General features: G+C 71.3%; 54 protein-coding genes, 1 pseudogene and 1 riboswitch (1 of these 56 only partly in view). Of the genes and pseudogenes, 18 read left to right on the top strand and 37 right to left on the bottom strand.

What is annotated here, in order from left to right; genetic code table 11:
- Nucleotides 1-336, bottom strand: partial view of an alpha/beta hydrolase gene (locus ABZ484_RS11225; protein WP_358865622.1) — the 5' end (the start) only. It extends 594 nt beyond the left edge of the window; only the first 336 of its 930 coding nucleotides appear in the window; the start codon lies at nucleotides 334-336; its stop codon lies off the left edge, out of view.
- 107 nt (nucleotides 337-443) lie between these two features.
- Between ABZ484_RS11225 and ABZ484_RS11220 the strand changes: the two genes are divergently transcribed.
- Together ABZ484_RS11220 and ABZ484_RS11215 are read left to right on the top strand one after the other, a co-directional pair.
- The gene (locus ABZ484_RS11220; protein ID WP_358865621.1) at nucleotides 444-890 is read left to right on the top strand and encodes a MarR family winged helix-turn-helix transcriptional regulator; all 447 of its coding nucleotides are present in this window, start codon (nucleotides 444-446) and stop codon (nucleotides 888-890) included.
- A gap of 251 nt (nucleotides 891-1,141) precedes the next feature.
- Entirely contained in the window at nucleotides 1,142-1,744 is a 603-nt protein-coding gene (locus ABZ484_RS11215; RefSeq protein ID WP_358865620.1) for a hypothetical protein, read from the top strand.
- A gap of 59 nt (nucleotides 1,745-1,803) precedes the next feature.
- Here ABZ484_RS11215 and ABZ484_RS11210 read toward each other — a convergent pair whose 3' ends face one another.
- The 4 genes from ABZ484_RS11210 to ABZ484_RS11195 form a co-directional block, all read right to left on the bottom strand.
- The gene (locus ABZ484_RS11210) at nucleotides 1,804-2,187 is read right to left on the bottom strand and encodes a hypothetical protein (RefSeq protein WP_358865619.1); all 384 of its coding nucleotides are present in this window, start codon (nucleotides 2,185-2,187) and stop codon (nucleotides 1,804-1,806) included.
- Between the two features lie 165 nt (nucleotides 2,188-2,352).
- Complete coding sequence (locus ABZ484_RS11205) at nucleotides 2,353-3,798, bottom strand: aldehyde dehydrogenase family protein (RefSeq protein ID WP_358865618.1); 1,446 nt, start codon at nucleotides 3,796-3,798, stop codon at nucleotides 2,353-2,355.
- A gap of 181 nt (nucleotides 3,799-3,979) precedes the next feature.
- Nucleotides 3,980-5,644 (bottom strand): PucR family transcriptional regulator, encoded by a 1,665-nt coding sequence (locus tag ABZ484_RS11200; RefSeq protein ID WP_358865617.1) that lies wholly within the window; start codon nucleotides 5,642-5,644, stop codon nucleotides 3,980-3,982.
- Nucleotides 5,645-5,772: 128 nt separating this feature from the next.
- Nucleotides 5,773-8,214: an ATP/GTP-binding protein gene (locus ABZ484_RS11195; RefSeq protein WP_358865616.1), complete on the bottom strand. Its 2,442-nt coding sequence runs from the start codon at nucleotides 8,212-8,214 to the stop codon at nucleotides 5,773-5,775.
- A 335-nt stretch (nucleotides 8,215-8,549) separates the two neighbouring features.
- Between ABZ484_RS11195 and gabT the strand changes: the two genes are divergently transcribed.
- Both gabT and ABZ484_RS11185 read left to right on the top strand, forming a co-directional pair.
- Nucleotides 8,550-9,884, top strand: a complete 1,335-nt coding sequence (gene gabT, locus ABZ484_RS11190) for a 4-aminobutyrate--2-oxoglutarate transaminase (protein ID WP_358865615.1) — start codon at nucleotides 8,550-8,552, stop codon at nucleotides 9,882-9,884.
- Between the two features lie 526 nt (nucleotides 9,885-10,410).
- Nucleotides 10,411-11,091, top strand: a complete 681-nt coding sequence (locus tag ABZ484_RS11185; protein WP_358865651.1) for a phosphatase PAP2 family protein — start codon at nucleotides 10,411-10,413, stop codon at nucleotides 11,089-11,091.
- Here the strand turns inward: ABZ484_RS11185 and ABZ484_RS11180 are convergent.
- From ABZ484_RS11180 to ABZ484_RS11145, 8 genes are all read right to left on the bottom strand, one after another.
- The gene (locus ABZ484_RS11180; protein WP_358865614.1) at nucleotides 11,030-12,868 is read right to left on the bottom strand and encodes a glycoside hydrolase family 18 protein; all 1,839 of its coding nucleotides are present in this window, start codon (nucleotides 12,866-12,868) and stop codon (nucleotides 11,030-11,032) included. The genes ABZ484_RS11185 and ABZ484_RS11180 overlap by 62 nt on opposite strands.
- Nucleotides 12,869-12,991: 123 nt before the next feature.
- Nucleotides 12,992-13,441 (bottom strand): hypothetical protein, encoded by a 450-nt coding sequence (locus ABZ484_RS11175; protein ID WP_358865613.1) that lies wholly within the window; start codon nucleotides 13,439-13,441, stop codon nucleotides 12,992-12,994.
- Nucleotides 13,442-13,577: 136 nt separating this feature from the next.
- Nucleotides 13,578-15,005, bottom strand: coding sequence for an FAD-dependent oxidoreductase (locus ABZ484_RS11170; protein ID WP_358865612.1), 1,428 nt, complete (start codon nucleotides 15,003-15,005; stop codon nucleotides 13,578-13,580).
- A 30-nt stretch (nucleotides 15,006-15,035) separates the two neighbouring features.
- Entirely contained in the window at nucleotides 15,036-15,836 is an 801-nt protein-coding gene (locus ABZ484_RS11165; protein WP_358865611.1) for an ABC transporter permease, read from the bottom strand.
- A complete protein-coding gene (locus ABZ484_RS11160; RefSeq protein WP_358865610.1) occupies nucleotides 15,837-16,766 on the bottom strand; it encodes an ABC transporter permease in 930 nt (309 codons plus the stop codon).
- A gap of 2 nt (nucleotides 16,767-16,768) precedes the next feature.
- On the bottom strand, nucleotides 16,769-17,932 hold the full coding sequence (locus ABZ484_RS11155) for an ABC transporter ATP-binding protein (protein ID WP_358865609.1): 1,164 nt from the start codon (nucleotides 17,930-17,932) through the stop codon (nucleotides 16,769-16,771).
- Nucleotides 17,929-19,176, bottom strand: a complete 1,248-nt coding sequence (locus tag ABZ484_RS11150) for a spermidine/putrescine ABC transporter substrate-binding protein (RefSeq protein ID WP_358865608.1) — start codon at nucleotides 19,174-19,176, stop codon at nucleotides 17,929-17,931. Before ABZ484_RS11150 ends, ABZ484_RS11155 begins: the two co-directional genes overlap by 4 nt.
- A gap of 50 nt (nucleotides 19,177-19,226) precedes the next feature.
- Complete coding sequence (locus ABZ484_RS11145) at nucleotides 19,227-20,762, bottom strand: gamma-aminobutyraldehyde dehydrogenase (RefSeq protein ID WP_358865607.1); 1,536 nt, start codon at nucleotides 20,760-20,762, stop codon at nucleotides 19,227-19,229.
- A gap of 211 nt (nucleotides 20,763-20,973) precedes the next feature.
- Between ABZ484_RS11145 and ABZ484_RS11140 the strand changes: the two genes are divergently transcribed.
- Nucleotides 20,974-21,537, top strand: coding sequence for an NADAR family protein (locus tag ABZ484_RS11140; RefSeq protein ID WP_358865606.1), 564 nt, complete (start codon nucleotides 20,974-20,976; stop codon nucleotides 21,535-21,537).
- A gap of 239 nt (nucleotides 21,538-21,776) precedes the next feature.
- Here the strand turns inward: ABZ484_RS11140 and ABZ484_RS11135 are convergent, their stop codons facing one another.
- Both ABZ484_RS11135 and ABZ484_RS11130 read right to left on the bottom strand, forming a co-directional pair.
- The gene (locus tag ABZ484_RS11135; protein ID WP_358865605.1) at nucleotides 21,777-22,235 is read right to left on the bottom strand and encodes a DUF4190 domain-containing protein; all 459 of its coding nucleotides are present in this window, start codon (nucleotides 22,233-22,235) and stop codon (nucleotides 21,777-21,779) included.
- Nucleotides 22,236-22,397: 162 nt separating this feature from the next.
- Nucleotides 22,398-23,168, bottom strand: coding sequence for a DUF4190 domain-containing protein (locus ABZ484_RS11130; RefSeq protein WP_358865604.1), 771 nt, complete (start codon nucleotides 23,166-23,168; stop codon nucleotides 22,398-22,400).
- 139 nt (nucleotides 23,169-23,307) lie between these two features.
- Between ABZ484_RS11130 and ABZ484_RS11125 the strand changes: the two genes are divergently transcribed.
- The 3 genes from ABZ484_RS11125 to ABZ484_RS11115 all read left to right on the top strand — a co-directional run bounded on the left by ABZ484_RS11125 (nucleotide 23,308) and on the right by ABZ484_RS11115 (nucleotide 26,561).
- On the top strand, nucleotides 23,308-24,441 hold the full coding sequence (locus tag ABZ484_RS11125; RefSeq protein ID WP_358865603.1) for an adenosine deaminase: 1,134 nt from the start codon (nucleotides 23,308-23,310) through the stop codon (nucleotides 24,439-24,441).
- Between the two features lie 29 nt (nucleotides 24,442-24,470).
- Nucleotides 24,471-25,154, top strand: coding sequence for a glycerophosphodiester phosphodiesterase (locus ABZ484_RS11120; RefSeq protein ID WP_358865602.1), 684 nt, complete (start codon nucleotides 24,471-24,473; stop codon nucleotides 25,152-25,154).
- A gap of 243 nt (nucleotides 25,155-25,397) precedes the next feature.
- Nucleotides 25,398-26,561, top strand: coding sequence for a serine hydrolase domain-containing protein (locus ABZ484_RS11115; protein ID WP_358865601.1), 1,164 nt, complete (start codon nucleotides 25,398-25,400; stop codon nucleotides 26,559-26,561).
- Here the strand turns inward: ABZ484_RS11115 and ABZ484_RS11110 are convergent.
- Nucleotides 26,551-27,090: a hypothetical protein gene (locus ABZ484_RS11110; protein ID WP_358865600.1), complete on the bottom strand. Its 540-nt coding sequence runs from the start codon at nucleotides 27,088-27,090 to the stop codon at nucleotides 26,551-26,553. The two genes, ABZ484_RS11115 and ABZ484_RS11110, sit on opposite strands and share 11 nt — an antisense overlap.
- Nucleotides 27,091-27,247: 157 nt before the next feature.
- A complete protein-coding gene (locus ABZ484_RS11105) occupies nucleotides 27,248-28,687 on the bottom strand; it encodes a gamma-aminobutyraldehyde dehydrogenase (RefSeq protein WP_358865599.1) in 1,440 nt (479 codons plus the stop codon).
- A gap of 171 nt (nucleotides 28,688-28,858) precedes the next feature.
- On the opposite strand from ABZ484_RS11105, the gene ABZ484_RS11100 reads away from it, so the two are divergent.
- The 6 genes from ABZ484_RS11100 to ABZ484_RS11075 all read left to right on the top strand — a co-directional run bounded on the left by ABZ484_RS11100 (nucleotide 28,859) and on the right by ABZ484_RS11075 (nucleotide 34,593).
- A complete protein-coding gene (locus ABZ484_RS11100) occupies nucleotides 28,859-29,383 on the top strand; it encodes an Lrp/AsnC family transcriptional regulator (RefSeq protein ID WP_358865598.1) in 525 nt (174 codons plus the stop codon).
- A 19-nt stretch (nucleotides 29,384-29,402) separates the two neighbouring features.
- A complete protein-coding gene (locus ABZ484_RS11095) occupies nucleotides 29,403-30,767 on the top strand; it encodes an aspartate aminotransferase family protein (protein WP_358865597.1) in 1,365 nt (454 codons plus the stop codon).
- Nucleotides 30,768-31,039: 272 nt separating this feature from the next.
- Nucleotides 31,040-31,783, top strand: coding sequence for an ATP-binding cassette domain-containing protein (locus ABZ484_RS11090; protein ID WP_358865596.1), 744 nt, complete (start codon nucleotides 31,040-31,042; stop codon nucleotides 31,781-31,783).
- The gene (locus ABZ484_RS11085; RefSeq protein ID WP_358865595.1) at nucleotides 31,765-33,093 is read left to right on the top strand and encodes a hypothetical protein; all 1,329 of its coding nucleotides are present in this window, start codon (nucleotides 31,765-31,767) and stop codon (nucleotides 33,091-33,093) included. Before ABZ484_RS11090 ends, ABZ484_RS11085 begins: the two co-directional genes overlap by 19 nt.
- Before the next feature lie 157 nt (nucleotides 33,094-33,250).
- Nucleotides 33,251-33,658, top strand: a complete 408-nt coding sequence (locus tag ABZ484_RS11080; protein ID WP_358865594.1) for a VOC family protein — start codon at nucleotides 33,251-33,253, stop codon at nucleotides 33,656-33,658.
- Nucleotides 33,659-33,888: 230 nt separating this feature from the next.
- A complete protein-coding gene (locus ABZ484_RS11075) occupies nucleotides 33,889-34,593 on the top strand; it encodes an LAETG motif-containing sortase-dependent surface protein (RefSeq protein WP_358865650.1) in 705 nt (234 codons plus the stop codon).
- A 96-nt stretch (nucleotides 34,594-34,689) separates the two neighbouring features.
- Here ABZ484_RS11075 and ABZ484_RS11070 read toward each other — a convergent pair whose 3' ends face one another.
- The 4 genes from ABZ484_RS11070 to rlmN form a co-directional block, all read right to left on the bottom strand.
- Nucleotides 34,690-35,709 (bottom strand): ABC transporter ATP-binding protein, encoded by a 1,020-nt coding sequence (locus tag ABZ484_RS11070; protein WP_358865593.1) that lies wholly within the window; start codon nucleotides 35,707-35,709, stop codon nucleotides 34,690-34,692.
- Nucleotides 35,710-37,311 (bottom strand): iron ABC transporter permease, encoded by a 1,602-nt coding sequence (locus tag ABZ484_RS11065; RefSeq protein ID WP_358865649.1) that lies wholly within the window; start codon nucleotides 37,309-37,311, stop codon nucleotides 35,710-35,712.
- A gap of 56 nt (nucleotides 37,312-37,367) precedes the next feature.
- Nucleotides 37,368-38,450, bottom strand: a complete 1,083-nt coding sequence (locus tag ABZ484_RS11060; protein ID WP_358865592.1) for a thiamine ABC transporter substrate-binding protein — start codon at nucleotides 38,448-38,450, stop codon at nucleotides 37,368-37,370.
- Nucleotides 38,451-38,531: 81 nt separating this feature from the next.
- A riboswitch (TPP riboswitch) is annotated at nucleotides 38,532-38,637 on the bottom strand.
- A 146-nt stretch (nucleotides 38,638-38,783) separates the two neighbouring features.
- Nucleotides 38,784-39,890 (bottom strand): 23S rRNA (adenine(2503)-C(2))-methyltransferase RlmN, encoded by a 1,107-nt coding sequence (gene rlmN, locus ABZ484_RS11055; protein ID WP_358865591.1) that lies wholly within the window; start codon nucleotides 39,888-39,890, stop codon nucleotides 38,784-38,786.
- Between the two features lie 264 nt (nucleotides 39,891-40,154).
- On the opposite strand from rlmN, the gene ABZ484_RS11050 reads away from it, so the two are divergent.
- Both ABZ484_RS11050 and ABZ484_RS11045 read left to right on the top strand, forming a co-directional pair.
- The gene (locus ABZ484_RS11050; protein ID WP_358865590.1) at nucleotides 40,155-40,877 is read left to right on the top strand and encodes a hypothetical protein; all 723 of its coding nucleotides are present in this window, start codon (nucleotides 40,155-40,157) and stop codon (nucleotides 40,875-40,877) included.
- A 169-nt stretch (nucleotides 40,878-41,046) separates the two neighbouring features.
- A complete protein-coding gene (locus ABZ484_RS11045) occupies nucleotides 41,047-41,220 on the top strand; it encodes a hypothetical protein (RefSeq protein WP_358865589.1) in 174 nt (57 codons plus the stop codon).
- Nucleotides 41,221-41,346: 126 nt separating this feature from the next.
- On the opposite strand, the gene ABZ484_RS11040 is transcribed toward ABZ484_RS11045, so the two are convergent.
- Nucleotides 41,347-41,700, bottom strand: a complete 354-nt coding sequence (locus ABZ484_RS11040; protein WP_358865588.1) for a YciI family protein — start codon at nucleotides 41,698-41,700, stop codon at nucleotides 41,347-41,349.
- Between the two features lie 105 nt (nucleotides 41,701-41,805).
- On the opposite strand from ABZ484_RS11040, the gene ABZ484_RS11035 reads away from it, so the two are divergent.
- Nucleotides 41,806-42,111 (top strand): hypothetical protein, encoded by a 306-nt coding sequence (locus tag ABZ484_RS11035; RefSeq protein WP_358865587.1) that lies wholly within the window; start codon nucleotides 41,806-41,808, stop codon nucleotides 42,109-42,111.
- 27 nt (nucleotides 42,112-42,138) lie between these two features.
- On the opposite strand, the gene ABZ484_RS11030 is transcribed toward ABZ484_RS11035, so the two are convergent.
- From ABZ484_RS11030 to rpsB, 6 genes are all read right to left on the bottom strand, one after another.
- Entirely contained in the window at nucleotides 42,139-42,318 is a 180-nt protein-coding gene (locus ABZ484_RS11030) for a hypothetical protein (RefSeq protein WP_358865586.1), read from the bottom strand.
- A gap of 47 nt (nucleotides 42,319-42,365) precedes the next feature.
- Nucleotides 42,366-43,604, bottom strand: coding sequence for a phosphatidate cytidylyltransferase (locus ABZ484_RS11025; RefSeq protein WP_358865585.1), 1,239 nt, complete (start codon nucleotides 43,602-43,604; stop codon nucleotides 42,366-42,368).
- A gap of 140 nt (nucleotides 43,605-43,744) precedes the next feature.
- Entirely contained in the window at nucleotides 43,745-44,302 is a 558-nt protein-coding gene (frr, locus tag ABZ484_RS11020) for a ribosome recycling factor (protein WP_030168208.1), read from the bottom strand.
- 144 nt (nucleotides 44,303-44,446) lie between these two features.
- Nucleotides 44,447-45,205 (bottom strand): UMP kinase, encoded by a 759-nt coding sequence (pyrH, locus tag ABZ484_RS11015; protein WP_306190330.1) that lies wholly within the window; start codon nucleotides 45,203-45,205, stop codon nucleotides 44,447-44,449.
- 208 nt (nucleotides 45,206-45,413) lie between these two features.
- On the bottom strand, nucleotides 45,414-46,250 hold the full coding sequence (tsf, locus tag ABZ484_RS11010) for a translation elongation factor Ts (RefSeq protein ID WP_358865584.1): 837 nt from the start codon (nucleotides 46,248-46,250) through the stop codon (nucleotides 45,414-45,416).
- A 181-nt stretch (nucleotides 46,251-46,431) separates the two neighbouring features.
- Nucleotides 46,432-47,313, bottom strand: a complete 882-nt coding sequence (gene rpsB / locus ABZ484_RS11005) for a 30S ribosomal protein S2 (RefSeq protein WP_358865583.1) — start codon at nucleotides 47,311-47,313, stop codon at nucleotides 46,432-46,434.
- A gap of 621 nt (nucleotides 47,314-47,934) precedes the next feature.
- On the opposite strand from rpsB, the gene ABZ484_RS11000 reads away from it, so the two are divergent.
- On the top strand, nucleotides 47,935-48,513 hold the full coding sequence (locus tag ABZ484_RS11000; protein ID WP_358865582.1) for a M23 family metallopeptidase: 579 nt from the start codon (nucleotides 47,935-47,937) through the stop codon (nucleotides 48,511-48,513).
- A 36-nt stretch (nucleotides 48,514-48,549) separates the two neighbouring features.
- On the opposite strand, the gene ABZ484_RS10995 is transcribed toward ABZ484_RS11000, so the two are convergent.
- The 9 genes and pseudogenes from ABZ484_RS10995 to ABZ484_RS10955 form a co-directional block, all read right to left on the bottom strand.
- On the bottom strand, nucleotides 48,550-49,107 hold the full coding sequence (locus ABZ484_RS10995) for a helix-turn-helix domain-containing protein (protein WP_358865648.1): 558 nt from the start codon (nucleotides 49,105-49,107) through the stop codon (nucleotides 48,550-48,552).
- Nucleotides 49,108-49,242: 135 nt separating this feature from the next.
- Nucleotides 49,243-50,085: an RNA polymerase sigma factor WhiG gene (gene whiG, locus ABZ484_RS10990; protein ID WP_189900581.1), complete on the bottom strand. Its 843-nt coding sequence runs from the start codon at nucleotides 50,083-50,085 to the stop codon at nucleotides 49,243-49,245.
- A gap of 268 nt (nucleotides 50,086-50,353) precedes the next feature.
- The gene (gene dprA, locus ABZ484_RS10985; RefSeq protein WP_358865647.1) at nucleotides 50,354-51,484 is read right to left on the bottom strand and encodes a DNA-processing protein DprA; all 1,131 of its coding nucleotides are present in this window, start codon (nucleotides 51,482-51,484) and stop codon (nucleotides 50,354-50,356) included.
- A 236-nt stretch (nucleotides 51,485-51,720) separates the two neighbouring features.
- Nucleotides 51,721-53,343 carry a YifB family Mg chelatase-like AAA ATPase gene (locus ABZ484_RS10980; RefSeq protein ID WP_358865581.1) on the bottom strand — a complete coding sequence of 541 codons (1,623 nt, stop codon included), beginning with the start codon at nucleotides 53,341-53,343 and terminating at the stop codon, nucleotides 51,721-51,723.
- Nucleotides 53,343-53,738 carry a YraN family protein gene (locus ABZ484_RS10975; protein WP_358865580.1) on the bottom strand — a complete coding sequence of 132 codons (396 nt, stop codon included), beginning with the start codon at nucleotides 53,736-53,738 and terminating at the stop codon, nucleotides 53,343-53,345. Before ABZ484_RS10975 ends, ABZ484_RS10980 begins: the two co-directional genes overlap by 1 nt.
- A 110-nt stretch (nucleotides 53,739-53,848) precedes the next feature.
- Nucleotides 53,849-54,157 carry a DUF2469 domain-containing protein gene (locus ABZ484_RS10970; RefSeq protein ID WP_018544766.1) on the bottom strand — a complete coding sequence of 103 codons (309 nt, stop codon included), beginning with the start codon at nucleotides 54,155-54,157 and terminating at the stop codon, nucleotides 53,849-53,851.
- A 56-nt stretch (nucleotides 54,158-54,213) separates the two neighbouring features.
- Entirely contained in the window at nucleotides 54,214-54,726 is a 513-nt protein-coding gene (locus tag ABZ484_RS10965; protein ID WP_358865579.1) for an NUDIX hydrolase, read from the bottom strand.
- Nucleotides 54,716-55,492 carry a signal peptidase I gene (lepB, locus tag ABZ484_RS10960; RefSeq protein ID WP_358865578.1) on the bottom strand — a complete coding sequence of 259 codons (777 nt, stop codon included), beginning with the start codon at nucleotides 55,490-55,492 and terminating at the stop codon, nucleotides 54,716-54,718. The genes ABZ484_RS10965 and lepB overlap by 11 nt, the downstream gene beginning before the upstream one ends.
- Before the next feature lie 169 nt (nucleotides 55,493-55,661).
- Nucleotides 55,662-55,899, bottom strand: a pseudogene (locus ABZ484_RS10955) (signal peptidase I); the annotation flags it as partial.

The raw sequence follows: 55,899 nt of genomic DNA, 5'->3' as shown, positions 1-55,899 counted from the left end.
GTGCTCGGGCGCCGGCCGGTAATCCACCGACGTCGCGCGCAGCCCGGCGCGGCGGGCCAGTTCACCGACCAGCCCCGCGTGGGTGTCCGGTGAGCCGATGACGTAGCCGCCGCCGTGCAGGTAGAGCAGTCGGCCGCGGCCGGAGGCTTCGGCCGGCTCCAGCTCCAGTGCCGGCCGTCCGCCCAGGACGGTCCTGCGGGTGACCACTCCCTCCGGCGCGGGGCGGGTGACAGCCGCGGCGAAACCGCTGCGCTGCTCCTCGGGAGTGGGCCGCGTCTTGCTGCGAGGGGCGGATCGGAGTACGGCGTCCAGGGCGTCGCGCTGCTGTCGGGACATGCGGGGCCTCCATGGGTCGGGGTGCGAGGATGGATTCCTTGGAATCCATCTGCCTGACCCAACTAGATTCCAAGGAAGATGATTCCTAGGAATCTACTGGAGATAATGTGAGCTACATCACCCCGGCCTTCACCGATCTGGTCCGCGTCGAGACCCGGCTCTACAACGCGGTGAACACCCGGTTGCGCGCCGAACAAGGGCTGGGGCTGGGACAGTTCGAGCTTTTGGAGATCATCGACCGCGTGCCGGAGTGTCGCGTGCTCGACATCGTCAGCGAACTGGCGATCACCGTGGGTGCCGTCAGCAAGGCGGTCGACCGACTGGTGGCCGCGGGCTGGTGCCAACGGGCCGCACACCCCCAGGACCGCCGCTCGTCCGTCCTCCGCCTCACGCCTGAGGGCAAGAAGCAGTTGGCCGCTTCCCGCCCCCTCGTCGAAAGTGAACTCCGCTCGCTGACCGCGGCGGTTCCCCCCGACGACCTGGCCCGCATCGCCTCAACCCTGGCCGCTCTTCGCGCAACCCTCGAGGCGGGCAGCCACGGCCGGCCGGGATGAGGGGACATGACCCGCGCATGGCATCCGGCCCCAGAGCTGAGTGACGCTGCTTGTCCCGCGGATCGGAGATCTCGAAGTGAGCGGGTGGCGCGAGGCCGGGCCCAGTCGCGGAGGCGGCTCCGCCCGTGGCCGGCTCGTCGCCCGGTCCTGGGGTGGTGGGGTCTCCGGGGTTCTCCCGACCAACCGCCTCCACTCCACCACATCCCGGCCATCCGCTAGGTTCGTGCAGACGCACAGCGAGGGGGCAAGAAGTGCAGGTCGTTCGCACTGTCGACTATAAGACGCAACTCTTCGGCGGGGCCTTCAACGGTCACGTACTCGTGATTTCCGCGATCAATGAGCCACTCAAACTCGACACCGCTCGGGCAATCCTCAATCCACATCAGCCCATGCTCAGCGATCTGCTGTGGGACGGGCAACTCCCCGACCGGCCACGGGAGGACATCCCACCGAGTGGAATGGCTCGCGGAATGGCCATGAAGTTTCTTGAGCCTGATCCGCGCCTGTACCTGGAGACGGAAGTCCAGCGTCTCTCTGATTTCCTGATGGGGCCTGAAGCAGTTGTTCCCGTCTTTGGTTCACCTCCAAGTGGATGGATCCCTCTCAGAACCGTCATGGCTCATGCCGCTGGGGTGTTTGCTGCCTGGGGCAACAGTGGCGACATCCCGACAGCCCTGCTCTCGTACGTGGGCATGGTCGTACTGGTTCGCTTCGTCGATCCGGTTGCACAGTCGGCAGGTTCGGCGTTGGCAGACGGCGTCGGTGCCGCAATCCGTAAAGCATTCGGCCTGAGCGAGACACCTCAGATCGGTCAGGGTATTGCGCCTGAAGACGATTCAGGTGAGGGCATGTGAAGACTGTCCCGTAACCGTGGTCCATCCCCTCCACGACGAGTCGCTCCGCACTCCCGTGGTCAGCCGAAGATGAGCTCAACGTCTTTGTCCACGCAGAACCGCAGGAGGGTGATCAACTGACTGACGTCTTCGATGTGCCGTCGGACGACGGGGTCACTGTCGTCAGGCTGACGCTGGTCGAGAATCGCTTCCAGCCGGGGCGACATGGCCGCGCATTGAGCGGGTGCGAGGTCGGGGCCATCGTCGTCCGGATGGTTGAGCAGTGGCACCAGCGTGGTGGAGACGCTGCACCACCGGCGGTCCCCGCCGAAGCCGTCCATCTCGGCGAGCGTGAACCCCTCGGCCTGGGCCAACCATGCCCTGAACATGTTGAAGCCCGTGTAGGACCAGGAGATGTCCGGGCTCGCCACGTCGTCGTCGCCTGGGAAAAGCATCAGTCCCACCGTGTCCCCCTTGCTTGCTCGTGGACCATCCTTGGCCAGTTTGCCGAGCCCTTGGATATCGGCCTTGAGCCGGCCATGCCCGCGGGCGAGGACGAGCGGATGCGAAAACGGCCGCAGCCCCCGCACAGCGGGCTGCGGCCGTCGTCGGTGACCCGTCGCCGGGCCCTACAGGGCCAGGCCGGTCAGGACCAGGACACGCTCGTAGGTGTAGTCGTCCATGGCGGAGCGCACACCCTCGCGGCCCACGCCGGACTGCTTGACACCGCCGTACGGCATCTGGTCGGCGCGGTAGGACGGGGCGTCGCCGATGACGACGCCGCCGACCTCCAGGGCGCGGTGGGCGCGGAACGCCGTCTGCAGGTCGTGGGTGAACACGCCCGCCTGGAGGCCGAACTTGGAGTCGTTGACCGCGGCGAACGCCTCGGCCTCGCCGTCGACCTTCTGCACGGTGAGGACCGGGCCGAAGACCTCCTCCGTGGCGAGGGTGACGCCGGCCGGGACGCCGGCGAGGACGGTCGGCGCGTAGGAGGCGCCGTCGCGCTTGCCGCCGGTGAGCAGCTTCGCGCCCGCGTCCACGGCCTCGTCGACCCAGGACTCGACGCGCCGGGCGGCGTCCTCGCTGACCAGCGGGCCGACGTCGGTGGCGTCGTCGGACGGGTCGCCGGTGCCCTGCGCCTCGACCGCGGCGACGATGCGCGGCAGCAGGCGGTCGTACACGGCGGCGTCGGCGATCACACGCTGCACGGAGATGCAGGACTGGCCGGCCTGGTAGTTCGAGAAGGTCGCGATGCGGCTCGCGGCCCAGTCGAGGTCCGCGTCCGAGGAGTAGTCGGCGAGGACGACGGCGGCGGCGTTGCCGCCCAGCTCCAGGGTGCAGTGCTTGTGCGGCACCGACGCCTCGATGGCGTAGCCGACCTTGTCGGAGCCGGTGAAGGAGATGACGGGCAGCCGCTCGTCCTGCACCAGGGCGGGCATCTTGTCGTTGGTGACGGTCAGCACCGACCAGGAGCCGGCCGGCAGGTCGGTCTCGGCCAGCAGCTCGCCGAGGATCAGGCCGGACAGCGGGGTGGCCGGGGCCGGCTTGAGGATGATCGGAGCGCCGGCGGCGATGGCCGGGGCCACCTTGTGCGCGCACAGGTTCAGCGGGAAGTTGAACGGCGCGATGCCGAGGACGACACCCTTCGGGAAGCGGCGGGTGACGGCGAGGCGGCCCTGGCCGCCCGCGTCGGTGTCCAGGCGCTGGGCCTCGCCGCCGTTGAACCGGCGGGCCTCCTCCGCCGCGAGGCGGAACACGGACACCGCGCGCCCGACCTCACCGCGCGCCCACTTGATCGGCTTGCCGTTCTCGGCGGAGATCAGCCGCGCGATCTCCTCGGTGCGCTCGGCGAGCCGCTTGCTGACGTGGTCCAGGGCGGCGGCGCGTACATGGGCCGGGGTGGCGGCGAACTCGTCCAGCACGGCGTGCGCGGCGGCCACGGCCTCCTCGACCTGGGCGTCGGTCGGCACGCTGACCTTGCCGACCAGCCGGCCGTCCCACGGGGAGGTGACGTCGTAGGTGTCCTCGCCGGTGGCCTGGCGGCCGGCGAGCCAGAAGGCGTGGGTGGAAGTCATAGAGGAGTCCCGGCCCTTCCGCGTCGGAGTGTGTGCTTGCGCCGTCAACGGTAGGGCGGGGGCGGCGGCCGGACGCTTGTCCGAGGTGGAGCAGTACGCGGCGCGGGCGCGCCGGTTTGGCACAGGACCGCTCCGAACCACTCCGTACTGCTCCCTGCTACTCCGTCGAGACTGCTCCCTACTACTCCGTCGAGGTCGCCTTCAGCGCCAGCCACAGCTCCATCCGCACGTCCGGATCGTCCAGCGAGCGCCCGAGGATCTCCTCCACCCGCCGCATCCGGTAGCGCAGGGTGTGCCGGTGCACGCCGAGGTCGGCGGCGGCGGCGTCCCACTGGCCGTGGCGCGACAGCCAGGCCCGCAGCGAGGCCACCAGGTCGCCGCGCCCGGTCGCGTCGTGCTCGTACAGCGCGCGCAGCAGCCCGTCCGCGAACGCCCGTACGGCGTCGTCGGCGAGCAGCGGCAGGACGGAGCCGGAGGCCAGCTGCTCGTGCTCGACGAGCACCCGGCCGCGCCGCCGCGCCACCGACAGCGCCTGCTCGGCCTGCTTGTAGGCGGCGGCCGCCGCGATCGGCCCGGCCGGCGCGGACAGCCCCACGACCAGCTCGTCCTGGTCACCGGCCGTCGGCTCCGGCACCGCCGCCCGTGCGGCCTCCAGGGCGGCGGCGTACTCGCCGCACGCGGCGACGGCCGCGCTGCCGTCCCCGGCCAGCACCACCAGCCGCTCACCCTCGGGCACGACGAGGATCGCCTCCCCGGAGCGTGCCGCGGCCGCCTCCACGGTCTCGGCGAGGGCCGTGAGCGGGTCACCGCCGCCGCCGGCAGCGGCGGTCGCGGCCGTGGCGGGGGGCTTCGCCGGCTGTACGCGCGCGTGCCCGTCGGCGTGCGCCCGCGCGGCGGACGCCGAGGCCGACTCGGCGACGATCATCCGGAAGGGCGCGTCCAGCAGGCCGCCGTACAGGTCGCCGGCGACGGCACGGGCGTGGTCGGGCTGACCGGCGAGCAGCATGCGCAGCACGGCCGCGCCGATCCGCTGCCCGGCGGCGTGCAGCGAGCGGGAGCGTTCGGTGGTGAGGGTCAGCAGGGCGATCGCGGAGTGCACGGCGTAGCGTTCGGCGGTGCCGAGGGGTGCGGCGGTGCCGACGGCGAGCGCGGCGCGCGGGCGGCGCGAGGTGCCGATGGAGTGCAGCTCGACCCGGTCCTCGGTCTCCGGTCCGCCGACGACCGCGCTCGCGGGCGCGGGCCGGTCCCGCAGCCGTTCGACGTCCGCCGTGAGCCGGGCGGCCCTGCGGCCCGCCCACTCGGGCGCGGTGGCGACGACGGCGCCCGAGGCGTCGTAGAGCGCCGCCCAGCCGTCGACCTGGGCCGCGAGCGCGGCCAGCAGCCCCTCGGGGCCGGCGTTCAGCGCCTGTTTGGTCAGTTCCCGCTGGGCGGCGAAGCCCGCCGTGACCGCCTGGTACTGCTCGGCGGCGATGGCGGCCGAGACGGCCTTGCTGATCGCGAGGAACGGGGTGCGCCGGGGCACCTCCAGCAGCGGCAGCCCCTCCTCCTCGGCCGCGTCGACCAGCGCCTTGGGGGTCTCGTCGTAGTTGACGCCGACGGCGAAGCCGAGCCCGACCACCCCTGCGCCGGCCAGCCGCTTCACATAGCGGCGCATGGCCTCGGGGTCCTCCGCGTCCAGCTTGAGCGCGGTGATCAGCAGCAGTTCCCCGCCCTCCATGTACGGCACGGGGTCGGCGAGCTCGCTGACGTGCGCCCAGCGGACGGGGACGTCCAGGCGGTCCTCGCCCGCGCGCACGGTCAGCTTGAGCGCGGAGTGGTGGACGAGCGAGGCGAGCGTGGGGGGCATGGGGCCTTCAGGTCTGCGGAGGTGAGGTGATCCTTGTGATCTTTTGGCCGCCGCGTATGAACGGCCTGTGTCGATTCTGCCTCACTGTACGGTGACCGCGAGCCCTGGCCTCCGGTCGCGGGACGGGTTCAACCGCGCAGGTCCACCAGCAGCGGCGGCGCGTGCTCGCCCGCCACGCTGGTCAGCGACAGCACCGCGTGCCCCGGCGGGACCTCGTGGGCCAGCTGGGAGGCGGACCAGCGCTCCCGCTCGACCTGCCTGGTGGTCACGGCGTCGGTGGTCACGGCCTTCCCGGTGACCAGCTTGCGCAGGGCGTGCAGGGCCCGGGTCATCGGCTGGTCGGCGAAGACGGTGTGCTTGGCGACCTCGGTCGTCTCCACCCACTCGGTGCCCCAGGCGTGCGCGAACCGGCTGCCGTCCCAGGTGGTGACCCCGGACAGCGCCATACGGCAGCCGACGGCGCCGAGCAGCGGCCCGTGCAGCGCCTCGGGGACGTCCGCGACGGTGCGCAGGGCGAGGACGACCCCGGCGTTCTGCGCGCGCAGCCGCTGGATGCGGCGCACCGACTCGGCGGTGACGGTGCCGGTGGCGTCGTCCAGGACGAGGCAGGCGAAGTGGGGGCGCCGGGTGTCGCGTACGACGGTGTGGAACTGGGCGAGGACGAGCCGGGCGATCACCCGGGACGCCTCCTCGTGCCCGCGTTCGGGCAGGTCGATGCGGACCCGCAGCGGGTGGTGGGCGACGGCTCGCAGCGAGAACGGCCGGCCGCCGGGACCGGCGCCGAAGAACTCGGCGAAGACCGGCCGGTCCAGGAGCGCGAGCCGGTCGGCGAGGGCCGGCCCGGCGTCGGCGGCGCCGCCGGCCTGGCGCATCCGGGCGTCGAGTTCGCGGCGCATCACGGCGTGCTCGTCGGCGGCGAGACCCGCCCGCAGGGACGCCAGCGCGCCGGGATCGCCCTCCAGGAGTTCGCGCAGCACGGGCAGCGACGGGAAGTGGCCGTGCACCGCCCGGTAGGGGCCGAGCAGCTGGGCGAGCGCGGTGGCGGCGCTCTGGCCGCCCACCGTGTCGAGGTCGCCGGTCAGCGCCTCGGCGAGCAGCGCGGCGGCCTCGTCGGGGTCGTCCGACCCGGCGTAGGGATCGAGGTCGTGCACGGAGGCGGAGTCCCCGATCCGCACCACCACGTCGTACGACGCGTCCGCGCCGAGCGGCGCACCGGCGGCGCAGACGGCGACGACCGCGCACCGGCCGGTGAGCGCCTGGAGCGCGAGCGCCTCGGTGACCGGTTCGACGACGTGCCGGGTCTTGCCGGAGCCGGGCGGTCCGACCACCAGCAGCGAGGTGCCGAGGGTCTCCGGGCCGACGGCCGCCCCGGCGCCGTGGTAGGCGCGCGGGGCCCGCTCGCCCGGCACCCAGCACCCGATGCGCACCTGCCCCTGGAGCAGATCGTGCCGGGCGGCGCGGCCGGGCAGGTCGCGGGCGCCGGACGGATGGGTCCAGGCGGCGGCGCCCTGGCGCAGCACGGTGTCGGTGAACGCGGCGAGCCGTGCCTCACGCCGGGCCTCGGTCCAGGCCCGCTCGACGCGGACGCAGTCCACGTCGTTCATCCGGCCGCCGGCCACCTCGGCGGTGAGCAGGTCGGCCGCCTGGTACTGACCGGCCTCCCGCAGCTCGGGCCACTGCGAGCGGGGCAGCTCGACGGCCGGCGGGGCGGCGGGGTCGGCGTTCGCCCGGCGGCGCGCGGCGAGCTGCCGGGCGTACGGCCACCAGCCGCCGAGCCGGGCGAACGGCCACACGACCAGTGCGGTGATGAGCGCGTACAGCGTGTCGGTGAACAGCTGGGAGGCGAACAGGTCGTAGCCGCCCGAGATCAGGACGATGAGGGAGAACACCGGGTCGACGACGGGCAGCGGGTCCCAGCCGACGCCCGGGAAGGCGCCGGGGAAGACGAGGCTGAGCGCGCCGAGGGCGCCGAGGGCGGCGTACAGGGCGCGGGCGGGCTGCGGGCGGCGGCCCACGAAGTGCCGTACGACCTCGGGCCAGCTGCCCAGGTGCCCGACGGCGTAGACGAGCACGGCGAAGAACACGCCGTCGTAGACGACCCGGGCCTCGCTGCCCTGCATTCCCTTGGGGGAGACGGTGCCGCCCCACCACCAGTCGCCCGGCGTGAACAGCTTCAGCGGCGCCCACTGGTAGGGCAGGGCGCCCTGGCGCCACAGGGACCACACGAGCAGGGCGACGACCAGGGGGATGAGCAGTCCGGCGACGGTGATGGAGGGCAGCCGGTCCCGGGCCCCGCCGCCCTTGGGAGGGCGGTGGCCGAAGCGCCAGATGCCGGGCGCGGCCTCCGGCCGGGGCGTGTCGAGCCAGTCGGCGACGGCGGCCCGTACCGGTGCCCTCTGCGCCGTGCCCGGCTGCGCTCCCGGCGCGCCCGGCTCGCCCGGCTCGCCCGGAGGCCGGGCCGGCCGGGGCGGCATCGCGGGCGGTGCGTCCCGCGGCACCGCCGGGCGCGGCACGGGGTGCGCATGCCTCGGATGCGTGCCCCGGGCGTCCTGCGTCCCGCCGTCGTCCATCTGCCTTGCCCCCTGACCAGCCGGTCCGTCCACCATCAGCGAGTCAATCTAACGCCAGGGCAAGGGGAGTTCACCGATTGCGCGGCACGGCGCGCGTCGATCCGTACGCACCCGGCGCGGACACCGGCGTCCCTTCTCTCTCCCCTTGTCTCTCCCCTTCTATATCCACGGCGGACAACCACGACCGCCGACAACGCCCACATGGAGCATGCCCACCCTCCCCCTGCCGCCCTAGCCTGCGAGAAAAGAAGGAAAAGCGTCCGAAAAACGCCCCCGTACGCCACCGCCGTACGCAGCCGTACGCCGGACACGCAAGATCTCACCAGGGAGCCCTCATGACCGCACTTGAGCAGGAGCGCCGCGTCGTCACCGCCATTCCCGGCCCGAAGTCGCAGGAGCTGCAGGCCCGCCGTACCGCCGCGGTCGCGCAGGGCGTGGGCTCCACGCTCCCGGTCTTCGTCACCCGCGCCGGCGGCGGCATCATCGAGGACGTCGACGGCAACCGCCTCATCGACTTCGGCTCCGGCATCGCGGTGACCTCGGTCGGCGCCTCCGCCGAGGCCGTCGTACGCCGTGCCTCCGCGCAGCTCGCCGACTTCACCCACACCTGTTTCATGGTCACGCCGTACGAGGGCTACGTGGCCGTCGCCGAGGCGCTGGCCGAGCTCACGCCGGGTGACCACGCGAAGAAGTCCGCGCTGTTCAACAGCGGCGCCGAGGCCGTGGAGAACGCGGTCAAGATCGCCCGCGCGTACACCAGGCGCCAGGCGGTCGTGGTCTTCGACCACGGCTACCACGGCCGCACGAACCTCACCATGGCGCTGACCGCGAAGAACATGCCGTACAAGCACGGCTTCGGCCCGTTCGCCCCCGAGGTGTACCGCGTCCCGGTCGCCTACGCCTACCGCTGGCCGACCGGCCCGGAGAACGCGGGTGCCGAGGCCGCCGCCCAGGCCATCGACCAGATCACCAAGCAGGTCGGCCCGGACAACGTGGCCGCGGTCATCATCGAGCCGGTGCTGGGCGAGGGCGGTTTCATCGAGCCGGCCAAGGGCTTCCTCCCGGCGATCCGGCAGTTCGCCGCCGACAACGGCATCGTCTTCGTGGCCGACGAGATCCAGTCCGGCTTCTGCCGCACCGGCCAGTGGTTCGCCTGCGAGGACGAGGGCATCGTCCCCGACCTGATCACGACGGCGAAGGGCATCGCCGGCGGCCTTCCGCTGGCCGCCGTCACCGGCCGCGCCGAGATCATGGACGCCGCGCACGCGGGCGGCCTGGGCGGCACCTACGGCGGCAACCCGGTGGCCTGCGCGGGCGCGCTCGGCGCGATCGAGACGATGAAGGAGCTCGACCTCAACGCGAAGGCGCGGCGGATCGAGGAGGTCATGAAGGGCCGCCTGTCCGCGATGCAGGAGAAGTTCGACATCATCGGCGACGTCCGTGGCCGCGGCGCGATGATCGCCATCGAGCTGGTCAAGGACCGTACGACGAAGGAGCCGAACCCGGAGGCCACGGCGGCCCTCGCCAAGGCCTGCCACGCCGAGGGCCTGCTGGTCCTGACCTGTGGCACCTACGGCAACGTCCTCCGCTTCCTGCCGCCGCTGGTGATCGGCGAGGACCTGCTGAACGAGGGCCTGGACATCATCGAGCAGGCGTTCGCGCGCATCTGAGCGGAGGATCCGCACAGGTGGGGTGGCACGGACGGCAGACCGTGTGAAGAACGTGTGCGAGGTGGATGGCAGGACGCCGATGACGCTGTCCTCCGCCCCCCACCTGCCGTAGCGTCTACTTCCAGATGAGAGATACACCCGCCCGCGGGCGACCGCGGGCGACATCAGGCCGTCGCCTCCCCAGCTTCGACCTGGTTTCGTGCCTCGCGCACACAACCGGGGCCTCAGGGCTCCGGGTCTCCTCACCGATCGGACGGTCGCCCGCCCCAAACCCCCCGGGGCGCGCGACGTTCCGATCAGGACGGTCGCGGACATACAGGACGGCCGTTCCACTCGAAGGGCCGACGCGAATCCCCCCCTTGCGCCGGCCCTTCGGCATGTCCGGGCCCGGCCGCGACCGCTGTGGCCCACGGCCGACGAGCGTCACCGCAGGGGGACCTGCGAAGCTGTCACTGTGTCGACCTCGCGAGAACTGGACCTGGAGAGCGCGCCCGGCCGGCCGGCCGGAGGGCAGGGGCACCCGGCGGTGGGACGGGGTGGCGCCCTGCTCTCCTTCCTGGTCCTGCTCGTGGTGGTGCCGGCGGTGCTCTTCTCCCTGATCACCTGGCAGGTCGTCACCCACGGGCCGCTGCTGCGCGTGGACCAGCGGGTCAGTGACGCGCTGGTGCGTCCGGACCGGGCCTCCGAGGTGCTCTCCGACCTCGGGGATGTGCAGGTCGCCGTGCCGGTGCTGCTGGTGGTGCTCGTCCACGTCGCCCGGCGGGGTTGGAGTGCCGGCCAGGCACGCTGGTGGGTGCCGCCGCTGGCCGCGGGTCTCCTGATGGCGCTGCTTCCCGTGCTTCTCGTGCCACTGAAGGAGTGGACCGCCCGGCACGGGACCGATGTCATGCCGCCCGGTGTGGGGTACTACCCGTCCGGGCACACCGCGACCGCCGCGATGGGCTACGGGGCCGCGGCCCTGGTGCTCCTTCCGTGGGTGCGTGCGGCCCTCGCCCGTGCGGCGGTCGTGGTGTTGTGTGCCGTGCTCGTGCTCGGTGTCTCGTACGGGCTGGTGCGGCGCGGCTACCACTGGCCACTGGACGTGGTGGCCAGTTGGTGTCTGTGCGCCGTGCTGCTCTCGGTGCTGCGGCTGGTGATCGGCGGGTTCAGCCGAAGTAGCCGTCGAAGGTGTTCTGGAACTGCCAGCTCCCGAACCGGTCCCAGTTGATCGACCAGGTCATCAGGCCGCGCAGGGCCGACCAGGTGCCGTGGGTGGTGTACGAGCCGCAGTTGGTCTTCTTCGTCAGGCAGTCCAGGGTCTTGGTGACCTCCGCCGGGGCCACGTAGCCGTTGCCCGCCTGGGTGGAGGCCGGCATGCCGATGGCGACCTGGTCGGGGCGCAGGGGCGGGAACATGTTGCCCGCGTCGCCCGCCACCGGGAAGCCCGTCAGGAGCATGTCGGTCATCGCGATGTGGAAGTCCGCGCTGCCCATGGAGTGGTACTGGTTGTCCAGGCCCATGATCGGGCCCGAGTTGTAGTCCTGGACGTGGAGCAGGGTCAGGTCGTTGCGGAGGGCGTAGATCACGGGGAGGTAGGCGCCGCAGCGCGGGTCCTGCCCGCCCCACTTGCCCGTGCCGTAGTACTGGTAGCCCATCTGCACGAAGAAGGTCTCCGGGGCCATCGTCAGCACGAACTTGTCGCCGTACTTGGCCTTCAGGGTCTTCAGGGCGGAGATCAGGTTGACGATCACCGGCGTGGTCGGGTTCCTGAAGTCCGTGTCGTTGGTGTTCAGGGAGAGCGAGTGGCCCTCGAAGTCGATGTCCAGGCCGTCGAGGCCGTACTCGTCGATGATCTTCGAGACCGACGAGACGAAGGTGTCCCTGGCCGCCGTCGTGGTCAGCTGGACCTGGCCGTTCTGGCCGCCGATCGAGATGAGGACCTTCTTGCCCGCCGCCTGCTTGGCCTTGATGGCCGCCTTGAAGTCGGCGTCGCTCTCCACGTTCGGGCAGTCGGTGACCGGGCAGCGGGTGAAGCGGATGTCGCCGGAGGTGACCGAGGTCGGCTCGCCGAAGGCCAGGTCGATCACGTCCCAGCTGTCGGGGACGTCGGCCATGCGGGTGTAGCCGGAGCCGTTGGCGAAGCTGGCGTGCAGGTAGCCGACCAGGGCGTGCGGCGGGAGGTCCGAGGTGCCTCCGGGGTCGCCCGGGTCGCCCGGGTCCGCGGCCGTGGTCGCCGTCACCGTCGCCGACTTGGCGGACTCGCCGGCGTCGTTCACCGCGGCGACCTGGAAGCTGTACGCGGTGGACGGGGTCAGGCCCGTGACGGTCGCCGACGCGCCGGTGGTCGTCTGGACCTTCGTTCCGTTGCGGTAGACCGCGTAGCTCGTCGCGTCCGCCACCGGTGACCAGGACAGGGCCACGCTGGTGGAGGTGACCGTGCCCGTCTTCAGTCCGGTCGGCGCGGCGGGCGGCTGCTGGGTGCTGCCGCCGCCCGGGCCCACGAGCGAGATGTCGTCGGCGTAGTAGGCGCCGGTGCCGTACCAGCCGTGCGTGTAGATGGTGACCTTGGTGGTCTGCGCGCCGGTGCGGAAGGTGGTGGTCAACTGCTGCCAGTCGGCCGCTGACTGGGTCCAGTTGTAGACGTCGGTGGTGCCGGTGCCGCTCGCGCCCAGGTACACGTAGGAGCCGCGGAGGTAGCCCGACAGCGTGTACTGGGAGTTCGGCTGGACGGACACCGTCTGCGCGCACTGGGCGTTGTCGCTGCCGGCCGGGGTCGCCTGCAACGCGGACGTGCCGCTGTGGACGGGGCTGGTGACCGTCTTTCCGGAGCCGGCCGTGCAGGTCCAGCCGTCCAGTCCGGATTCGAAGCCGCCGTTGCGCGCGAGGTCCGCGTCGGCCGCACGGGCGGCCGACGACAGCGCGGTGATGCCGGGCACGGCCAGCAGGCCTGCCGTGAGCACGGCGAGCAGCCGGCGTGACGTTGGTCTGTGTCTGTCGCGATCCACAAGTGCCTCCGGGCGAGGGGGAATTGCGAGAGGAACCGCAAGAGGGACGGGAGGGGGAGCGCGCCCAATTTGGTCCAGACCAATTGCGTTGTCAAGACCTACGGCGCCGTACGGGCCGCGTGGTCAGCCGTCCTCCTCCGCCGCCACGGCCGCCGCCTCGTGCATCGCCAGTTCCAGCAGCGCCGGGTCGGTGAGGGTGCCCGAGCCGTCCGGCGGGATCAGCCAGCGCACGGTGCCGGCCCCCCGCCCCGGGTACGGCACGACGATCCAGGTGCCGGCCCCGGCCGCGAGGACCCCGGTGCCGAGCCAGCGCGCCGCCGTGCCCGGCGGGACCAGGAAGCCGAGCCGCCCGTCGCCGAAACCGGCCAGGACCGGGCCGACCTGGTCCAGGACGCGGGTGAGCACGTCGAGCGTCGTATAGCCGAGTCCGGCCGGCAGGACGAGTACGTCCCAGGCCCTGCCCGCGGGCAGCAGGGCGACCCCGCGGGGGTCGCGCTGCCACGCGCGGCGGCAGGCCCGGGGATCCGGTGCGACGGATGCCAGCCACTCGACCGCCGTCTTCGCGCCCGTCATGAGGAGACCTCCCTGTCTCGTCGTGGACGCCGGTCGCGTCCACGGGAGAGAGGGAGGTCTCCCCGCGGGCATTACGCGGGTTTCGGGCTCTCGTCGGGGTGAAGGGGTGTGAACCGGCGCACAGCCGGCGTGCGCCTCAGCTGTCGAAGCCCAGGCCCAGCCGGTCCATCGTGCGCAGCCACAGATTGCGCCGGCCGCCGTGCGCGTCCGCCCGCGCCAGCGACCACTTGGTGAGCGCGATGCCGGTCCAGGCGAACGGCTCCGGCGGGAAGGGCAGCGGCTTGGTGCGCACCATCTCCAGTTCGGTGCGCTCGGTGCGCTCACCGGCCAGCAGGTCCAGCATCACCTCGGCACCGAAGCGGGTCGCCCCCACGCCCAGGCCGGTGTATCCGGCCGCGTACGCCACCCTGCCCCGGTGGGCGGTGCCGAAGAACGCCGAGAACCGCGAGCAGGTGTCGATGGCCCCGCCCCAGGCGTGTGTGAAGCGGACGCCCTCCAACTGCGGGAAGCAGGTGAAGAAGTGCCCGGCGAGCTTGGCGTACGTCTCCGGGCGGTCGTCGTACTCGGCCCGCACCCGGCCGCCGTAGGGGTAGATCGCGTCGTAGCCGCCCCACAGGATCCGGTTGTCGGCGGAGAGCCGGAAGTAGTGGAACTGGTTGGCCGAGTCGCCGAGGCCCTGGCGGTTCTTCCAGCCGATGGACGCCATCTGGCCGGCGGTGAGCGGCTCGGTCATCAGGGCGTAGTCGTACACCGGGACGGTGTAGGAGCGGACCCGTCTGACCAGGCTGGGGAAGACGTTGGTGCCGAGCGCGACCCGACGGGCGCGGACCTGGCCGTAGGGGGTGCGTACGGCCATGCCGGCGCCGCACGGCTTCAGGGTCAGGGCCGGGGTGTGCTCGTGGATCCGGACGCCGAGCCGGAGGCAGGCGCGCTTGAGGCCCCAGGCGAGCTTGGCCGGGTGGACCATGGCCACCCCCCGGCGGTCCCACAGGCCCGCCTCGAAAGTCGGTGAGTCGACTTGTTCCCTGACCGCTTCGGCGTCCAGGAACTCGACGTCCTCCGCGAGGCCCTTGTCCTCCAGCTCCTTGTGCCAGGCGCGCAGCTCCCGGGCCTGGTACGTCTCGGTGGCGACGTCGATCTCACCGGTGCGCTCGAAGTCGCAGTCGAGGGAGTAGCGGGCGACCGCCTTCTCGATCTCGTCGAGATTGCGGGCGCCCAGCTCCTCCAGCTTGTGGATCTCGTCGGGCCAGCGGGTGAGGCCGTTGGGCAGTCCATGGGTGAGGGAGGCGGCGCAGAACCCGCCGTTGCGGCCCGAGGCGGCCCAGCCCACCTCGCGGCCCTCCAGCAGCACCACGTCCCGCTGCGGATCGCGCTCCTTGGCGTTCAGCGCGGTCCACAGTCCGCTGTAGCCGCCGCCGACCACCAGCAGATCGCAGGTCTCGGTGCCGGTGAGGGCGGGCTCGGGGCGGGGCTTGCCGGGGTCCTCCAGCCAGTACGGGACCGGCTGTGCCTCGGACAGGGATTTCGTCCAGTCGTCGTGACGGCTCATGGCGCTCGGGGCCATGATTTCAACTCCCCACAGGGTTCTTTTCGCTTACGCCTTCTGCCTGTTGCGGCGATTGCCGATCAGCATGGAGGCCAGCACGAACAGTACGGCGACGAGGAACATGGCGGTGCCGATGACATTGATCTGAACGGGTGTTCCGCGCTGCGCCGAACCCCACACGAACATGGGGAAGGTGACCGTCGAGCCGGCGTTGAAGTTGGTGATGATGAAATCGTCGAACGAGAGCGCGAAGGACAGCAGCGCGCCCGCGGCGATCCCGGGTGCCGCGATCGGCAGGGTGACCCGCAGGAAGGTCTGCACGGGGCCCGCGTACAGGTCCCGGGCGGCCTCCTCCAGGCGCGGGTCCATCGACATCACGCGCGCCTTGACCGCGGTGACGACGAAGCTGAGGCAGAACATGATGTGCGCGATCAGGATCGTCCAGAACCCCAGCTGCGCCCCCATGTTGAGGAACAGGGTGAGCAGCGAGGCGGCCATGACGACCTCGGGCATCGCCATCGGCAGGAAGATCAGCGAGTTGACGGCGCCGCGCGCGCGGAATCGGTAGCGGACCAGCGCGAAGGCGATCATCGTGCCGAGGATCGTGGCGCCGATCGTCGCCCACACGGCGATCTGGAGGCTGAGGGACAGCGAGCCGCACAGGCCGGCGACCCCGCACGGGTCCTTCCAGGCGGCCGTGGAGAACTGCTGCCACTCGTAGTTGAAGCGCCCCTTCGGCTCGTTGAAGGAGAACACCGTGACGACGACGTTCGGCAGCAGCAGATAGGAGAGCGTCAGCAGTCCCGCGATGACGACGAGATGGCGCTTGAGCCAAGTGACGAAGGGCATTTAGACCAGATCCTCCGTCCCGGAGCGGCGGATGTAGAACGTGACCATGGCCAGGATCGCGGCCATGAGGATGAACGACAGGGCCGCGGCCGTCGGATAGTCCAGGATCCGCAGGAACTGCGTCTGGATCACGTTTCCGATCATCCGGGTGTCGGTGGAGCCGAGGAGTTCGGCGTTGACGTAGTCGCCGGCCGCCGGGATGAAGGTCAGCAGCGTGCCGGAGACCACGCCCGGCATGGACAGCGGGAAGGTCACCTTGCGGAAGGTGGTCCAGGGCCTGGCGTACAGATCGCCGGCCGCCTCGTGCAGCCGTCCGTCGATCCGCTCCAGCGAGGTGTACAGCGGCAGGATCATGAACGGCAGGAAGTTGTACGTCAGTCCGCACACCACCGCGAGCGGGGTGGCCAGCACCCGGTCGCCGGCCGTCCAGCCGAGCGCGCTGGTCAGGTCCAGGACGTGCAGCGTGTTCAGGGTGTGCACGACCGGGCTGTTGTCCGCGAGGATCGTCTTCCAGGCCAGGGTGCGGATCAGGAAGCTGGTGAAGAACGGCGCGATCACCAGGATCATGATCAGGTTCCGCCAGCGGCCCGCGCGGAAGGCGATCAGATAGGCCAGCGGATAGCCGAGCAGCAGGCAGAGCACGGTCGCGGCGGCGGCGTAGAGCACCGAGCGCAGGAACTGCGGCCAGTACTCGGCGATCGCGTCCCAGTAGGTCGCGAAGTGCCAGGTGACCTTGTAGCCCTCCTCCAGGGAACCCGTCTGCACGGAGGTGGAGGCCTGGTAGACCATCGGCAGCGCGAAGAAGACGATCAGCCAGAGGATGCCGGGCAGCAGCAGCCAGTACGGGGTGAGCCGGCCGCGCCTGCGCGGGGGCTTCTTCGCCGGCGCGGCGGAGGCGAGAGGCGGTGGCGCCTCGGTGAGGGTCGACATGTCTACGCGGCCTCTTCCTCGACGGTCTCCACGCCGGCGTCTATGTCCTGGGCCGCGTCCAGACCGAAGGTGTGCGCGGGGCTCCAGTGCAGGACGACCTCGGCGCCGGACACGAGACGGGGGTCGCGGTCGATGTTCTGGGCGTAGACCTCGAACTCGGGGCAGACCGGGCTGTCGACGACGTACTGCGTGGAGACGCCGATGAAACTGGAGTCGACGATCCTGCCGGTGATGCGGTTGCGGGCCTCGGGGATCTCGCCCGCCTCGTCGGCGGGGACGAGGGAGATCTTCTCGGGGCGCACACCGACCAGCACCTTGCCGCCCGTCGTGGTCGAGGCCGAACATCGCGCCTCGGGCAGCAGCAGCTTGCCGCCGCCGGCCCGTACGACGATCTCGCCGCCGGACTTGCTGTCCACCTCGGCCTGGATCAGGTTGGAGGTGCCCAGGAAGTTGGCGACGAACGTGGTCTGCGGGTTCTCGTAGAGGTCGGTGGGCGAGCCGAGCTGCTCGACGCGGCCCGCGTTCATCACGGCGACCGTGTCGGCCATGGTCATGGCCTCCTCCTGGTCGTGCGTGACGTGGATGAAGGTGATGCCGACCTCGGTCTGGATGCGCTTGAGCTCCAGCTGCATCTGGCGGCGCAGCTTCAGGTCCAGGGCGCCCAGCGGCTCGTCGAGGAGGAGCACCTTGGGGTGGTTGATCAGCGCGCGGGCCACGGCGACGCGCTGCTGCTGACCGCCGGAGAGCTGGTGCGGCTTCTTGCGCGCCTGTTCGCCCAGCTGGACGAGCTCCAGCATCTCCTCGACCTGCTTCTTCACGCTCTTGATCCCGCGCCGGCGCAGGCCGAAGGCGACGTTCTCGAAGATGTCGAGGTGCGGGAAGAGGGCGTAGGACTGGAAGACCGTGTTGACCGGGCGTTTGTAGGGCGGCAGATGGGTCACGTCCTGGTCGCCGAGGTGGACGGTGCCCTGGCTGGGCTCCTCCAGGCCGGCGATCATGCGCAGGGTGGTGGTCTTGCCGCAGCCGGAGGCGCCGAGCAGGGCGAAGAAGGAGCCCTGGGGCACGGTCAGGTCGAGCGGGTGCACGGCGGTGAAGGAGCCGTAGGTCTTGCCGATGCCCGAGAGGCGGACGTCGCCGCTGTTGTCTGTCGTCGTCATCGTCGTCACGCCCCTGTGAGCTTGGAGAACTTCTGCTGGTAGGCCGTCTCTTCCGCTTGCGTCAGCGAGCGGAAGGCGTGGGACCTGGCCGCCATGGCCTTGTCGGGGAGGATCAGCGGGTTGTTCGCCGCGTCCTTGTCGATCCTGGCGAGATACGGCTTCACATCGGCGACCGGACTGACGTAGTTGACGTAGGCGGCGAGTTCGGCGGCCGGCTCGGGCTCGTAGAAGAAGTCGATGAGCCGTTCGGCGTTCGTCTTGTGACGCGCCTTGTTGGGGATGAGCATGTTGTCGGTGGACGTCATGTAGCCGTGGTCGGGGATGATGTAGCCGACGTCCGGGTTGTCCGCCTGGAGCTGGATGATGTCGCCGCCCCAGGCGATGCACGCGGCGAAGTCGCCCTTGGTGAGGTCGGACGTGTAGTCGTTGCCCGTGAAGCGGCGTATCTGGCCCTTGTCGACGGCCTTCTGGAGGCGCGCGATCACCGCGTCGAAGTCGTCGTCGGTGAACTTCTCCGGGCTCTTGCCCATGTCGAGCATCGTCATGCCGATGCTGTCGCGCATCTCGGTCAGGAAGCCGACGCGTCCCTTGAGCTTGGGATTGTCGAGCAAGTCGGAGACCGACTTCACCTCGATGCCGTCCAGCGCCTTCTTGTTGAACGCGACGACGGTCGAGACGCCCTGCCAGGGATACGAGTAGGCGCGGCCCGGGTCCCAGTCGGGGGCGCGGAACTGGTCCGACAGGTTGGCGAAGGCGTGCGGCAGGTTGGACGGGTCCAGTTTCTGCACGTATCCGAGGCGGATCATGCGGGCGGCCAGCCAGTCGGTGAGGATGATCAGGTCGCGGCCGGTGTCGTGGCCGGCGGCGAGCTCCGGCTGGATCTTGCCGAAGAACTCGTCGTTGTCGTTGATGTCCTCGGTGTACTTGACCCGGATGCCGGTGCGTTTGGCGAAGGCGTCCAGCGTCGGATGGCGCTCGGTCTTGTCGTCCACGTCGATGTACTCGGGCCAGTTGGAGAAGTTGACGACCTTCTCCTTGGCCGAGTGGTCGTCGGCGGAGACGCCGCCCTGCGTCTTGGTCGCCGCCGGGATGCCGCAGGCGCTCAGCGCGCCGAGTCCGCCGACGGCGAGCGCCCCGCCCGCCGAGGCGCGCAGCAGGGAACGCCGGGTGAGGGCGGCCCGTCCGCCCCGGAAGCTGCGCCGTACGGCGGCCACGTGGGCCGGGGACGGGCGGTCGGGCTCGTACTGCTCCATGCGCGTGGTGCCCTTTCGGAGGGTTCGGCCTGGTCACGGCCTGGGAGTGACTATCGGTCCCCGAAGATCGTGCGGTGCCAGTCCTTGCGGACCACCGCCGTGTTGTCGAACATGACGTGCTTGATCTGCGTGTACTCCTCGAACGAATACGCGGACATGTCCTTGCCGAAGCCGGAGGCCCGGTAGCCGCCGTGCGGCATCTCGCTGATGATCGGGATGTGGTCGTTGATCCACACACAGCCCGCCCTGATCTCCCGGGTGGCGCGGTTCGCCCGGTAGACGTCCCGGCTCCAGGCGGATGCGGCCAGACCGTACGGGGTGTCGTTGGCCAGCCGGATTCCTTCGTCGTCGGTGTCGAACGGCAGGACGACCAGCACCGGTCCGAAGATCTCCGACTGGACGATCTCGCTGTCCTGCGCGGCGTCCGCGATCAGCGTGGGGAGGTAGTACGCGCCGTTCTTCAGCTCCCCCTGCGGGGCCTCGCCACCGGTGACCACGCGCGCGTAGGCACGTGCCCGGTCCACGAACCCGGCGACGCGGTCCCGCTGCACGTGCGAGATCAGCGGGCCCAGGTCGGTGCCGGCGGCGAAGGGGTCGCCGAGCCGGACGGTCTCCATCAGCGCGGCGGTCCGCCGCACGAACTCCTCGTACAGGGGCCGCTGCACATACGCGCGGGTGGCGGCCGTGCAGTCCTGCCCGGTGTTGATGAGAGCGCCCGCCACCGCGCCGTTGACTGCCGCGTCCAGATCGGCGTCGTCGAAGACGACGAAGGGGGCCTTGCCGCCGAGCTCCAGGTGCAGCCGCTTCACGGTGGCGGTGGCGATCTCGGCGACGCGCCGGCCGACGGCGGTGGAGCCGGTGAAGGAGGTCATGGCCACGCCGGGGTGGCCGACCAGGTGCTCGCCGGCCTCCCGGCCGGTGCCGGTGACGACGTTGACCACGCCGTCCGGGATGCCCGCGTCCGTGGCGGCCCGGGCGAACAGCAGCGAGGTCAGCGGGGTCAGCTCGGCCGGCTTCAGCACGATGGTGTTGCCCGCCGCGATCGCCGGGAGGATCTTCCAGGCCGCCATCTGGAGCGGGTAGTTCCAGGGGGCGATGGAGCCGACGACGCCGATGGGCTCGCGGCGGACGTAGGAGGTGTGGTCGCCGGAGTACTCACCGGCGGACTGGCCCTGCAGATGCCGGGCGGCGCCCGCGAAGAAGGCGGTGTTGTCGACGGTGCCCGGCACGTCGAACTCGCGGGACAGCTTCAGCGGCTTGCCGCACTGGAGGGACTCGGCGCGGGCGAAGTCCTCGGCCCGCTCGGCGAGTACGGCGGCGAAGCGGTGCAGCGCGTCGGAGCGCTCGCCGGGCGTGGCGCCCGCCCAGGCGGGGAACGCCTCCCCCGCGGCGGCCACCGCGGCGTCCACGTCCTCGGCGCCGGCCAGTTCGTAGGTGTACACCTCTTCGCCCGTGGCCGGGTCGACCACGGCGTGGGTGCGGCCGGACGTGCCCTTCGCCGGGCGTCCGGCGATGTACTGCGCGCCGTCCCCGAGGCGGTCCTGCGCGGGGAATCGTTCCGGGGTGGCGGTGCCCGGCTTGTGCATGTCGCTCTCCTCCGCCGTCGCCCCGCTCGGCACGGGGTCGGCTGGCGTAGCTCCAGCTCGATTTGAGTGCCGATCCTGACAGAGCACAGGGGGTCCAACAAGTGATTCCGTTGTTGCCTTTTGGTTACGCGACGGAATCTGTCGACCGGGTGTCGAGTCGACGCGGAAAAGCCGGGACGGAGTGTCAGTGGTGCGTGCCACACTCGCATGCATGGGGAAGATCGGTTCTTGGGAAGCCCTGATCAGCGAGGTCCACGCGGGGGCGAGGATCAAGTACCTGCATTTCTGGGGGCATCGGCCGCGGCCGGACGGACGGGTGGGCGCGAGCTGTCTGAGCCAGTGGTGGCCCTCGCCGTTCACGGTGGACGGGGCGACCTACGCGACCGCCGAGCACTGGATGATGGCCGGCAAGGCGCGGCTGTTCGGGGACGCGGAGGCGGAGCGGCGGGCGCTGGCCGCGGGGCATCCCTCCCAGGCGAAGAAGGCGGGGCGGCTGGTGCGCGGCTTCGACGAGGACATATGGGCGCGGGAGCGGTTCCGGATCGTGGTGGAGGGCAGCGTCCACAAGTTCGCCGCCCATCCGGAACTGCGGGAGTTCCTGCTGGGCACGGGCGAGAGGGTCCTCGTGGAGGCGAGTCCGGTGGACCGCGTGTGGGGCATCGGGCTGGCCGCGGACGACGAGGCGGCGGCGGACCCGGAGCACTGGCGGGGACCGAACCTGCTGGGCTTCGCCCTGATGGAGGCCCGGGAGCGGCTGCGCGCGGGGGCGGTCTAGGGTTCGCCGCGCACACGCGGGGCGCGGCGGGGCACCTACGCGGGGCGGGGCCTCGGCGGGGGCGCGGCGCGTGGCGCGGTCTCGGGTGTCGCGGGTGTCGCGGGCTCAACGCCCGTACGAAAGCTCAGGCCTTGAGGCCGGCCGCCGGGGCCGCGGGTGATGTACGGGCACGCGGGCCCGACGCCTCGCATGGCACAGGGGCCGGCTGGAGGCCGGCCCCCGCGGTGCGGCGGAAGACGTCAGAACGTGCTCGCCGATCCCATGATGCTCGCGAACACCAGGAGGCCCAGCAGCGGCAGCACCACCGTGGCGATGATGCCGCAGACGAGACCGGCGGTCGCCGCGCCCTTGTTCGTGGCCTCGCCCCTGTTGGCCTTCCCCCGGCCGATGGCGCCGAAGATGATCCCGAGGATGCCCAGGATGACCCCGAAGAACCACAGGAAGAAGGTGAGGCTGCACACGACGCCGATGATGCCCAGCACCATGCCCGTGGTGCCCATGCCGTTGCTCGGCTGCACGGGCATGGCGTAGCCGGGGGCCTGGGGGTAGCCCACGGGCGGCGCGGCCGGGTAGCCGGGGCCCGACTGCGGGTAGCCGTAGCCCGGGCCGGACTGCGGGTATCCGTATCCCGGCGCCGGCTGCTGCGGCGGCTGGGACGGCGGCCCGAAGCCACCGGGTGCGGGATTGGTGTCGGACATGGCTGGAGCTCCCCTCCGTTGACAGTCAAGGCATCGTAATGCCCGTGATCCACGCGGTGTACGGCGTGTGCGCAGGCTGTTGCGGAACGGACACGAGCGGGAGGTGCCGGGGGCCGCACGGCCGGGTCGGAAGGCCGCACGGCCCGGTTCGGCGGCGGAGGTTCAGCGGTCGGTGAGGACCGTGGCGGACACGCGGAGGACGTCGCCGTATCCGTCGTCGTACCCGTTGTCGTACCCGTCGTCGTTGATGGCGGCCGTGATCCCGATGGCGACCAGGACGATCACCGCGATGCCGAGGACGATGCCGATGATGCCCGTGATGAAGCCGGCCTGGGCCTGGCCGTGGTTGTCGGCCTCACCCCGCTCGGCCTTGCGGCGGCCCTTGACGCCGAAGACCACGGCGAGGACGCCGAGGACGACCGAGACCACGCCGTACAGGCAGAACAGGCAGCAGGACAGGATGCCGAGCACCATGGCCGCGATGCCCAGGCCGTTCTCACGGGGCTGCGGCATGCCGGGCCAGCCGTAGGCCCCATATCCCGGCTGACCCGGGTAGCCGGGATAGCCGGGGTGGCCGGGGTGGCCGGGATAGCCGTATCCGCCCGGACCGGCGGGACCGCCGGGGCCCGTGGGGGCGATCGGCGGCGGGGGCACGGCGGACTCGCCCGCCGGGGCGACGGGCGGTGCGTCGGCGGGGGCGGCGAACGCGGGCGGCGGCGGGAAGCCGCCGGACGACATCGAGGCGATGGTGGCCTGGTCGTGCACCGACGGCGAGGTGCCCGGGGCCTGCGACGGCATGGGCGGCAGGTCCCGCGCCGGGGGCTGCTGGGGCACGGACGGCGGGTTCTTCTCCAGTGAGGGCCGGCTCTCGGGCGGCGCCCACGGGTTGTCCTCGGCTCCGGCGCCTGAGCCCGCCCGCGTTCCGTCCGTCATGTCCTCGCGTCCCCCTCGGTCGATCGTCCCGCCATGCTACGGCCTGGTCGCCAGGGCCATGCCAGGCGGGCGGGCACGGCCGCGAGCTGCCGGTCCCCACGGGCCACCGCCGGCCGCGTGTGCCGTGCGTGCGCCTACCATGGCCGTGCTCATCGATCAGCCGATCACCCGCACCGCGCCCGCCCGCTCGGGACACACGGTGCCGTTCCCGGGGAGGAACCCCTTGACCGACCAGCGCGCTCCTCGCGATCCGCACGCCTTCATCGCCGGACTGCCCAAAGCCGAACTGCACGTGCACCACGTCGGCTCCGCCTCACCCCGGATCGTCTCCGAACTGGCCGCCCGGCACCCGGACTCCAAGGTGCCCACCGACCCCGAGGCCCTGGTCGACTACTTCACCTTCACGGACTTCGCCCACTTCATCGAGGTGTACCTGTCCGTCGTCGACCTGATCCGCACCCCGGAGGACGTCCGCCTGCTGACGTACGAGGTGGCCCGCGACATGGCCCGCCAGCAGGTGCGCTACGCCGAGCTGACCGTCACCCCGTTCTCCTCCACCCGCCGCGGCATCGACGAGCGTGCCTTCATGGACGCGATCGAGGACGCCCGCAAGGCGGCCGAGGCCGAGTTCGGGACCGTGCTGCGCTGGTGCTTCGACATCCCCGGCGAGGCCGGCCTGGAATCGGCCGAGGAGACGGCGCGGCTGGCCACCGACGACCGGCTGCGCCCCGAAGGGCTGGTGTCGTTCGGGCTGGGCGGGCCCGAGATCGGCGTGCCGCGGCCCCAGTTCAAGCCGTACTTCGACCGTGCGATCGCCGCCGGGCTGCACTCCGTCCCGCACGCCGGTGAGACCACCGGCCCGCAGACGGTGTGGGACGCGCTGACCGAGCTGCGCGCCGAGCGCATCGGCCACGGCACCAGTTCGGCCCAGGACGAGAAGCTGCTCGCGCACCTGGCCGAGCACCGCATCCCGCTGGAGGTCTGCCCCACCTCCAACATCGCCACCCGGGCGGTGCGCACCCTGGAGGAGCACCCCATAAGGGAGTTCGTCGAGGCCGGGGTCCTCGTCACGATCAACTCCGACGACCCGCCCATGTTCGGCACCGACCTCAACTCCGAGTACGCGGTGGCCGCCCGCCTCCTCGACCTCGACGAGCGGGGCATCGCCGAGCTGGCCAAGAACGCGGTGCGCGCCTCCTTCCTCGACGAGGCGGGCAAGAAGCGCATCGCCGACGAGATCGACGCCTACACCGCGCGGTGGCTCGCGCCCTGAGCCGTCGGGCACGGGACACAATGGGGCGCATGCAGACCGTGACCGCCGTCGCGCACCGCGGCGACCCCTACCGCTTCCCCGAGAACACGATCGACTCGCTGCGCTCCGCGCTCGGCCGGGGCGCGGACGCGGTGGAGATCGACGTGCGCCTGACCCGGGACGGGGTGCCCGTGCTGCTGCACGACGCGTCGCTGAAGCGGCTGTGGGGGCACGACCGGCCGTTGCGCTCGCTGTCCGCCGAGGAGGTGCGCGCGCTGACGGCGGGCCGGGTTCCCACGCTCGTGGACGCGCTGGCCGCGACGCACGGCGGCCGGGTGATGCTCGACCTGCCGGGCGCGGCCGATCCTCGGGCGGTCCGGGAGATCGTCGGGGTGGTCCGCGAGTGCGGTGCGCGGGACCGTGTGTACTACTGCGCGGGCGCGGGGGCGATGCTGGCGGTGCGCGCGGCCGACCCGTCCGCCGAGATCGCCCTGACCTGGACGACACTCGCACCACCGCGGCCGGTTCTGCTGGACGCGGTGCGGCCCAGGTGGCTGAACTACCGTTTCGGCCTGGTGGACCGGGAGCTCGCCGCGCGCGTCCACCGCGACGGTCTCCTGCTGTCCGTCTGGACCCCGGACACCCGCCGCTCGCTGCGCCGACTGGTCAGCCTCGGCGTGGACTCGATCACGACCAACCGCATCGACGTCCTGTGCGCGCTGCGCGGGCGGTGAGCCGGGCGCTCCGTGCGGCCCTCCCGGGGCACTCCTGGGGCACCCGCTCCGTGGCACCCCCTAGGGGGCTCCCCCGGTAATCCCCGTTATCCGTGCGGCTGTTGCTCCGGGCCATGTCGGGGGCGGGTGCCCTCCTCGGTGACGATCCGCCGGTCCGCCGGGGACCCGAGGATGATCGACGACGGCCGTGCACATCGGTCGTGCGCCCGTCCCGGATCCCCTCGGACTTCACAGGAGCAGCCGATGCGAGCCCGTACCACCGCCCTGACCGCCGCCTGTCTCGCCCTCGCCCTGGCCTCCGGGCCGTTGGCCGCCGCGGGGGCGTCCGCCGCACCGGCCCCCGCCTCCGGCGCGGCCCCCACGCCGAGGTCGTCCACGGCCCGTGCGGCGACCGGACCGGACGTGGAGGCCCTGTCCGCCGCGATCGCCGGGCTGCCGGACAAGGACTTCACCGCGGCGGACATCCGTGTCGGCGGCGACGGCACATGGCGCGGTACGGCCGGGGTCCGGGACATCCGCACGGGGGCACCCGCACTGCGGGACGGGCGCTTCCGCGCCGGTTCGGTGACGAAGGTGGTGACCGCGTCCATCGTGCTGCAACTGGCCGCCGAGGGGCGGATCAGCCTGGACGGCACCGTGCAGCACTATCTCCCGGGCCTGCTCACCGAGGACTTCGAGCCCATCACCGTACGGCAGTTGCTGAACTACACCAGCGGCCTGAAGCCCGGCCCTTCCCTCGGCGAGACGGTCGACGACGGGTACCCGCACCGCTTCGAGACACTGACGCCGCGCCAGGTCGTGGCGGGCTCGGTCGCCCAGGGACCGGCGTACCGGCCGGGCACGCGGCAGACCTACGGCAACATCCACTACACCGTGCTCGGCATGCTGATCGAGAAGGTGACCGGCGACTCCTACGCCCACCAGGCCCAGGTGCGGATCTTCGGGCCGCTGGGCATGCGCCACACCTCGTTCCCGGTGGGCGCCGACCCCCGTGTCCACGGCCCGCACAACCGGGGTTACGACTGGATCGACGGCAAGCTGGTCGACGTCACCGACTGGAACATGTCCGACCGGTGGGCGGCCGGCGACATGATCTCGACGACCGCCGACCTGCAACGGCTGCTGGTGGCGCTGTTCCGCGGCCGGGTGGTGCCCGAGCCGCAGCTGCGGGAGATGTTCACCGTTCCGGACCTGCCGGGGGCCCGGTACGGCGCGGGGCTGGAGCGGTTCGAGCTCGACGGCAAGGTGATCTGGGGCAAGACCGGCTCGCGCCCCGGCTATGCCACGGCCATCGCCGCGACACCGGACCTGTCCCGGACCGTGGTCTACGACGTGACCGCCACCGACGCCAAGGGCGACGGCGCGGCCACCGCCGAGCGCTTCGGTTACCCGGCGTTCAATCGCTGACGGCGACAGCGGTGGCGGGCGGGGGCGCGGACGGCGCGGTGAGCGCCTCCAGCCGCTTGATCTTCCTGCGCAGGACGTAGAGCGGGACGATCCCGAACACCCCGAAGGACATGTCGATCAGCGACCACCAGAAGGGGATGCCCCGGATCGGCCCGCAGATCAGCGCGAGCGGCACGATGCCCACGCAGGCGATCATCCCGAACTCCACGACCCAGATGTTGCGGACCGGGTCGCGGTAGGGGCCGTAGAACGCGACCGCGATGACGAGATGAGCGAACGCCAGCCAGTCCGTGCCGTACAGCAGGAACGGGTAGTCGGTGTCGGCGGTGTCGAGCCCCCGCCGCACCCGCTCGATCCAGTCCATCAGTCCGGGCAGGTGATCGGGCACCGCCAGGGACCGCAACACGCTCTCGGTCCACCGTAGTTCGTGCACCAGCGGGAAGGCGGTGGCCCCGCTGAGCACCAGACAGACGACGAAGACAACCAGCCAGACACGAATGCCCTTGAGCAGGGCGGCTCTGTCGCTCATGGCATGAGCGTACGCCTGTCTTGAACATGTTCAAAAAGGGGGCCGGCCGTCCGCCCGGGTCGAGGCACGCCGCGGCCCCGGGTGGTCCGTCCTTCCACCCGGGGCCGCGAGTTCGGTCACGTCCGGCCAGTCGCCGGCGTCTGAGCCGTGGCGACGCTCAGCCGTCCAGGGACGTCATCACGTGCTTGATGCGCGTGTAGTCCTCGAAGCCGTACGCCGACAGGTCCTTGCCGTAGCCGGACTTCTTGAAGCCGCCGTGGGGCATCTCGGCGACCAGCGGGATGTGGGTGTTGATCCACACGCAGCCGAAGTCGAGCTTCTTGGACATCCGCATGGCGCGGGCGTGGTCCTTGGTCCACACGGAGGAGGCCAGCGCGTACTCGACGCCGTTGGCCCACTCGACGGCCTGGTCCTCGTCCGAGAAGGACTGGACGGTGATGACCGGGCCGAAGACCTCCTTCTGGATGATCTCGTCGTCCTGCTTGACGCCGGAGACGACGGTCGGCGCGAAGAAGTAGCCCGTGTCGCCGACGCGCTTGCCGCCGGCCTCCACGCGCGCGTGGGCGGGCAGCCGCTCGATGAAGCCCTCGACCTGCTTGAGCTGGTTGGGGTTGTTGAGCGGGCCGAAGAGGACGTCCTCGTCGTCCGGCAGGCCGGTCTTCGTGTCCTCCGCCGCCTTCGCCAGCGCCGTCACGAACTCGTCGTGGATCGACTCGTGGACCAGGACGCGGCAGGCGGCCGTGCAGTCCTGGCCGGCGTTGAAGAAGCCCGCGACGGAGATGTCCTCGACGGCCTTGGCGATGTCGGTGTCCTCGAAGACCACGACCGGCGCCTTGCCGCCGAGCTCCAGGTGGACGCGCTTGACGTCCTTGGAGGCCGACTCGGCGACCTGGATGCCGGCGCGGACCGAGCCGGTGATGGAGGCCATCGCCGGGGTGTCGTGCTCGACCATCATGCGGCCGGTCTCGCGGTCGCCACAGATGACGTTGAAGACGCCCTTGGGCAGGACCGAGCCGAGGATCTCCGCGATCAGGACCGTGGAGGCGGGCGTGGTGTCCGACGGCTTCAGGACCACCGTGTTGCCGGCGGCGATCGCCGGGGCGAACTTCCACACGGCCATCATCATCGGGTAGTTCCACGGCGCGACCTGCGCGCAGACGCCGACCGGCTCACGGCGGATGATCGACGTCATCCCCTCCATGTACTCGCCGGCCGAGCGGCCCTCCAGCATCCGCGCCGCGCCCGCGAAGAAGCGGATCTGGTCGACCATCGGCGGGATCTCCTCGGAGCGGGTCAGCCCGACCGGCTTGCCCGTGTTCTCCACCTCGGCCGCGATCAGCTCCTCGGCCCGCTCCTCGAAGGCGTCCGCCACCTTCAGCAGGGCCTTCTGCCGCTCCGCGGGGGTGGTGTCGCGCCAGCCCGGGAAGGCCGCGGCGGCGGCCGCCATCGCGGCGTCGACGTCCGCCTGGCCGGACAGCGGCGCGGTCGCGTACGCCTCTCCGGTCGCGGGGTTGACCACCTCGGTGGTCCGTCCGTCGGCGGCGTCCCGGAACTCACCGTCGATGAAGTTGCGCAGACGACGCAGCTCGGTGCTCACTGCCGGCCCTCCTGGGTTGGTTCATGGTGTCCGATCTCTGAGACACCCACCCTAGTCCGGACTCCGACGTTTTCAACACCCCCATCGCCATCACTTCTGCGAAATCCGCACGTCTTGGTCCTTCAAACAACGAATTTCATCGATCCAGGCTTGCGGAACTGTCGAGACGTCGTGCACAGTGAGCACGTGGCCAGTCGAAGCGCAGACCAGAAGGACTCGTCCCGCGAGTCCCGCAACGGGAACGGCACCCCCCAGCTGGACGCCGTCTCCCTCGCCATCATCGAGCAGCTCCAGGAGGACGGCCGCCGGCCGTACGCCGCGATCGGCAAGGCCGTCGGCCTGTCCGAGGCGGCCGTGCGCCAGCGGGTGCAGAAGCTGCTCGACCAGGGCGTCATGCAGATCGTCGCCGTCACGGACCCGCTCACCGTGGGCTTCCGCCGGCAGGCGATGGTCGGCATCAACGTCGAGGGCGACGTCGAGTCGATCGCGGACGCGCTGACCGCCATGTCGGAGGTCGAGTACGTGGTGATGACCGCGGGCTCGTTCGACATCCTCGCCGAGATCGTCTGCGAGGACGACGACCACCTGCTGGACGTCATCAACAAACGCATCCGGGCGCTGCCCGGCGTGCGCTCCACCGAGAGCTTCGTCTATCTGAAGCTCAAGAAGCAGACCTATATGTGGGGAACCCGATAACCGTGAGGACCCGATAACCGTGAGCACCAAGGACCTCAGCCGCACCGCGTACGACCACCTGTGGATGCACTTCACCCGCATGTCCTCGTACGAGAACGCCCCGGTTCCGACCATCGTCCGGGGCGAGGGCACCTACATCTACGACGACAAGGGCAAGCGCTACCTGGACGGTCTGGCGGGCCTGTTCGTGGTCCAGGCCGGTCACGGCCGCACCGAACTCGCCGAGACGGCCTTCAAGCAGGCGCAGGAGCTGGCGTTCTTCCCGGTGTGGTCCTACGCCCACCCCAAGGCCGTGGAGCTGGCCGAGCGCCTCGCCGACTACGCTCCGGGCGACCTCAACAAGGTCTTCTTCACCACCGGCGGCGGCGAGGCGGTCGAGACCGCCTGGAAGCTCGCCAAGCAGTACTTCAAGCTGACCGGCAAGCCCACCAAGCACAAGGTCATCTCCCGCGCGGTCGCCTATCACGGCACCCCGCAGGGCGCCCTGTCCATCACCGGCCTGCCGGGCCTGAAGGCCCCCTTCGAGCCGCTGGTCCCGGGCGCGCACAAGGTCCCCAACACCAACATCTACCGCGCCCCGATCTTCGGCGACGACCCCGAGGCCTTCGGCCGCTGGGCCGCCGACCAGATCGAGCAGCAGATCCTCTTCGAGGGCCCGGACACGGTCGCGGCCGTCTTCCTGGAGCCGGTGCAGAACGCCGGCGGCTGCTTCCCGCCGCCGCCCGGCTACTTCCAGCGGGTGCGCGAGATCTGCGACCAGTACGACGTGCTGCTCGTCTCCGACGAGGTCATCTGCGCCTTCGGCCGGCTCGGCACCATGTTCGGCTGCGACAAGTTCGGCTACGTCCCGGACATGATCACCTGCGCCAAGGGCATGACCTCGGGCTACTCCCCGATCGGCGCCTGCATCATCTCCGACCGCCTGGCCGAGCCGTTCTACAAGGGCGACAACACCTTCCTGCACGGCTACACGTTCGGCGGTCACCCGGTCTCCGCGGCCGTCGGCCTGGCCAACCTCGACCTGTTCGAGCGCGAGGGCCTGAACCGGCACGTGCTCGACAACGAGTCGGCGTTCCTCTCGACCCTCCAGAAGCTGCACGACCTGCCGATCGTCGGCGACGTCCGCGGCAACGGCTTCTTCTACGGCATCGAGCTGGTCAAGGACAAGAACACCAAGGAGTCGTTCAACGAGGAGGAGACCGAGCGCGTCCTGTACAGCTTCCTCTCCAAGGCGCTGTACGACAACGGCCTGTACTGCCGTGCCGACGACCGCGGCGACCCGGTCGTCCAGCTCGCCCCGCCGCTGATCTCCGACCAGGGGACCTTCGACGAGATCGAGCAGATCCTGCGCGCGACGCTGACGGAGGCGTGGACCAAGCTGTGACCGCCGCGCCGCGCGCGAGCGCGGTGAGCGGCACACCTCCGATCAGATGATCATCACCGGCCCCGGAGCCGTCCGTTCGAGTGGGAAACGGCGGCCCGGGGCCGTGTGCTGTCCGGGCACCCGGCGACCGCTGCCTAGCGTCGTGACCGATCGGCTCCGCCTTCGTTCCCCCATATGGGGAATTCGTACGAAGGATCCCACGGACCCGCACGGCAACACGGACCCGCACGGCAACCCGCGCGGCATTCCAGCTCCGAACCGAGGTGTACGCCATGGTGGCCCCGCCGGACAACGACGTTCTCTGGGCACGCGCCCTGCACTACACCCACAACGACGGCTCACCCGGGCTCGCCGGCGTCTCGCTCGGCGTCCGGCAGGGCGAGATCCTCGCCGTCGCCGGACCGAGCGGCAGCGGCAAGACGACCCTGCTGCGCTGCCTGTCCGGCATGGTGCGCGTCCGCGAGGGCGAGGTGTGGTTCAACAGCGCCCCCGTGCACACCCTCGGCCCACTGGCCCGCGAACGGCTGCGCCGGGACCGGTTCGGCTGGATCGACCCCGCCCCCGTGCTCGTGCCCGAGCTCAACGTCTGGGAGAACACCGCCCTGCCGCTGATGCTGCGCGGCACCAGCCGGCGCCGGGCCAAGGTGGCCGCCCTGGAGTGGCTGGAGCGCCTGGACGTCGGCGAGCTGGCCCGCAGACGGCCGCACCAGCTGCGCCAGGCCGAGCGGCAGCGGGTCTGTCTCGCCCGCGCCCTCGCCCCCGCACCGACGGTGCTCTTCGCCGACGAGCCCACGGCACCGCTGCACCGGGCCGACCGCGCCCATGTGCTGCGCACGCTCACCACGGCGTCCCGCTCGCACGGCATCACGGTCGTCCTGGCCACGCACGACCCGGAGACCGCGGCCCTCGCCGACCGCACGGTGGCACTGCTGGACGGACGGTGCGTGAAGACCGTGCACCTGCCCCCCGCCGGCGACACGACGGAAGGCCGGGCCGCGTGCTCGCTCTCCGTCTGACCCGCGTCGCCCACCCGGCCGTCCAGCTGCGCCGCCTGACCGTGGTGGCGGCCTCGGCGGGCACCGGCTTCCTGCTGCTGAGCAGCCTCGCCTACGCCCTCCGCCACCCCGACGACCCGTCCGCCGCGCTGCTGCGCCTGTCCTGGTGCGCGGTGCCCCTGGCCGCCACGGCGTACCTGGCGGTCGCGGTGGCCCGCACCGACCCCGGCACCCGGCCCCGCAGCGCCCTGTCGGCCCTCGGCCTCGGACCCGGCCGCCTGATGGCCGTCTCGGCGGCCACGACCGCACTGGCCTGCTCGTTCGGGGCCCTGCTCGCGCTGCTGGTCTTCCTCCAACTGCGCGGGGGCGGCCTCGCGGACCTGCCCTTCGACGGCGCCGCGTCGCACTTCCTCGCCGCGGGAGACCCCCTGCCCGTGCCGGGGACCCTGATCCTGCTCGCGATCGTCCCGGCGCTCGCGTCCGCGGCGGTGGCGCTGGCCCTGCGGCCCCGGGAGACCAAGCCCCCGGCCCGGGCCCGGGAGGCGAAAGGGGGCGCCACCCAGCCCGCCCGGAGCGCCCTGGTGACGGCGGACGCGGTCGGCTCTCCGGCCGGACGGACCGGCGCCCCGTCCGACGTCCTCCTCGCGGACGACCCCGAGCCCGAGGACGACCCCGAACCCGGCGAGGCCGACCCTCAGCGTCCCCTCCCGCCCCGCCGGCCGCCCACCGGACTCCCCTGGGGCATCGCCGTGCTGGCCGCCGGCCTCGCCGCGGAGGCGTACGCGGGCCGCACCCCGAACCCCTCCGGGGCCTCCACCACGGCGCTCCCCGGCGGCCTCGCCGCCGACTCCACGCCGGTGCTCGTCGGCTGGCTGCTGACCGCTCTCGGCCTCGCCCTCGCCGGCCCCGGCCTCACCCACCTGTGCGGCCGGCTGCTCCAGGCGGCCGGGCCCGGGGCCGTACGTCTCCTGGCCGGCCGGATCCTGATGGAGGAGGCGGGCCGCATCGGCCGCCCGCTGGGCGTGGTGTGCGCGGTGGCGTCGGGGACGTACGCCATGGGCGTCCTCTACGAGGGCAGCACGCCCGTCCTCGGTCCGCTGACCGCCCTGGGCGCGCTGCTGGTGGCCGGCTGCACCGTGGCCACCCTGCTCACCGCCGCCGTGGAGGCGCGGCAGGCCCGCGCCGACGTCACCGCCGCCCTGCTGCGGCTCGGCGCGCCCGCCACGACGCTGCGCTCCGCCGCGGCCCTGCGCGCCGGCGTGCTGCTGGCCGTCTTCGCCCCGCTGACCTTCCTGATCGCCGACCTCGCCGCGCTGCCGCTGAACCGCTGACCGGCTGACCCACTGACCGACTGACCCGCTGACGAACGCGGGCGGACGGGCGCGGAAAAAGATTCCGCGCCGGCGATGAGTTCCGCGACGAGGCCCGGTCTACCCCATCGAACGGCACGCACGACGTGCACGGGCACACCGACGGGAGAGACCCACCATGTACCAGCAGATGATCTTCGTGAACCTGGCGACCGACGACGTGGCCGCGTCCCGGAAGTTCTTCACCGAGCTCGGCTACACGATCAACCCGCAGTTCTCCACCGACGACTGCTCGTGCGTCGTCATCAGCGACACGATCATCGCGATGCTGCTCAGCAAGCAGCGCTACGCCGACTTCACCAAGAAGGAGATCGCGGACGCCAGGAAGACCAGCGAGGTGCTGATCTGTCTGAGCGCCGAGAGCCGCGAGAAGGTCGACGAGCTGGTCGACAAGGCCGTCGCCGCCGGTGGCACCGTGAGCGGCGAGACCCAGGACCACGGCTACATGTACGGCCGCGCCTTCGACGACCTCGACGGGCACACCTGGGAGGTCATGTGGATGGACCCGGCGGCGGTGCAGGGCTGAGCGAGGCGGCGGGACGCCTGGACGGCCCAACACCTTCAAACGTCTGCGCGGTTAATAAAAAGGCAAAGCCAAGGCCCGTGCGGGGCATATGCGTTGACAGTTCTGACGGAGCGCTTATAGACCTGAGCCTCCTGGGGGTGCCGGGGCAGCCGCGTCCTCCGTGGCGGCCCCAACGCCCCCTCAGCCCCCCGCAATCGCGCATCCCGTGAAGGGCCAAGGCCATCTTGTCCATATCACTGTCCCGCCGCACCGCTCGTTCCGTGCGCGTCCTGGGCGTCGCCGCTTCGGCCGCCGCGCTCGCGCTCGGCGCCGCAGGCCACGCGCTCGCGTGCAACATCAGCGAGTTCTCCGCCGAAGCCACGTGCAACGGCGGCAAGGGCGTCATCGTCGTCACCGACAAGGACCGGTCCGGCACCCCGGCGGTCGTCACCGTGTTCCTCGAGAACAACGGCGCCGACGCGAAGAAGATCGGCGAACAGACGGTCAAGGGCTCCGCCCAGGGCACCACCGTCACCTTCGCCGAGGACTGGCAGCCGAACGCCGTCTACCGCATCCACGTCAAGGCCGGAGGCAAACTGGTCGACGAGGACATCAGCCCCAACCTGACCACCCCGTCCACGGCCTGCGCGCCGGCCACGCCGAGCGCACCGGCCACCCCGTCGAAGCCGGCCACCCCGACCCCGTCGGCGTCGTCGGCGACACCGTCCAAGCCCGGCACGCCGACTCCGGCCCCGTCCGAGTCGCAGAGCAGCACCGCTCCCGCGGGCGCCGTGAGCAACGCTCCCTCGCCCGCGGTCGGTGACTCCAACCTCGCCGAGACCGGTGCGAACTCCAACACCGGCCTGATCGCCGGCATCGCGGCCGCCCTGGTCGTCGTCGGCGGCGGCGCGGTCTTCTTCGGCCTGCGCCGTCGCGGAGCGAACAGCGGGCGCTGACACGCCTGCGTCCGGACGCCGGACGCCTCGGTACGCCGCCTGTGGCCCGTCCCCGAACCCGGGGGCGGGCCACAGGCGTTCACGCCGGCCGTGTGATCAGCCGAGCACCGCGACGTCGGCCGGGTCGAACTCCACGCCGACCTCGTCCCCGACCTCCGGTGCCGACCGCAGCGGGCAGGCCGCCTCCAGGCGCGGCGCGTCCTGCGGCTGGAGGTGGACGGCGACATGGGTGCCCTTGAAGGCGCGCGCGGCGACCCGGCAGCGCAGGCCCTCGTCGGTGGGCACGAGACGGACACCGGCGGGCCGTACGACGAGGGTGCGGGCGCCCTGGGGGGCGTCCCCGGGCACCGGAACCTTGCCCCACGGGGTGACCGCCGTCTCCCCCTCGACCCTCGCCTCGACGACGTTCTCGAAGCCGAGGAAGCGGGCCACGAACGCGTCCGCCGGCCGCTGCCACACCTCAAGGGGCGTACCGGACTGGGCGATCCGGCCCTCCCGCATCACCACCACCCGGTCGGCGAGCGCGAACGCCTCGCCCTGGTCATGGGTGACGGCCAGCACGGTGGTGCCCAACCGCCCGAACAGCTCCCGCAGTTCGACGACGAGGCGTTCGCGCAGCGAGCGGTCGAGCTGGCCGAGGGGTTCGTCGAGCATCAGCAGCCGGGGCCGGGGCGCGAGAGCGCGGGCGAGCGCCACCCGCTGCTGCTCACCGCCGGAGAGCGCGGCCACGGCCCGGGCGCCGGCGCCCGGCAGCCCGACCAGCTCCAGCAACTCCTCCACCCTGGCGGCCCGTTCGCTCTTCGGCGCGCCGCGCATCCGCAGCCCGAAACCGACGTTCCCGGCCACGTCCCGCTGCGGGAAGAGCTGATGGTCCTGGAACATCAGGCCGACCTCGCGCCGGTGCGCCGGCACCCCCGTCCGGTCCCGCCCGTCGAGCAGCACCCGCCCGGAGTCCAGCGGCTGGAGTCCGGCCACCGCCCGCAGCAGCGTCGACTTGCCGCTGCCGCTGGGTCCGAGCACACACACGATCTCGTGTTCGGCGACCGTGAGATCGACGGCGTCGAGCGCGGCCCGCCCGCCGAAGCGGACGGTCGCGGCCTGAAGGCCCAACAGCATCTAGAACTCCCCGCTCCGGTCGGTGCGCAGCCGTTCGAGGACGAGCAGCGCCACCGCGCACACCACCATGAGAATCGTCGACAGGGCCATGGCCTGCCCGTAGTTGAGGTCGCCGGGCCGTGACAGCAGCCGGGCCACGGCGACCGGCAGGGTCGGGTTGTCGGGCCGGGCGATGAACACGGTCGCCCCGAACTCCCCCAGTGACACCGCGAAGGCGAATCCGGCGGCGACCAGCAGCGCCCGCCGCACCATCGGCAGGTCGACCTCCCGCCACACCCGCCACGGCGACGCCCCGAGCACGGCCGCCGCCTCCCGCAGCCGTACGTCCACCGCGCGCAGCACCGGCAGCATGGTCCGCACCACGAAGGGCACGCCGACCAGGGCCTGGGCCAGCGGGACCAGGATCCAGGACTGCCTGAGGTCGAGGGGCGGCTCGTCCAGCGCGATCAGGAAGCCGAAGCCGACCGTCACGGCCGACACCCCGAGCGGCAGCATCAGCAGCGCGTCGAAGCCGCGCACGATCCGGCCGGAGTCCCGGCGGGCGAGCGCGGCCGCGGCGAGGCCGCCCACGGCCACGGCGACGGCGGTCGCGGCGGCGGCGTAGGACAGGGAGGCGCCGATGGCGTGGATCGGCGCGACCAGGAAGGTGCCGCCGTCGGCGTCGGTCAGCGCCCGGTAGTAGCCGAAGCCGGGTGCGGTGAGCGAGCGCTGCACCAGCACGGCGAGCGGCAGCAGCAGGAGCAGGGCGATCGTGGCGAGGACGGCGGCCAGCAGCGCCCACTGGCCCGCGCCGCGCGGACGGCGGGCCGTGAGGGAGGCGTCCACCAGCTTCAGCGCGGACTCCCGGTGCCGTACGGTCCAGGCGTGCACGGCCAGGATCGCGCCCACCGCCAGGAACTGGACGATGGTCAGCACGGCGGCGGTGGACAGGTCGAAGATCTCGGAGGTCTGCCGGTAGATCTCCACCTCGAGGGTGGAGAAGGTGGGGCCGCCGAGGATCTGCACCACGCCGAAGGAGGTGAAGGTGAACAGGAAGACCATGAGCGCGGCGGCGGCGAGGGCCGGGGCCAGGGCGGGCAGGGTGACCTTGCGCCAGGCCGTCAGCGGCGAGGCGCCCAGCATCCGGGCGGCCTCCTCCTGCCGCGGGTCGAGCTGGGCCCACAGCCCGCCCACCGTCCGTACGACGACCGCGTAGTTGAAGAAGACATGGGCCAGCAGGATCGCCCACACCGTGGTGTCCAGCCGCAGACCCCACAGCTCGTCGAGCAGCCCCCCGCGCCCGACCAGGGCGAGGAAGGCGGTGCCGACGACGACGGTGGGCAGCACGAACGGCACGGTGACCACGGCCCGAAGGACCTGGCGGCCGGGGAAGTCGAAGCGGGCCAGGACATACGCGCCGGGCAGCGCGACCAGCAGGGTGAGCGCGGTGGACGCGAGCGCCTGCCAGGTGGTGAACCACAGCACGTGCCGGATGTCGGACTGTCCGAGCACGTCCACGATCCGCCCGACGTGCCAGGTCCCGTCGTCCTTCAGACCGCGCCGGACGATCGCGGCGACGGGGTAGGCGAAGAACACCGCGAAGAACGCGACGGGCACGGCCATCAGGCCGAGCCGCGCCGCGTTCCCCTTGCGGCCGCCCGTACGGTCCCTGCCGCCGGCTACTTCAGGACGAGCGAGGTCCACGACTTGACCCACTGATCACGGTCGGCGGCGATCTTGTCGGGGGCCATGGTCTCCGGGTCCTTGGCCTGGGGGCCGTACTCGGTGAACTCCGCAGGCACCTGGGCGCCCTTGGTCACCGGGTAGACGAACATGTTCAGCGGCATGTCGTCCTGGAACCGCTTGGTGAGCAGGAAGTCGAGGAACGCCTTGCCGCCCTTGGTGTTCCGGGCGTTGCTGAGCAGTCCCGCGTACTCGATCTGCCGGAAGCAGGTGCCGTACGCCACCCCGGTCGGCGCGGTCTTCGGCCTGGGGTCGGCGTAGACGACCTCGGCGGGCGGCGAGGACGCGTAGGAGACGACGAGCGGACGGTCGCCCTTGGCCTTCTTTCCGCCCGCGGATCCCGAGAACTCCTGGTCGTAGGCCTGCTCCCAGCCGTCGACGACCTTCACGCCGTTGGCCTTGAGCTTCTTCCAGTAGTCCTGCCAGCCGTCGTCACCGTACTTGGCGGCGCTGCCCAGCAGGAAGCCGAGGCCGGGCGAGGAGGTGGCGGCGTTCTCGGTGACGAGCAGGTTCTTGTACTGCGGCTTGACGAGGTCGTCGAAGGAGGCCGGCGGGGCCAGCTTGTGGTCGGCGAAGTACTTCTTGTCGTAGTTGACGCAGATGTCGCCGGAGTCGATCGGTGTGACCCGGTGCTCGGCCTCGTCGACCCGGTACTCGGGGAGCACCAGGTCGGAGCCCTTGGCCTGGTACGGCTGGAACAGGCCGTTGTCGAGGGCGCGGGAGAGCAGCGTGTTGTCGACACCGAAGAAGACGTCGCCCTGCGGGTTGTCCTTGGTGAGGATGGCCTTGTTGACGGCCTGGCCGGCGTCGCCGTCCTCGAGGACCTTGACGGTGTAGCCGGAGCTCTTCTCGAAGTCCTGGAGCACGTTCTTGGAGACGGCCCACGAGTTGTGGCTGACGAGGGTCACGGTCTTGGAGTCCGCGGCCTTTGACGTCCCCTTGCCGTCGGTCGAGCCGCACGCGGACAGCGTGACGAGGCCGAGTCCGACCGCCACGGCGACGAACGTCTTGTTGTGCACTGGATGTCCTCCTGGGGGTTGGCCAGGAAGAGACGCGGCCCTGCCCGGGATCCGCGAGGATGCCCGGGCAGGGCGCAACAGCTCGAGTGATGACCGAACTTCCTACCCAGAATGACCTGGGCGAGGTTCAGAGGGTCTGCGGCCGGTGCCGCACTCTCAGCGCTGTGGCGCTCCCCTGTCGGAATATGAAGATATGAACGCCCACAGACTACCGCCCGTCCGGCTCCCGGCCACCACCCGGCCGTCGACGGGCCACCACCCGACCATCGACCGGCCACCGTCCGGCCGTCGACGGACCAATGTCCGGCCGTCGTCCGGCCACCGTCCGTCCGGCTACCTCTCGGTGGCCGCCAGCTGACCGCACGCCCCGTCGATCTCCTGGCCGCGGGTGTCCCGGACGGTCACCGGCACCCCGTGCGCCGCGATCGCCTCGACGAACGCCTTCTCGTCCTCGGGGCGGGAGGCGGTCCACTTGGAGCCGGGGGTCGGGTTGAGCGGGATCAGATTGACGTGCACCGGCTTGCCCCTCAGGAGGCGGCCGAGCCGGTCGCCGCGCCAGGCCTGGTCGTTGATGTCCCGGATCAGCGCGTACTCGATGGACAGCCGGCGCCCGGACTTCGCGCTGTACTCGAAACCGGCGTCCAGCACCTCCCGCACCTTCCACCGTGTGTTCACGGGAACGAGGGTGTCGCGCAGCTCGTCGTCGGGGGCGTGCAGGGAGATGGCGAGCCGGCACTTGAGGCCCTCGTCGGCGAACCGGTGGATCGCCGGCACCAGGCCCACCGTGGAGACGGTGATCCCGCGCTGGGAGAGCCCCAGCCCGTCCGGCTCGGGGTCCGTCAGCGCGCGGATGGCACGGATCACCCGGTTGTAGTTGGCGAGCGGCTCGCCCATGCCCATGAAGACGATGTTGGACAGCCGCGCCGGTCCCCCGGGCACCTCGCCGTCCCGCAGCGCCCGCATCCCGTCCACGATCTGATGCACGATCTCGGCGGTCGACAGATTCCGGTCGAGTCCGGCCTGGCCGGTGGCACAGAACGGGCAGTTCATCCCGCACCCGGCCTGCGAACTGATGCACATGGTCACCCGGTCCGGGTAGCGCATCAGCACCGACTCCACGAGCGTGCCGTCGAACAGCCGCCACAGCGTCTTGCGGGTGGTCCCCTGGTCGGTCGACAGATGCCGCACGACCGTCATCAGCTCGGGAAGCAGCGCCTCCTGCAGCTTCACGCGCGATCCGGCCGGAATGTCGGTCCACTGCTCCGGGTCGTGCGCGTACCGCGCGAAGTAGTGCTGCGAGAGCTGCTTGGCACGAAACGGCTTCTCACCGATCGCGGCCACGGCCTCCTTGCGCTCGGCGGGCGAGAGATCGGCAAGGTGCCGCGGCGGCTTCTTGGCTCCGCGCGGGGCGACGAAAGTGAGTTCTCCGGGCTTGGGCATGGTGGTACCAGTGTCGCAGATCATCTCCGGGGCCCCAGGCCGGAGCGGGGTGGGGGTGGTCATCTGCGGGCGGCGCCTGTCAGGGGACGGCCCGGGCCCGGCGCTGTCAGCTCTCCAGGTGCAGGCTTCACAGACAGGGCCGCGCGCACTGTTCCATGGTTCGCGGCATGCCACGTTGGAGAGAACCCTTACGGAGAAGGCCCGCTACGTGGGGGGAACATGGGTCCTAGGTTTTCGATCATGATACATACTGCTATACGCAGCTTGGATCTCTACGTAACCCTGGGAGCGGCGGTTACATTCGGCGTTCTAGGCCTGGTGGGGAACGCCTCACAGAACGTAATAACCTCCGGAATTCTAGCAATCCTGGCCCTTGTAGCCATATCTCTTTTGAGGTTGCGCTCACAGGGTGAAAAGATCAATCAGTCTCTGGCTGAAATCAAAGACCGACCGAGCGCAGATCGCTTCTTCTCCGAGGTTGACGACAGGGATGAGATCAGGGAGATGATCTCGTCATCGCGAGAAGTATGGCTTCACGGCTGGACGCTCGGAATACACCTTGTCTCATACGCGGATGAGATCAGGAGAGCCGTCACCAAAGGTCTGCATATCAAAATTCTCGTGATTGAACCGCATAGCACGGCCATGACTGTCGCGGCCAGCGAGGCAGAGAACCATAGTGCAGACGAACTCAGCTCCAACTTGGAGGCCAACCTCAGAAGACTGGCTGCACCGATCGAAGGACCCATAGCTGGAAAATTGGAGATCAAGACCCTCAGTTACGTTCCTCACAACACGGTCATCGCTTCCGATCCGTCAGCCAGACATGGGAAAATTGTCATGCGAATCGCGACTTTCCGGGCGGACCATTGGCAGCGGCCAACCTTTACAGTCACTCGGCAGAACGATCCCGGGTGGTACGACTTCTTCAAGACGCAGTTTGACAGCAAGTGGGAATCAGGACGCCTGTATGCGTCACTCCCGTAGAACGGACGCCACAAGCCGGTCCACTGATCACGGGTCTCGCCCGCCGGCAAGGCTGACGAAGCCCATGGGCGTCAGTGGTCGCCACTGAGCGACGGCGGCCGGCCCACAAGGGTGGCTTCACCCCCTGCCTCAAGGGGCACACGGTCAGTGAGACTCACGGAGGTACGAGATGAGCGCCGGAGAACGGGCCAAGGCAAAGGCCGAACAGATCGTCGGAAAGACCGTGCGGACGGCGGCCCACGCGATGCACAAAGAAGCCCTCGCGGCGAAAGGCGCCGCTCTCGAAGCACGAGGCAAGATGCGGGGCGCGAAGGAACAGACCAAGGGCTCCTTCAAGCGCTGAGCGTGCTGCCGCAGGCTTGAACCCGTACCAGGAACGGCTGAAGGCCCAGGGAGAGGGAAACGACCTCTTGCCTGGGCCTGCGGTGTTCGGAGCGGGCGTCAGGTGGTGGATCCGCGGATCGGGGGCTCAGCTCTCGGGGTCGTACATGATCTCGCGCACCTCCTGTGCGCACCGGCACGCCTCGGCGATCTTCGCAGCCCACATGAGCGCGTCCTCGCGCGAGGGGACCTCGATGATCGAGAAACCGCCGACGACCGCCTTGGTCTCGGGGAACGGTCCGTCCGTGACCGTGCCGTCGGTGGCCACGAGGCTCGCCTGCTGACGTTCCACCCCGGCGCCGAAGATCCAGACACCTGCGTCCTTGGCCTCCTGGACCACCCGGTGGGAGGCCTCGCCGACCGCCGCGAAGTCCTCCTCGGGGAAGGTCATCGATCCGTCGTCGAACGAGATCAGGTACCGCGCCATCGTGTTCGCCTCCATGTTCAGCGACCACCCGGCCGCCTCGTCGCTGCTCCCGGTCCGACAGAGCGCCTGTCAGCTTCTCATCGGTCGGGCGTCGTCGGTCCGAGGTGGCATGATCCGGTCATGAGCCTCGCCGCGCGACAGCTCGCCCTGGCCATGCTGGACCGTCAGCTTCTGCTCGGGCGCAGGCGTCTCGATGTGGCGGAGGCGGTTCGCCGGGTCTGGATCCAGGTGTTCCGGTCGCCGGAGCACGCCGGGTCCACGCTGCTGAACCTCGTCGTGGACGACCTGGACGGCGCGCTGTCGGAGCTCGCGGGCCGGGGCATCCGGGTCGGGGAGATCCAGCCGGGCGCCCAGCGGGTGCGGTTCGCCGCGGTCCACGACCCGGACGGCAACCGGGTCACGCTGATCGAGAATCCGGTGACGTAGCCGCAGCTCCCGGTGCGGCGCGGGTGGTCAGGACAGGATGCCGGCGATGGCGGTGACGAACCAGGACGCGTATGTCTTCGTCCGGTGCCAGCCGTTGCAGTAACGCCGCGGCCGGCGCCGCCCGCCCTGCGCGATGAGCGCCTCGCACCAGCGGCACGGCAGGTCGCCGTGGTAGGTGCCGTCCTTCTCCAGCCTTGCCCGCCCCATGAGCGGAAACCTTAGTGGCAGGTCCCGCCCGGGGGGAGGCGCGGTCGTCAGCTGCCTCCGACGAACAGCACCAGGAGCAGCCACACCACCGGGGCCGTCGGCAGGAGGGAGTCCAGGCGGTCCATGATGCCGCCGTGGCCCGGGAGCAGGGTGCCCATGTCCTTGATGCCCAGGTCGCGTTTGATCATGGATTCGCCGAGGTCGCCGAGGGTGGCGCTGGCGGCGACGGCGAGGCCGAGGACGAGGCCCTGCCACCAGGCGCCGTCGTCGATCAGGAACTGCGTGCACAGCGCCCCCGCCACCATCGCGAAGGTCACCGCGCCGAACAGGCCCTCGCGGGTCTTGCCGGGACTGATGCGGGGGGCGAGTTTGTGCTTGCCGAAGCGCCAGCCGACGGCGTACGCGCCCGTGTCGCTGACCACGGTGAGGATCAGGAAGGTCAGGACCCGGAAGGGCCCGTCGTCCGCGGTGAGCATCATCGCCACGAAGGTGGCCAGGAACGGCACGTAGAACGCCGCGAAGACGCCGGCCGTGACGTCCTTCAGATAGCCCTCCGGCGGCTGTGTCATCCGCCAGACCAGGACCGCGAGCGCGGTCAGTGCCATCGCCACCCAGGCGCCCTCGGCGTCGCGGACGTACCCGGCGACCACCATCGCGGCGCCGCCGACCGCCAGCGGAACCAGCGGAGCCCTGATGCCCTTGCGCTCCTCCAGCCGCTTGGTGAGCTCCCACAGGCCGACCACGACCGCGACCGCGATCACGCCCACGAACACGGCCTTGACGATGAACAGCGAGGCGATGATCACCACGCCGAGCCCGAGGCCGACTCCTATGGCAGCGCCCAGGTCACGGCCCGCGCTCTTCTTCTGCGGGGCGGGCGCCGGTTGCGGGGCGTCGGGCATGGGCTCCGGATTCTGCTGTGCCGTCCGGTGGGCGGGCGGCGTCTGCGGCGTGTCGTGGGGCCGAGGCTGGGGCTGGTGCTGAGGCTGGTGCTGGGACTGATGCTGGGGCGCCTGGTACGGCTGCGGGTCGTAGGTCCCCGGCTGCGGGTCGTACATCCCGGGCGGCCCCGGCTGCGGGTCATGGGGCTGCCGTGGGTGCGGCTGTGCGTCGTAGGACTGCGGGTGCGGCTGGGCGTGCGGTGTGCCGTACGGCTGTGGCTGAGCCTGTGGTTGGGGCTGGTGCCGCGGCGTCTCGTCGCGGAACAAGGGGCCGCCCGTCCGAGCGGCCCCCCGGTCGTCCTCCTGGCTTCCGCCGTGTGCGGGCACCTCGGGCACGATGGGCATGGGGCGAGTCTGCTGGGCGCCCTGCGCACCGTACGCGGGGTCCGCCGGGGCAACCCCCGGGACGGGTCCCTGGGCGGGTGACCGGTCCGTGGGCCCCCAGTACCCGGCTTGCGGCGGCGCTCCCCAGGAAGAGTCGTTCATCAGACCTCGAGCAGCTCCGACTCCTTGTGCTTCAGGAGCTCGTCCACCTGTGCGACGTACTTCGCGGTGGTGTCGTCGAGCTCCTTCTCCGCACGGCGGCCCTCGTCCTCGCCGACCTCTCCGTCCTTGATCAGCTTGTCGATGGCGTCCTTGGCCTTGCGGCGCACGGAGCGGATGGACACCTTGGCGTCCTCGCCCTTGCCCTTGGCGACCTTGATGTACTCGCGGCGGCGCTCCTCGGTGAGCTCGGGGAACACCACACGGATGATGTTGCCGTCGTTGCTCGGGTTGACGCCCAGGTCGGAGTCCCGGATCGCCTGCTCGATGTTGCGCAGCGCGCTCTTGTCGAACGGGGTCACGACCGCCATCCGCGGCTCCGGCACGGAGAACGAAGCCAGCTGGTTGATCGGCGTCGGCGCGCCGTAGTAGTCGGCCACGATCTTGTTGAACATCGCCGGGTGCGCACGGCCGGTGCGGATCGCGGCGAAGTCCTCCTTGGCGACCACGACGGCCTTCTCCATCTTCTCCTCGGCCTCGAGGAGGGTCTCTTCGATCACCACTTGCTCCTGCGTGTCTTGAGTGGAACCGGCTGCGGTTCCTTGTCGGGGCCGGCGGCCGGCTGCGTCGCGTCTTCTTCCTGCACGGTTCCCGACCGGCAGGACATTGTCCATCCCCCGGTCAGGGTCCGTCGGTGTTGCCGGTCAGTCCCGGCTGCCGTGGTCACCCACCAGTGTGCCGATCTTCTCACCCTTGACGGCGCGGGCGATATTGCCCTCCGCGAGAAGCTCGAAGACGAGGATCGGGAGCTTGTTGTCACGGCACAGCGTGATCGCCGTGGCGTCGGCGACCTTCAGGTCGCGCGTGATGACCTCGCCGTAGCCGAGGGAGTCGAACTTGACGGCGTCCGGGTTGGTCTTCGGGTCGGAGTCGTACACCCCGTCCACGCCGTTCTTGCCCATGAGCAGCGCCTCGGCGTCGATCTCCAGGGCGCGCTGGGCGGCGGTGGTGTCGGTGGAGAAGTACGGCATGCCCATACCGGCGCCGAAGATGACCACGCGGCCCTTCTCCAGGTGGCGCACGGCGCGCAGCGGGATGTAGGGCTCGGCGACCTGGCCCATGGTGATGGCGGTCTGGACCCGGCTGTCGATGCCCTCCTTCTCCAGGAAGTCCTGGAGGGCGAGGCAGTTCATCACGGTGCCGAGCATGCCCATGTAGTCCGAGCGGGCGCGGTCCATGCCGCGCTGCTGGAGTTCGGCGCCGCGGAAGAAGTTGCCGCCGCCGATCACGACCGCGATCTGGGCGCCGTCCCGTACGACGGCCGCGATCTCGCGGGCGATGGCGTGCACCACGTCCGGGTCGACGCCCAGGCCCCCGCCGCCGGAGAATGCCTCTCCGGACAGCTTCAGCAGAAACCGGCCGGTCACTTTGCCGTCGTCGCTCTTCTGGGCCTTGGTGGTCATCGAGATCCCGCCTCTGTTACGTGGTGCACATGCGAAGAAGGCCATTGCCGGTGGGGCGTGTTTCGCATCCCATGCAGCGGCAATGGCCTCCTCGTCAGATCTGCTGTCGTGTGTCACACGCGGGTGCGTGGTGAGCACCCGCGGGCGACGTGGACGACTGCTGTCGACCCTATCGGGCCGGGCGTCCGTCGCGGTACGGACTTCGGACTCAGATGCCGACCTTGATGCGCGTGAAGCGCTTCAGGGTGACACCGGCCTCGTCCAGAACCTTCTGGACCGACTTCTTGTTGTCCAGCGCGTAGGGCTGGCCGAGCAGGGTGGCGTCCTTGAAGAAGCCGTTCAGACGACCCTCGACGATCTTGGCGATCGCGGCCTCGGGCTTGCCCTCGGCGCGGGTGGTCTCCTCGGCGATGCGGCGCTCGGACTCGACGACGTCGGCCGGGACCTCGTCCTTGGAGAGGTACTTCGGCGCGAAGGCGGCGATGTGCTGGGCGACGCCCTTGGCGACCTCGGCGTTCGGCTTGTCGAGCTCGACGAGGACACCGATCTGCGGGGGCAGGTCGGGCATCGTGCGGTGCATGTAGGCGGTGACGAAGCCGTCCGAGAACTGCGCGAAGCGGTCCAGGACGATCTTCTCGCCCAGGTTGGCGTTGGCCTCGTCCACGAACGCCTGGACGGTCTTGCCGGCCTCGATCTCGGAGGCGAGCAGGGCCTCGATGTCGGCCGGGGAGGTCTTGGCGACGTGCTCGGCGATGGCCTTGGCGACGGCCTGGAACTTGTCACCCTTGGCGACGAAGTCCGTCTCGCACTTGAGCTCGACGAGGACACCGGAGGAGTTGTCGTCGGCGATGATCGAGACCACGGCGCCGTTCTCGGCGGAGCGGCCCTCGCGCTTGGCGACGCCCTTCTGGCCCTTGATGCGCAGCGCCTCGACGGCCTTCTCGACGTTGCCCTCGGCCTCGTCCAGCGCCTTCTTGCAGTCCATCATGCCGGCGCCGGTGAGCTCACGGAGCTTCTTGACGTCGGCGGCGGTGTAGTTCGCCATGAGTCTGTGAATCTTTCTCGAAGTCTGGAAGATCGAAGATCAGGGGGTCCGCGGGGCCCGTGCCCCCTCAGGGAGCCTCTCGCTCGTCGAGCCGGGCCCGCCGACGCGCCGCTGACCTACGGGTGAACGGCGGGAGCGGACTTCATGCACCGCTCCCGCCGTCAACGCTGACACTGACGGGTCAGGCCTGCTGCTCGCCCTCGGCGGCCGGGGCCTCGGCAGCCGGAGCCTCGGCAGCGGCGGCCTCGGCCGGCTTCTCGGCCTCGGCGGCCGGAGCCTCCTCGGCCTTCTTCTCACCCTCGAGCAGGTCGCGCTCCCACTCGGCGAGCGGCTCGCCCGCGGCCTTCTCGCCCTTGTCACCGGCGGCCATGCCGGAGCGGGCGATGAGGCCCTCGGCGACGGCGTCGGCGATCACACGGGTGAGCAGGGTGACGGAGCGGATCGCGTCGTCGTTGCCCGGGATCTTGTAGTCGACCTCGTCGGGGTCGCAGTTGGTGTCGAGGATGGCCACGACCGGGATGTTGAGCTTCCGGGCCTCGCCGACCGCGATGTGCTCCTTCTTGGTGTCCACGATCCAGACGGCGCTGGGCACCTTCTGCATCTCGCGGATACCGCCGAGCGTCTTCTCCAGCTTGGCCTTCTCGCGGGAGAGGACCAGCAGCTCCTTCTTGGTGAGGCCGGAGGCGGCCACGTCCTCGAAGTCGATCTGCTCGAGTTCCTTCAGGCGCTGCAGGCGCTTGTAGACGGTCGAGAAGTTGGTGAGCATGCCGCCCAGCCAGCGCTGGTTCACGTAGGGCATGCCGACGCGGGTGGCCTGCTCGGCGATGGCCTCCTGCGCCTGCTTCTTCGTGCCGACGAACATGACCGTGCCGCCGTGGGCGACGGTCTCCTTGACGAACTCGTAGGCGCGGTCGATGTACGACAGCGACTGGAGCAGGTCGATGATGTAGATGCCGTTGCGCTCGGTGAAGATGAAGCGCTTCATCTTCGGGTTCCAACGGCGGGTCTGGTGACCGAAGTGGACGCCGCTCTCCAGCAGCTCCCGCATCGTGACGACGGCCATGGCCGTACTCTCCTTGAGTTTCTCGGTTGTGCCGCGGATGCCGGACGGCTTCCGCGCCTGACGCCCGCGGCGCGCCGTGCCACGAAGGACCGAGGGGCGCTGACACCGGCCGTTGCCGGCCAGAGTGTCGGGGCGTGCGAAGTCGACCCGGTGACCCGGATCGCCATCAGAAGTGTACGGGACCCGGGAGGCGCCGGGTGACGCCGCTGCCGACAACCGGTGAGTTGTCCACAACGGCCGGGTTGTCCACAGGCTCCGGCGGGGTGCCACGGGGTGCGGGACCGTGGGGTCATGTTCGCAAGGGGCGGAGGCGGGGGCGGGGCCATGAGCGGGAAGCGATGCGTGGGCGTGCGGCTCGGGCTGCCGCTGGGGACGGCGGCGGCCCTGCTGACGTCGGTGGCATGGGCGAGCGGGGGCGGCGCTCCGGCTCCGCCGGGGGCTGCTGGGGGGCGGGTGACAGCGGGGGTTCCCGGGACGGTGGCGGCCGGCGGGTCGGGGTCGGCGGACGGGACGGGGCCGGCAGGCGGGTCGGGGTCGGCGGACGAGACGGGATCAGGGCGCGGGTCGGTGCCGACGGACCGTTCGGGGCCGGCGGACCGTTCGGGGCCGGCGGACCGTTCGGTGCCGGCGGACCGTTCGGTGCCGGCAGACGGGTCGGGGCCGGCAGACGGGTCGGTGACGGCGGACGGGTCGGTGCCGGCGGACGGGTCGGTGCCGGCGGACGGGTCGGTGCCGGCGGTGGGACGCTTCTGGCCGGTGGGGGTACGTCCGCGGGTGCTGCGCGGCTGGGAGCCGCCGGCGACGGAGTACGGCCCCGGGCATCGGGGCGTGGACCTGGCGGCGCCACCCGGCGCTGCGGTACGGGCCGTGTCGGGCGGCCGGGTGTCCTTCGCGGGCCCGGTGGCGGGACGGGGCGTGGTGTCCGTGGAGCTGGCGGGTACCGGCACCCCTCCCCTGCGGACGACGTACGAGCCGGTGCGCGCCACGGTGAGGAAGGGCGACGAGGTGGATGCGGGCGACGTGCTCGGCACGGTGGAGCAGACGGCACCGGGCGGCGCCTCGCACTGCGCGACGGGGTGCCTGCACTGGGGCCTGCTGAGAGCACAGACGTACCTGAACCCGCTGCTGCTCCTGCCGCCTTGGCTGCTGAACCCGGCCCCGCCGAGGCTGCTGCCGGTACTGGGGGTGCCGATCCCCTAGCCGGCCGCACTCACCCGCACGCGCGGCAGCCGTGGGTCAGCCGCGAACCCCTCGCAGCGCCATCCCCACCGCCGCCTCCGCCACCGCCGAGGGCTCCTCGGCGATCCCGAGCTCGATCCTTCGCACCGCCGCGTCCACCACCCCCTGCAACAGCATCGCCGCCAGCCGCGGCTGCCCGTGTCCCAGTTCGCCCAGCGCCTCGACGATCATCGCGACGAGCTCGCCGTGCGCGGCGCGGATCTTCTCCCGCGCCCCGGCGTCCAGCTCGCTCGCCGAGATCGCCACCACGGCCCGGTGCCGCCGGTCCCCGACGAGTTCCAGCTGCTTGCGCACGTACGCCTCGACCTTGGCCTCCGGCCCGTCGGCCGCGGCCATCGCCGCCGAGACCTCCGCGGCCCACACCGGGAAGTCGACCGCGCACAGCTCCTCGACCACGGCGGCCCGCGACCGGAAGTACTCGTACACCGACGACCGCGCCAGCCCCGTCCGCTCGGCGAGAGCGGGGAAGGTCAGCGCCTCCGTCCCGCCTTCGGACAGCAGGGTCCGCGCCGCGTCCAGCAGGGCGGCTCGCTGCATCGACCGGTGCTCGGCCACGGAGGCCGCTCGAATCCTTGGCACGTCGACCACTGTACGGAGGCACCACCCGGGCCGGGGCCGTCCGGGTCCCCGCGGGTCGGATCCGGCAGGTCGGGTCGGGCAGGTCAAGTCCGGTGGGTCGCGTCAGGTGGGTCAGCGGCCGAAGCTCGCCAGCTTGGCGCGCAGTTGCAGCACCGACTTGGTGTGGATCTGGCTGACCCGGCTCTCGGTCACCCCGAGCACGTTGCCGATCTCGGCGAGTGTGAGGCCCTCGTAGTAGTACAGCGTGACGACGGTCTTCTCCCGCTCGGGCAGGGTGTTGATCGCCCGGGCCAGGAAACGGCGCAGCTCCCGGTCCTCGGCCACCTCCACCGGGTTGTCGGCGGCGGTGTCCTCCAGCGTGTCCATGAGGCTCAGCCGGTCGCCGCCCTCGCCGCCCACGTGCAGCAGCTCCTCCAGCGCCACCACGTTGGCCAGCGACAACTGGCTGAAGACGGCATGGAGTTCGTCGACCGCGATGCCCATCTCCGCGGCCACCTCGCTCTCCGACGGGGTGCGCCGCAGCCGGGCCTCCAGCGTGGCGTACGCCCGCTCGACGTTCCGCGCCTTCTGCCGCACCGAGCGGGGGATCCAGTCCAGCGCGCGCAGTTCGTCGATCATGGCGCCCCGGATCCGGGTGATCGCATAGGTCTCGAACTTGATCTCCCGGTCGATGTCGAACTTCTCGATCGCGTCGATCAGCCCGAAGACCCCCGAGGACACGAAGTCGGCCTGCTCCACATTGGGCGGCAGGCCGACGCTCACCCGCCCCGCCACATACTTCACCAGGGGCGAGTAGTGCAGGATCAGCTGCTCACGCAGCCGGTCGTCCCCCGTCGCCTTGTACGACCGCCACAGCTCGTCGAGCGTCGAGGGAGCGGGCGGCCGCACGCTGCCGCCGTCACGGGCGGCTGGGGGGATCTCCGCCCGGTCGGAGCCGGAGGTGTGCTGGGGCATTCGTCGCCTTGTGCCGTTCTGCCGTGGGTGCGGCTTCCTGGGTGAGTTGTCGTATGGGTCGGGGATCGGGTTTCTGTATCGGAACCACGTGAGCGTAGCGTGACTGGAGTGTCGCGGTGCGCGAACGGCGGGGCGCGGGGCGTGCGCAGATTCGTTCCGCAGGGCGCTCCACCGGGTCACCCGCGTCACCCTGGGTGACCGGTGAAACGCCCAACTGCGGGAATTTACGCAGGCGTCGGCGTTCCCCCGGACGGTCGAACACGCTCGGTCAGCACCCCTCCCGGCCGGCCCGGACGGAGATCATCGCCTGGCGTGTCAACTTCCATCCGTCGCCATGTCGTTCGACGTAACCGAGCGATCGGAGTTCGTACAGTCTCGCGATCGCGTCGTCCGGCGTCGTCCGGGCGCCACGGGCGACCTCGGCCGCGTCCGCGGTACCGCGCCCGGGGAGCGCGGCCAGGACCTGCCGGGCCTCCGGTGCCAGCAGGTCGCGCGGGAGAACGGGGCCGCGCCGGTCCGGGGCCAGCTCACCCATGTCTCCGACCAGCTCGACGACTTCCGCGGCGTCGCCGACCAGCACCGCCCCGCCGCGCAGCAGTTCGTGGACGCCGGCCGAGAGCGCGCTGGTGGCCGGGCCGGGGACCCCCATGGTGTGGCGGCCCAGCCGCTGTGCCGCCCGGGCGGTGACCAGCGAACCGCTGCGGTAGGCGGCCTCCACGACGACGGTGCCGCGGGTGAGTGCCGCGATGACTCTGTTGCGGACGATGAACCTGCTCGGCGTCGGGTGGTCGCCGGGAGGCAGTTCCCCGACCACCAGTCCCTGCTGGGCCATCCTGTTGATCAGCTCGGTGTGACCGCGGGGGTAGGGCCGGTCGACGCCGCAGGCCAGGACGGCGACGGTGGCTCCGCCGCTGCCGAGTGCGCCGCGGTGCGCGGCGCCGTCGACTCCGTAGGCGCCCCCGGACACCACCACCCAGCCGCGTTCGGCGAGCCCGGCGGCGAGCGTGGCGGCCATGTGGGCGCCGTACTCGGTGCAGGCGCGGGCGCCGACCACGGCGACCGACCGCAGCGCCCATATCCGCAGGCTGGGACGGCCGCGCACCCACAGTCCGATGGGGCGGGCGTCGCCCAGGTCGTCGAGCTGAGCGGGCCACTCGGTGTCGCCGGGGCGCACGAACCGCACCCCGGCGCCCCGGGCGACGGCGAGGTCCCGTTCGGGATCGGCCCGCGCGGCCCGTGCGCACAGACCGGCCCACCGCTTGTCCGACACCCCGGCGAACCTCGGCGCGCCCTCCCGCAGCCGCCGCGCCACGGCCACGGCACCCAGCTCCCTCACCCACCATCCCGCGGTCTCGTCCCCAGGCTCGACGACCCGGCTGAGAAAGACCCGCGCAAGCAGCTCACGCCCGCCATCAGCGCCACGCCCGCCGACAGGACCCCGCCCAGCATCAGCGTCACGCCGGCCGTCGGGACCGCGCCCGTCGTCCGCATGACGGCCGCCATCAGGACCGCACCCGCAATCAGGACCGCACCCGCCAACAGGGCCGCACCCGCCACCAGGGCCCCGCCCGCCGTCCGCTTCACGCTCGGGGTTCCGGCCGCCTCCGGCGCCCCCGCCGGGGCTGCGCTGCGGGCTCATGCGGGGGTCCCGATGGTCATGGGTACGCCGCGGGGGACTCCGGTGCGCAGTTGCAGTGCCAGGGCGACGTCGGAGGCGTCCGGGCGGTCGTGGCCGGCGAGGTCCGCCACCGTCCAGGCGACCCGGAGCACACGGTCGAGTCCGCGGGCCGTGAGCACACCGCGCTCCAGATTGCGCTCGGCCTCGTCCAGCGCGCCGGCCGCGGCGTGCCAGCGGCTGCGCAGCTCACGTCCCGGCACCTCGCTGTTGGTCCGCCAGGGCGTGCCCGCCAGCCGTGCCGTCGCGCGCTCCCGGGCGGCCCGCACCCGGTCGGCCACCGTCGCCGTGGACTCCCCCCGGGCGTCGCGGGTCAGCTCCGACCGGGTGACCGGGTCGACTTCGACCCGCAGGTCCACCCGGTCGAGCAGCGGCCCGGAGAGCCGGGCCTGGTAGCGCCGGATGGCCGAGGGCGGACACTCGCACAGGCTGTCGCGCTGCGAGAACCGGCCGCAGGGGCACGGGTTGGCCGCGAGCACCATCAGGAACCTCGCGGGGAAGCGGACGACCCCGGCGCTGCGGGCGATCACGACATGTCCGGCTTCCAGGGGCTGGCGCAGGGCGTCGAGGGCGTGACTGCTGAACTCCGGGGCCTCGTCCAGGAAGAGCACGCCGCGGTGGGCGAGGGAGACGGCGCCGGGGCGGGCGACGCCGGGGCCGCCGCCGACGAGTGCCTGCATCGTCGCGGAGTGGTGCGGCGCGCAGTAGGGGGCGAGGTCGATGAGCGGTTTGCCCGGTGGCAGCAGTCCGGCCACCGAATGGACCGCCGTGACCTCCAGGGACTCCTGCCGGCCGAGCGGGGGCAGGATCCCGGGCAGCCGCTCGGCGAGCATGGTCTTGCCCGCGCCGGGCGGTCCCTCCAGGAACAGGTGGTGTCCGCCGGCCGCGGCGACCTCCACCGCCGTGCGCGCGGAGATCTGGCCGACGACGTCGGAGAGGTCGTGCCCGTGGTCGTGCTGGGCGGCGCCCACGCTGTGCATGCCGGTGGCCGCACCGGTGCCGGGCACGCGCAGCCCGGCGAGGAGCGGGTCGGGGCGTCCCTGCTCGTCCGGGTCCTCCTCGGGGACGGGTTCGTCGGCCAGTACCGCGATCAGCTGGCGCAGGCTGCGGATGCCGAGCACGGAGATTCCGGGCACCAGCGAGGCCTCGGCGGCCGCGCACTCCGGCACGACCACCTGTTCGTAGCCGGCGTCCGCGGCGGCCAGCACCGCCGGGAGGATGCCCCGCACGGGCCGTACCCGGCCGTCCAGGCCGAGTTCCCCGATCATCACGACGTCGGCCGACACCCGGGGGTCGATCCGCTCGGCGGCACCGAGCACCGCGCAGGCCACGGCCAGGTCGAAGCCGCTGCCGGCCTTGGGCACGGAGGCCGGGCTGAGTCCGACGGTGAGCTTCTTCTGCGGCCACTCGGCGCCGGAGTTGACCACCGCGGCCCGCACCCGGTCCCGGCTCTCGGTCAGGCTCTTGTCCGGCAGCCCCACGAGGGTGAAGGCGGCGACACCCGGTTCGAGGTCGGCCTGGACCTCGACGACCACGCCCTCGACGCCGACGAGGGCCACGGAGCACGTACGCGCGAACCCCATCAGGCCGCCCCCCGTACGTGCTCGACGCGGGGCGCGCCGCGCCGGGGCAGCAGGACGCCGACGAGGTCGATGCGGACGCCGCCCGGGGGTGCTCCTCCGTGGGCCGCGATCCAGCGTTCCGCCAGGGCGCGCAGCCGCTGGGTCTTCTCCGGTGTGATCGCGGCCATCGGATGCTGGAAGGCGCCCACCCTGCGGGTCTTCACCTCGCAGACGACCAGGACGTCCCCGTCCCGGGCCAGGATGTCGATCTCACCGGTCCTGCCGCAGCGCCAGTTGCGCTCCAGGACCGTCATACCGGTTCCGGCGAGCCGGCGGGCGGCGAGGTCCTCGCCGTACCTGCCGAGTCCGTTGCGTGCCTTGCTCATGTCGGCACCACCTCCGGCGCCAACGGTCACGCATCCGGCCCGACGGAGTGGATCTTGGTGTGCTACTCACCGGTTGTGGACAACCGCGTCACTCACACGAGTGGTCCTCCCCGCCACGCCCCACCCGCGCCTGACGGCCCTCACCCGCTGGGCAGTTCCAGGTCGCTCTTGTTCAGCTCCTCAATGTTCACGTCCTTGAATGTGAGGACACGCACCTGCTTGACGAACCGGGCCGGTCGGTACATGTCCCACACCCAGGCATCGGCCATGGTCACCTCGAAAAACACCTCACCCTGGACCGAGTGCACCTGCATCTCGTAGTCGTTGGTGAGGTAGAAGCGCCGCTCGGTCTCGATCACGTATTTGAACAGACCGACGACATCGCGGTACTCCCGGTAGAGCTTGAGCTCCATCTCGGTCTCGTACTTCTCGAGGTCCTCGGCGCTCATGGCATGTTCCCCTTCAGCCGTACGGTCCCCCCATTGTGCGCCAGTCCCGCGAGCCCCTAGACGATTTCGGTGTCCAGAGTCACGGGCCCGGCCGGAGGACCTTCGTCGAGCAGTGTGCGCAGCAGCTCGGCGAGTCTGGTCGGATACACCGTCTCACGTGCCCGGGCCAGTTCCTGACACGTCCACCAGCGCGCTCCGGCGACGCTGCGCCGCTCCAGTTCCGTCAGGGCCGTCGCGGCGGTCGCCGTCTGGGTCGTACGGGCCAGGTAGTACCACTCGTCCTGGTCCCAGCGGCGGCCCGCGAACGGGAAGGAGCACCGGCGCCGCCACAGCACCGGACCGAGCTCGACCTCGGTGATACCGGTCTCCTCCGCGAGTTCCCTCAGCGCGGCCTCCTCGCGGCTCTCGTCGCCCTCCAGGCCGCCGCCGGGCGTGAACCACCAGTCGTCGGCCGGATCGCCCGGCTCATGGCCGTGGAGGAGCAGGATGCGGTCCGAGGGGTCGAGCAGGACGACCCGGGCCACCTTGCGCAGCCCGTCGCCGTCCACGTCCTGGGTCTCAGCGAGCACCGGCCGGCTCCGTCCGGGTGCGGGCTCGGGAGCGGCCCAGCCGCTTGGCGATCGGACCGTAGGCGCCACCGGCGAGGACGAGGACGGCTCCGGCGACCACCAGCAGGACGATCGTGCGCAGCGGCCCGGGCCGGGACAGGGCGCCCAGCTGCTCGAAGCCGGTGGGGCGCTCCAGCATGCCCTTCATCGGCCAGACGACGGCGTCGACGCGCGCCGTGACATCGGCGCGGGCCACGGTGCCCTTGGCCGCGTCGTCGAGGTGGGCGGTGGAGTCGAGGGAACCCTGGCGTTCGTCGCCGAGCAGGAAAAGGCGGCCCTCGGGGACCTTCACGGTCGGGATGGTCTTGTCCTCGGCGACGCCGCCCTTCAGGTACGGCTCGTCGATCGGCTTGCCGTTGACGGTCAGCTTGCCCCGCGTGCAGCAGGAGACCGTGTCGCCGCCAACGGCCACCACGCGCTTGACCACGGGCGCGTTCGACACCCAGCTCTTGTCGTAGAAGACGACGACGTCACCGCGGCGGATCTCGTCGCCGTCGACGCGCTGGGCGAGCACCCGGTCGCCCATGTCGATCGTCGGCGTCATGGAGCTGGTGGGGACGGTGTACGGCCGGTAGACCACCGCCGCCCACGCGAATCCGCCGAGAAACAGCACCAGCCCCAGCGCCACGGCCAGCCCGGACAGCCTCTGTCCCGTCCTGCCGCCCGCCGGGCCCGTGCCTGTGCCGCCGCTGCGCGGGGCCGTACGCGTCGTGCTCTCGCCACCCATGGACCCGCACCCTACCGGGCGGTACCCAGGTCGGGGCAGCCCCCGCCGTGCCTGCGGGGAAGAGCTCCACGACGGCTTCACACAGGGCGGGGCGCCCCGAGCGGCTTCACCGCGAGGCCGCCCGCCCCGGGGGCGGCCCGTGCGAGCGGAACGCCCCGTCGGACGGCCCTCAGCGGCTCCCGGCTGCCGTCGTCCTGTCGCCCGTGCCGCTCACGGCCTTGGTGGTCCGCCTGCGGCGCCACACCACCAGCGGCACGGCCGCGCTGAGCGCCACGCCGCCCGGGGCCACCGTCAGGGCGCCCGCGGCCGAGGACTGCTGCTGGCCGATGCCCGCCTGGTCGAAGGTGTCGGGCACGGGCAGGGTGCCCCAGCGGTTGACCGGCCAGGCCCGCACGATGGCGCGTCCG

Origin of the sequence: Streptomyces sp. NPDC006393, from assembly GCF_040628575.1 — a bacterium.
Lineage (GTDB): Bacteria > Actinomycetota > Actinomycetes > Streptomycetales > Streptomycetaceae > Streptomyces.
The sequence above is the reverse complement of the archived record's forward strand: the minus strand, read 5'-3'. Positions and strand labels throughout refer to the sequence as shown.

Bases quoted from the DNA above. Each gene is read 5' to 3' on its own strand.
- ABZ484_RS11110 (WP_358865600.1), bottom strand. From the start codon at position 27,090: ATGAGCGACAGAGCCGCCCTGCTCAAGGGCATTCGTGTCTGGCTGGTT.
- ABZ484_RS11175 (WP_358865613.1), bottom strand. From the start codon at position 13,441: ATGACGGGCGCGAAGACGGCGGTCGAGTGGCTGGCATCCGTCGCACCG.
- whiG (WP_189900581.1), bottom strand. From the start codon at position 50,085: ATGCCCCAGCACACCTCCGGCTCCGACCGGGCGGAGATCCCCCCAGCC.
- ABZ484_RS11120 (WP_358865602.1), top strand. From the start codon at position 24,471: ATGCAGACCGTGACCGCCGTCGCGCACCGCGGCGACCCCTACCGCTTC.
- lepB (WP_358865578.1), bottom strand. From the start codon at position 55,492: ATGGGTGGCGAGAGCACGACGCGTACGGCCCCGCGCAGCGGCGGCACA.
- ABZ484_RS11035 (WP_358865587.1), top strand. From the start codon at position 41,806: ATGAGCCTCGCCGCGCGACAGCTCGCCCTGGCCATGCTGGACCGTCAG.
- ABZ484_RS11045 (WP_358865589.1), top strand. From the start codon at position 41,047: ATGAGCGCCGGAGAACGGGCCAAGGCAAAGGCCGAACAGATCGTCGGA.
- ABZ484_RS11165 (WP_358865611.1), bottom strand. From the start codon at position 15,836: ATGCCCTTCGTCACTTGGCTCAAGCGCCATCTCGTCGTCATCGCGGGA.
- ABZ484_RS11205 (WP_358865618.1), bottom strand. From the start codon at position 3,798: ATGACTTCCACCCACGCCTTCTGGCTCGCCGGCCGCCAGGCCACCGGC.
- ABZ484_RS11140 (WP_358865606.1), top strand. From the start codon at position 20,974: ATGGGGAAGATCGGTTCTTGGGAAGCCCTGATCAGCGAGGTCCACGCG.
- ABZ484_RS11080 (WP_358865594.1), top strand. From the start codon at position 33,251: ATGTACCAGCAGATGATCTTCGTGAACCTGGCGACCGACGACGTGGCC.
- ABZ484_RS11025 (WP_358865585.1), bottom strand. From the start codon at position 43,604: ATGCCCATCGTGCCCGAGGTGCCCGCACACGGCGGAAGCCAGGAGGAC.
- gabT (WP_358865615.1), top strand. From the start codon at position 8,550: ATGACCGCACTTGAGCAGGAGCGCCGCGTCGTCACCGCCATTCCCGGC.
- ABZ484_RS11125 (WP_358865603.1), top strand. From the start codon at position 23,308: ATGGCCGTGCTCATCGATCAGCCGATCACCCGCACCGCGCCCGCCCGC.
- ABZ484_RS11150 (WP_358865608.1), bottom strand. From the start codon at position 19,176: ATGGAGCAGTACGAGCCCGACCGCCCGTCCCCGGCCCACGTGGCCGCC.
- rlmN (WP_358865591.1), bottom strand. From the start codon at position 39,890: ATGCCCAAGCCCGGAGAACTCACTTTCGTCGCCCCGCGCGGAGCCAAG.
- ABZ484_RS11065 (WP_358865649.1), bottom strand. From the start codon at position 37,311: ATGGCCGTGCCCGTCGCGTTCTTCGCGGTGTTCTTCGCCTACCCCGTC.
- pyrH (WP_306190330.1), bottom strand. From the start codon at position 45,205: ATGACCACCAAGGCCCAGAAGAGCGACGACGGCAAAGTGACCGGCCGG.
- ABZ484_RS11200 (WP_358865617.1), bottom strand. From the start codon at position 5,644: ATGCCCCCCACGCTCGCCTCGCTCGTCCACCACTCCGCGCTCAAGCTG.
- ABZ484_RS11030 (WP_358865586.1), bottom strand. From the start codon at position 42,318: ATGGGGCGGGCAAGGCTGGAGAAGGACGGCACCTACCACGGCGACCTG.
- tsf (WP_358865584.1), bottom strand. From the start codon at position 46,250: ATGGCGAACTACACCGCCGCCGACGTCAAGAAGCTCCGTGAGCTCACC.
- ABZ484_RS11145 (WP_358865607.1), bottom strand. From the start codon at position 20,762: ATGCACAAGCCGGGCACCGCCACCCCGGAACGATTCCCCGCGCAGGAC.
- ABZ484_RS11070 (WP_358865593.1), bottom strand. From the start codon at position 35,709: ATGCTGTTGGGCCTTCAGGCCGCGACCGTCCGCTTCGGCGGGCGGGCC.
- ABZ484_RS11170 (WP_358865612.1), bottom strand. From the start codon at position 15,005: ATGGCCCCGAGCGCCATGAGCCGTCACGACGACTGGACGAAATCCCTG.
- ABZ484_RS10980 (WP_358865581.1), bottom strand. From the start codon at position 53,343: ATGGGGTTCGCGCGTACGTGCTCCGTGGCCCTCGTCGGCGTCGAGGGC.
- ABZ484_RS11090 (WP_358865596.1), top strand. From the start codon at position 31,040: ATGGTGGCCCCGCCGGACAACGACGTTCTCTGGGCACGCGCCCTGCAC.
- ABZ484_RS11130 (WP_358865604.1), bottom strand. From the start codon at position 23,168: ATGACGGACGGAACGCGGGCGGGCTCAGGCGCCGGAGCCGAGGACAAC.
- ABZ484_RS10970 (WP_018544766.1), bottom strand. From the start codon at position 54,157: ATGAGCGCCGAGGACCTCGAGAAGTACGAGACCGAGATGGAGCTCAAG.
- ABZ484_RS11195 (WP_358865616.1), bottom strand. From the start codon at position 8,214: ATGGACGACGGCGGGACGCAGGACGCCCGGGGCACGCATCCGAGGCAT.
- ABZ484_RS11135 (WP_358865605.1), bottom strand. From the start codon at position 22,235: ATGTCCGACACCAATCCCGCACCCGGTGGCTTCGGGCCGCCGTCCCAG.
- rpsB (WP_358865583.1), bottom strand. From the start codon at position 47,313: ATGGCCGTCGTCACGATGCGGGAGCTGCTGGAGAGCGGCGTCCACTTC.
- ABZ484_RS11040 (WP_358865588.1), bottom strand. From the start codon at position 41,700: ATGGAGGCGAACACGATGGCGCGGTACCTGATCTCGTTCGACGACGGA.
- ABZ484_RS11160 (WP_358865610.1), bottom strand. From the start codon at position 16,766: ATGTCGACCCTCACCGAGGCGCCACCGCCTCTCGCCTCCGCCGCGCCG.
- ABZ484_RS11115 (WP_358865601.1), top strand. From the start codon at position 25,398: ATGCGAGCCCGTACCACCGCCCTGACCGCCGCCTGTCTCGCCCTCGCC.